At 66.8% G+C, this 57,671-nt stretch carries 49 protein-coding genes and 1 pseudogene (1 of these 50 running past the window's edge); 34 read left to right on the top strand and 16 right to left on the bottom strand.

All coding sequences use genetic code 11. The features are described from left to right. The 12 genes from AC1DEY_RS06490 to AC1DEY_RS06435 form a co-directional block, all read left to right on the top strand. Positions 1 to 716, top strand: partial view of an ammonium transporter gene (locus tag AC1DEY_RS06490; RefSeq protein ID WP_476867232.1) — the 3' portion only. It extends 688 nt beyond the left edge of the window; only the last 716 of its 1,404 coding nucleotides appear in the window; the start codon falls outside the window, past its left edge; it ends in the stop codon at positions 714 to 716. Next, positions 713 to 1,054, top strand: a complete 342-nt coding sequence (locus AC1DEY_RS06485; RefSeq protein WP_441409971.1) for a P-II family nitrogen regulator — start codon at positions 713 to 715, stop codon at positions 1,052 to 1,054. Before AC1DEY_RS06490 ends, AC1DEY_RS06485 begins: the two co-directional genes overlap by 4 nt. A 118-nt stretch (positions 1,055 to 1,172) precedes the next feature. Further along, a complete protein-coding gene (gene speB, locus AC1DEY_RS06480; protein ID WP_441409972.1) occupies positions 1,173 to 2,300 on the top strand; it encodes an agmatinase in 1,128 nt (375 codons plus the stop codon). Further along, entirely contained in the window at positions 2,297 to 4,000 is a 1,704-nt protein-coding gene (locus AC1DEY_RS06475; protein ID WP_476867231.1) for a thiamine pyrophosphate-binding protein, read from the top strand. The genes speB and AC1DEY_RS06475 overlap by 4 nt, the downstream gene beginning before the upstream one ends. A 223-nt stretch (positions 4,001 to 4,223) precedes the next feature. Beyond that, a complete protein-coding gene (locus AC1DEY_RS06470; RefSeq protein WP_476867230.1) occupies positions 4,224 to 4,709 on the top strand; it encodes a MarR family winged helix-turn-helix transcriptional regulator in 486 nt (161 codons plus the stop codon). Between the two features lie 130 nt (positions 4,710 to 4,839). Beyond that, entirely contained in the window at positions 4,840 to 6,852 is a 2,013-nt protein-coding gene (locus AC1DEY_RS06465; RefSeq protein WP_476867301.1) for an MDR family MFS transporter, read from the top strand. Positions 6,853 to 7,192: 340 nt separating this feature from the next. Next, positions 7,193 to 8,926, top strand: a complete 1,734-nt coding sequence (locus AC1DEY_RS06460) for an ABC transporter ATP-binding protein (RefSeq protein WP_476867229.1) — start codon at positions 7,193 to 7,195, stop codon at positions 8,924 to 8,926. After that, positions 8,923 to 10,995, top strand: a complete 2,073-nt coding sequence (locus tag AC1DEY_RS06455) for an ABC transporter ATP-binding protein (RefSeq protein ID WP_476867228.1) — start codon at positions 8,923 to 8,925, stop codon at positions 10,993 to 10,995. Before AC1DEY_RS06460 ends, AC1DEY_RS06455 begins: the two co-directional genes overlap by 4 nt. 98 nt (positions 10,996 to 11,093) lie before the next feature. Continuing rightward, positions 11,094 to 11,525, top strand: a complete 432-nt coding sequence (locus AC1DEY_RS06450) for an acyl-CoA thioesterase (protein ID WP_476867227.1) — start codon at positions 11,094 to 11,096, stop codon at positions 11,523 to 11,525. A gap of 73 nt (positions 11,526 to 11,598) precedes the next feature. Then, positions 11,599 to 11,856 carry a hypothetical protein gene (locus tag AC1DEY_RS06445; protein WP_441410078.1) on the top strand — a complete coding sequence of 86 codons (258 nt, stop codon included), beginning with the start codon at positions 11,599 to 11,601 and terminating at the stop codon, positions 11,854 to 11,856. A gap of 92 nt (positions 11,857 to 11,948) precedes the next feature. Then, complete coding sequence (locus tag AC1DEY_RS06440) at positions 11,949 to 14,180, top strand: McrB family protein (RefSeq protein WP_476867226.1); 2,232 nt, start codon at positions 11,949 to 11,951, stop codon at positions 14,178 to 14,180. Beyond that, positions 14,173 to 15,579 carry a 5-methylcytosine restriction system specificity protein McrC gene (locus AC1DEY_RS06435; RefSeq protein WP_476867225.1) on the top strand — a complete coding sequence of 469 codons (1,407 nt, stop codon included), beginning with the start codon at positions 14,173 to 14,175 and terminating at the stop codon, positions 15,577 to 15,579. Before AC1DEY_RS06440 ends, AC1DEY_RS06435 begins: the two co-directional genes overlap by 8 nt. 39 nt (positions 15,580 to 15,618) lie before the next feature. Here AC1DEY_RS06435 and AC1DEY_RS06430 read toward each other — a convergent pair whose 3' ends face one another. The 3 genes from AC1DEY_RS06430 to AC1DEY_RS06420 all read right to left on the bottom strand — a co-directional run bounded on the left by AC1DEY_RS06430 (position 15,619) and on the right by AC1DEY_RS06420 (position 17,105). Beyond that, positions 15,619 to 15,978, bottom strand: coding sequence for a hypothetical protein (locus tag AC1DEY_RS06430; RefSeq protein ID WP_476867224.1), 360 nt, complete (start codon positions 15,976 to 15,978; stop codon positions 15,619 to 15,621). 162 nt (positions 15,979 to 16,140) lie between these two features. After that, positions 16,141 to 16,593: a very short patch repair endonuclease gene (locus AC1DEY_RS06425; RefSeq protein ID WP_476867223.1), complete on the bottom strand. Its 453-nt coding sequence runs from the start codon at positions 16,591 to 16,593 to the stop codon at positions 16,141 to 16,143. A gap of 77 nt (positions 16,594 to 16,670) precedes the next feature. After that, complete coding sequence (locus tag AC1DEY_RS06420) at positions 16,671 to 17,105, bottom strand: pyridoxamine 5'-phosphate oxidase family protein (RefSeq protein WP_476867222.1); 435 nt, start codon at positions 17,103 to 17,105, stop codon at positions 16,671 to 16,673. A gap of 200 nt (positions 17,106 to 17,305) precedes the next feature. Here AC1DEY_RS06420 and AC1DEY_RS06415 point away from each other — a divergent pair, with 200 nt between their 5' ends. Next, entirely contained in the window at positions 17,306 to 17,959 is a 654-nt protein-coding gene (locus tag AC1DEY_RS06415; RefSeq protein ID WP_476867221.1) for a DUF6318 family protein, read from the top strand. Then, positions 17,956 to 18,882 carry a hypothetical protein gene (locus AC1DEY_RS06410; protein ID WP_476867220.1) on the top strand — a complete coding sequence of 309 codons (927 nt, stop codon included), beginning with the start codon at positions 17,956 to 17,958 and terminating at the stop codon, positions 18,880 to 18,882. Before AC1DEY_RS06415 ends, AC1DEY_RS06410 begins: the two co-directional genes overlap by 4 nt. Before the next feature lie 80 nt (positions 18,883 to 18,962). On the opposite strand, the gene AC1DEY_RS06405 is transcribed toward AC1DEY_RS06410, so the two are convergent. After that, the gene (locus tag AC1DEY_RS06405; protein ID WP_476867219.1) at positions 18,963 to 20,300 is read right to left on the bottom strand and encodes a GAF domain-containing protein; all 1,338 of its coding nucleotides are present in this window, start codon (positions 20,298 to 20,300) and stop codon (positions 18,963 to 18,965) included. A 203-nt stretch (positions 20,301 to 20,503) separates the two neighbouring features. Between AC1DEY_RS06405 and AC1DEY_RS06400 the strand changes: the two genes are divergently transcribed. The 12 genes from AC1DEY_RS06400 (at position 20,504) to AC1DEY_RS06345 (ending at position 33,439) form a co-directional block, all read left to right on the top strand. After that, positions 20,504 to 22,294 (top strand): NAD(P)/FAD-dependent oxidoreductase, encoded by a 1,791-nt coding sequence (locus tag AC1DEY_RS06400; protein WP_476867218.1) that lies wholly within the window; start codon positions 20,504 to 20,506, stop codon positions 22,292 to 22,294. Between the two features lie 156 nt (positions 22,295 to 22,450). Then, positions 22,451 to 23,509 (top strand): 2,3-butanediol dehydrogenase, encoded by a 1,059-nt coding sequence (locus AC1DEY_RS06395; RefSeq protein ID WP_476867217.1) that lies wholly within the window; start codon positions 22,451 to 22,453, stop codon positions 23,507 to 23,509. Between the two features lie 78 nt (positions 23,510 to 23,587). After that, positions 23,588 to 24,658 carry an alkene reductase gene (locus AC1DEY_RS06390; RefSeq protein WP_476867216.1) on the top strand — a complete coding sequence of 357 codons (1,071 nt, stop codon included), beginning with the start codon at positions 23,588 to 23,590 and terminating at the stop codon, positions 24,656 to 24,658. A 166-nt stretch (positions 24,659 to 24,824) separates the two neighbouring features. Beyond that, entirely contained in the window at positions 24,825 to 25,535 is a 711-nt protein-coding gene (locus AC1DEY_RS06385; RefSeq protein ID WP_476867215.1) for a GntR family transcriptional regulator, read from the top strand. Positions 25,536 to 25,682: 147 nt separating this feature from the next. After that, complete coding sequence (locus tag AC1DEY_RS06380) at positions 25,683 to 26,687, top strand: sugar phosphate isomerase/epimerase family protein (RefSeq protein WP_476867214.1); 1,005 nt, start codon at positions 25,683 to 25,685, stop codon at positions 26,685 to 26,687. 193 nt (positions 26,688 to 26,880) lie between these two features. Next, positions 26,881 to 28,653, top strand: coding sequence for a dihydroxyacetone kinase subunit DhaL (dhaL, locus tag AC1DEY_RS06375; protein WP_476867213.1), 1,773 nt, complete (start codon positions 26,881 to 26,883; stop codon positions 28,651 to 28,653). Beyond that, positions 28,650 to 29,132, top strand: a complete 483-nt coding sequence (locus tag AC1DEY_RS06370) for a ribose-5-phosphate isomerase (protein ID WP_476867212.1) — start codon at positions 28,650 to 28,652, stop codon at positions 29,130 to 29,132. The genes dhaL and AC1DEY_RS06370 overlap by 4 nt, the downstream gene beginning before the upstream one ends. Positions 29,133 to 29,134: 2 nt before the next feature. After that, on the top strand, positions 29,135 to 30,121 hold the full coding sequence (locus AC1DEY_RS06365; protein ID WP_476867211.1) for a 3-hydroxyacyl-CoA dehydrogenase family protein: 987 nt from the start codon (positions 29,135 to 29,137) through the stop codon (positions 30,119 to 30,121). 36 nt (positions 30,122 to 30,157) lie between these two features. Continuing rightward, the gene (locus AC1DEY_RS06360) at positions 30,158 to 30,925 is read left to right on the top strand and encodes an SDR family NAD(P)-dependent oxidoreductase (RefSeq protein WP_476867210.1); all 768 of its coding nucleotides are present in this window, start codon (positions 30,158 to 30,160) and stop codon (positions 30,923 to 30,925) included. A gap of 12 nt (positions 30,926 to 30,937) precedes the next feature. Then, the gene (locus AC1DEY_RS06355) at positions 30,938 to 31,066 is read left to right on the top strand and encodes a hypothetical protein (RefSeq protein WP_476867209.1); all 129 of its coding nucleotides are present in this window, start codon (positions 30,938 to 30,940) and stop codon (positions 31,064 to 31,066) included. 132 nt (positions 31,067 to 31,198) lie between these two features. Beyond that, positions 31,199 to 32,542: an MFS transporter gene (locus AC1DEY_RS06350; RefSeq protein WP_476867208.1), complete on the top strand. Its 1,344-nt coding sequence runs from the start codon at positions 31,199 to 31,201 to the stop codon at positions 32,540 to 32,542. Positions 32,543 to 32,611: 69 nt separating this feature from the next. Beyond that, entirely contained in the window at positions 32,612 to 33,439 is an 828-nt protein-coding gene (locus AC1DEY_RS06345; RefSeq protein WP_476867207.1) for a triose-phosphate isomerase family protein, read from the top strand. A gap of 355 nt (positions 33,440 to 33,794) precedes the next feature. On the opposite strand, the gene AC1DEY_RS06340 is transcribed toward AC1DEY_RS06345, so the two are convergent. After that, on the bottom strand, positions 33,795 to 37,475 hold the full coding sequence (locus AC1DEY_RS06340) for a TM0106 family RecB-like putative nuclease (protein WP_476867206.1): 3,681 nt from the start codon (positions 37,473 to 37,475) through the stop codon (positions 33,795 to 33,797). A gap of 230 nt (positions 37,476 to 37,705) precedes the next feature. Here AC1DEY_RS06340 and AC1DEY_RS06335 point away from each other — a divergent pair, with 230 nt between their 5' ends. The 3 genes from AC1DEY_RS06335 to AC1DEY_RS06325 all read left to right on the top strand — a co-directional run bounded on the left by AC1DEY_RS06335 (position 37,706) and on the right by AC1DEY_RS06325 (position 43,057). Next, a complete protein-coding gene (locus AC1DEY_RS06335; protein WP_476867205.1) occupies positions 37,706 to 38,320 on the top strand; it encodes an SOUL family heme-binding protein in 615 nt (204 codons plus the stop codon). A 141-nt stretch (positions 38,321 to 38,461) separates the two neighbouring features. After that, positions 38,462 to 40,933 carry a Tex family protein gene (locus tag AC1DEY_RS06330; protein ID WP_476867300.1) on the top strand — a complete coding sequence of 824 codons (2,472 nt, stop codon included), beginning with the start codon at positions 38,462 to 38,464 and terminating at the stop codon, positions 40,931 to 40,933. A gap of 351 nt (positions 40,934 to 41,284) precedes the next feature. Next, the gene (locus AC1DEY_RS06325; RefSeq protein ID WP_476867299.1) at positions 41,285 to 43,057 is read left to right on the top strand and encodes a gamma-glutamyltransferase family protein; all 1,773 of its coding nucleotides are present in this window, start codon (positions 41,285 to 41,287) and stop codon (positions 43,055 to 43,057) included. Positions 43,058 to 43,100: 43 nt separating this feature from the next. Here AC1DEY_RS06325 and AC1DEY_RS06320 read toward each other — a convergent pair whose 3' ends face one another. The 6 genes from AC1DEY_RS06320 to AC1DEY_RS06295 form a co-directional block, all read right to left on the bottom strand. Then, positions 43,101 to 44,153 carry an alpha/beta hydrolase gene (locus AC1DEY_RS06320; protein ID WP_476867204.1) on the bottom strand — a complete coding sequence of 351 codons (1,053 nt, stop codon included), beginning with the start codon at positions 44,151 to 44,153 and terminating at the stop codon, positions 43,101 to 43,103. A gap of 71 nt (positions 44,154 to 44,224) precedes the next feature. After that, the gene (locus AC1DEY_RS06315) at positions 44,225 to 45,937 is read right to left on the bottom strand and encodes an ABC1 kinase family protein (RefSeq protein WP_476867203.1); all 1,713 of its coding nucleotides are present in this window, start codon (positions 45,935 to 45,937) and stop codon (positions 44,225 to 44,227) included. A gap of 5 nt (positions 45,938 to 45,942) precedes the next feature. Then, entirely contained in the window at positions 45,943 to 46,482 is a 540-nt protein-coding gene (locus AC1DEY_RS06310; RefSeq protein WP_476867298.1) for a PadR family transcriptional regulator, read from the bottom strand. Between the two features lie 219 nt (positions 46,483 to 46,701). Beyond that, positions 46,702 to 47,490 carry an isocitrate lyase/PEP mutase family protein gene (locus AC1DEY_RS06305; RefSeq protein ID WP_476867202.1) on the bottom strand — a complete coding sequence of 263 codons (789 nt, stop codon included), beginning with the start codon at positions 47,488 to 47,490 and terminating at the stop codon, positions 46,702 to 46,704. 41 nt (positions 47,491 to 47,531) lie between these two features. Beyond that, positions 47,532 to 47,921, bottom strand: a complete 390-nt coding sequence (locus AC1DEY_RS06300) for a DUF1622 domain-containing protein (protein WP_476867201.1) — start codon at positions 47,919 to 47,921, stop codon at positions 47,532 to 47,534. 42 nt (positions 47,922 to 47,963) lie between these two features. Continuing rightward, positions 47,964 to 48,875, bottom strand: a complete 912-nt coding sequence (locus AC1DEY_RS06295; RefSeq protein ID WP_476867200.1) for an SDR family oxidoreductase — start codon at positions 48,873 to 48,875, stop codon at positions 47,964 to 47,966. Positions 48,876 to 49,064: 189 nt separating this feature from the next. On the opposite strand from AC1DEY_RS06295, the gene AC1DEY_RS06290 reads away from it, so the two are divergent. The 3 genes from AC1DEY_RS06290 (at position 49,065) to AC1DEY_RS06280 (ending at position 50,878) form a co-directional block, all read left to right on the top strand. Beyond that, positions 49,065 to 49,676 (top strand): TasA family protein, encoded by a 612-nt coding sequence (locus tag AC1DEY_RS06290; protein WP_476867199.1) that lies wholly within the window; start codon positions 49,065 to 49,067, stop codon positions 49,674 to 49,676. 258 nt (positions 49,677 to 49,934) lie between these two features. After that, positions 49,935 to 50,516, top strand: a complete 582-nt coding sequence (locus AC1DEY_RS06285) for a signal peptidase I (protein ID WP_476867198.1) — start codon at positions 49,935 to 49,937, stop codon at positions 50,514 to 50,516. Beyond that, entirely contained in the window at positions 50,513 to 50,878 is a 366-nt protein-coding gene (locus AC1DEY_RS06280; protein ID WP_476867197.1) for an Hpt domain-containing protein, read from the top strand. Before AC1DEY_RS06285 ends, AC1DEY_RS06280 begins: the two co-directional genes overlap by 4 nt. Positions 50,879 to 50,893: 15 nt before the next feature. On the opposite strand, the gene AC1DEY_RS06275 is transcribed toward AC1DEY_RS06280, so the two are convergent. Both AC1DEY_RS06275 and AC1DEY_RS06270 read right to left on the bottom strand, forming a co-directional pair. Continuing rightward, positions 50,894 to 52,123 (bottom strand): ATP-binding protein, encoded by a 1,230-nt coding sequence (locus AC1DEY_RS06275; RefSeq protein ID WP_476867196.1) that lies wholly within the window; start codon positions 52,121 to 52,123, stop codon positions 50,894 to 50,896. 63 nt (positions 52,124 to 52,186) lie between these two features. After that, positions 52,187 to 53,155: a response regulator transcription factor gene (locus tag AC1DEY_RS06270; RefSeq protein ID WP_476867195.1), complete on the bottom strand. Its 969-nt coding sequence runs from the start codon at positions 53,153 to 53,155 to the stop codon at positions 52,187 to 52,189. Between the two features lie 217 nt (positions 53,156 to 53,372). Between AC1DEY_RS06270 and AC1DEY_RS06265 the strand changes: the two genes are divergently transcribed. Next, on the top strand, positions 53,373 to 53,834 hold the full coding sequence (locus AC1DEY_RS06265) for a hypothetical protein (RefSeq protein WP_476867194.1): 462 nt from the start codon (positions 53,373 to 53,375) through the stop codon (positions 53,832 to 53,834). 123 nt (positions 53,835 to 53,957) lie between these two features. On the opposite strand, the gene AC1DEY_RS06260 is transcribed toward AC1DEY_RS06265, so the two are convergent. Continuing rightward, a complete protein-coding gene (locus AC1DEY_RS06260) occupies positions 53,958 to 54,851 on the bottom strand; it encodes an MSMEG_6728 family protein (protein WP_476867193.1) in 894 nt (297 codons plus the stop codon). Positions 54,852 to 55,335: 484 nt separating this feature from the next. Here AC1DEY_RS06260 and AC1DEY_RS06255 point away from each other — a divergent pair, with 484 nt between their 5' ends. Continuing rightward, on the top strand, positions 55,336 to 55,569 hold the full coding sequence (locus AC1DEY_RS06255; RefSeq protein ID WP_476867192.1) for a hypothetical protein: 234 nt from the start codon (positions 55,336 to 55,338) through the stop codon (positions 55,567 to 55,569). Positions 55,570 to 55,702: 133 nt separating this feature from the next. Here the strand turns inward: AC1DEY_RS06255 and AC1DEY_RS06250 are convergent, their stop codons facing one another. Beyond that, on the bottom strand, positions 55,703 to 56,356 hold the full coding sequence (locus AC1DEY_RS06250) for a transglycosylase family protein (protein ID WP_476867191.1): 654 nt from the start codon (positions 56,354 to 56,356) through the stop codon (positions 55,703 to 55,705). A gap of 259 nt (positions 56,357 to 56,615) precedes the next feature. Further along, a pseudogene (locus AC1DEY_RS06245) lies at positions 56,616 to 57,671 on the bottom strand (ABC transporter); the annotation flags it as partial.

The following is a 57,671-nucleotide window of genomic DNA, read 5'->3' as shown; positions in this document are numbered from 1 at the left end:
GGCTGCTCTGGTTCGGCTGGTTCGGCTTCAACGCCGGCTCGGAACTCGCCGCCGACGCCACGGCCGCGCTGGCCTGGACCAACACGCTGCTCGCCACGAGCGCCGCCCTGCTGGGTTGGTTGTTTGTCGAGCGCCTGCGCGACGGGCATGCGACCTCGCTCGGCGCCGCCTCGGGCGCCGTCGCGGGACTCGTGGCCGTCACCCCCGCCTGCGGGTTCATCGATCCCGTCGGGGCAATCCTGATCGGCACGGTCGCGGGCGTGGTCTGCGCCCTCGCGGTCGGGCTGAAGTTCAAGATCGGCCTCGATGACTCCCTGGACGTCGTGGCCGTGCACTTCGTTGGCGGCCTGTGGGGCACCCTGTCCCTGGGATTCTTCGCGCTTCCGTCCGCCAAGACCGGCGGCGGCCTCTTCTATGGCGGCGGACTGGCGCAATTCTGGCCACAGATCCTCACCGCGCTGATTGTCACCGCATGGAGCGCCGCCATGACCACGCTGATTGGCTTCGCGATCCACAAGACCATCGGCATGCGCGTTTCCGAGGCCGACGAACTCTCCGGCATCGATGTGACGGAGCACGCCGAGACGGCGTACGAACTCCTGATGGTCGGCGGCAGCTTCCACCCCGGTGACCCGCACGCAAAGGCCGACGCGGCCCCGGTCCAAACCCAGGCCCAGCCAGAAAGTGAGGCCGCCCGCGGCAAGGTGTCGACGTGAAGCTCGTGACGGCCATTGTGCGGCCGGACCGGGTTGACGCCGTCAGCGCAGCCCTGGAGCGGTCCGGAGTCAATGGACTGACGGTCAGCCAGGCCAGCGGCTATGGCCGGCAGCGGGGGCACCTCGAGGTGTACCGGGGCGCTGAATACAACTCGGACCTGTTGCCCAAGGTGCGGCTGGAGGTCCTGGTCAACGAGGACGCCCTGCGCGCGGTCCTGGCCGCCATCGAAGAAGGCGGGCGCACGGGCAGCTTCGGCGACGGCAAGATCTGGATCATTGACGTGCGCGACGCCGTCCGCGTCCGGACGGGGGAGCGGGGCGCCTCGGCCATCGCGTGAGGCGCCCCGCGGGGCCGCGGATTTCCGGGCTTTGGTAAACAAATGATGCGCAATGCGAAACTTCGAGTGTATGATGGCTGTCACAACCGTCGGTCAATCCTCGAAGGAGAGGCTTCTTTTGGAAGAGCTGCGCATCGAGGCCAATGGCAACCTTGGCCCCATCGATTCATCCCGCGTCCCGCGCTACGCCGGAGCTGCCACCTATGCCCGCCTGCCGCGCCTGGACCAGGTCGCCAAGGCGGACGTCACGGTGGTCGGCGTGCCGTTCGATTCCGGCGTCTCCTACCGGCCCGGCGCCCGCTTCGGTGCCAACGCCGTCCGTGAGGCCAGCCGGCTGCTGCGGCCGTACAACCCGGCCTGGGACGTCAGCCCCTTCGAGAACATCCAGGTGGCCGACGCCGGCGACATGGCGGTCAACCCGTTCAACATCAACGACGCCATCGAAACCATCCAGCAGAACGCSCTGGACCTGACGGCCTCGGGCAGCAAGCTGGTCACCCTTGGCGGCGACCACACCATCGCCCTGCCGCTGCTGCGCGCCGCCGCCGAGCGCGCCGGCGAGCCCATCGCCATGCTGCACTTCGATGCGCACCTGGACACCTGGGACACCTACTTCGGCGCCGAGTACACGCACGGCACCCCCTTCCGCCGCGCCGTCGAGGAAGGCATCCTGGACACCGAGGCCATCAGCCACATCGGCACCCGCGGCCCGCTCTACGGCAAGAAGGACCTCGACGACGACCACCGCTTCGGCTTTGGCATCGTCACCTCGGCGGACGTCTATTACCAGGGCGTCCTGGAGACGGTGGCCAAGGTCCGCGACCGGATCGGGAACCGTCCGCTCTACATCTCGGTGGACATCGACGTCCTGGACCCGGCACACGCCCCCGGCACCGGCACGCCGGAAGCCGGCGGCCTCACCAGCCGCGAACTGCTGGAAATCATCCGCGGCTTCCGCGGCATGAACCTCGTCGGGGCCGACGTCGTCGAGGTTGCCCCGGCGTACGACCACGCCGAGATCACCGGCGTGGCAGCCAGCCATGTCGCCTACGAACTCGTGACCCTGATGGCGGACCGCGCCGTCGAAGGCGACCGCTTCGGTGCCCCGACCGGCTACGCGGCCCAGGCCCTCGGCCAGGAATCCCGCCGTCCGGCCGGCTTCGGCAGCGCGGCTGCAAGCAACAAGTCGGCAAGCACCCCGGCCGAGTCCATCCGGATCACAGCACCCGCGGAGGCCCTCAAGTGATCGACTTCGACCCCGGTACTGCTGCCCCGACCAAGGGCACCAACGTCCGCAACGGCGGGGACCTCGTCGTCGAAACCCTCGAGGCCCTCGGTGCCAAGACCGTCTTCGGCATCCCTGGCCAGCACGCCCTGGGCCTGTTCGATGCCATGGGCCGCGGCAACCTGCACTTTGTCTCCTCCCGGGTGGAAAACAACTCGGCCTTCGCCGCAGACGGGTACTCCCGCGCCACCGGCGAGGTCGGCGTCCTGTTCCTCTCCACCGGCCCGGGCGCGCTGACGTCCCTGGCCGGGCTGCAGGAGGCCTACGCCACTGGCGTGCCCATGGTGGTCGTGGCGAGCCAGATCCCGCTCGAGGGCCTGGGCGCCCGCCGCAAGGGCATGCTGCACCAGCTCGATGACCAGAAGGCCTCGGCCGCGAACGTCACCAAGTCCCAGCGGCTGATCCAGCACGCCTCCGGCATCCCCTCCGCCATCCAGGACGCCTGGACCGAGGCAATCTCCTCGCCGCAGGGCCCCGTCTGGCTGGAAATCCCGCAGAACGTCCTGCTGGATCCCATCATGGTGCCCCCGGTGGAGGATGCCCTCGCCGAAGCGGCCGACAACCCGCCCCGCGTGGAGCTGGTCCGCGAGGCGGTCAAATGGCTCTCAACCGCGGAACGTCCCGCCATCATCGCGGGCGGCGGCACGCGCCGCGGGCGGGCTGAGAAGTCCCTGCTCTCCATCGCCGAGAAACTCCGCGCCCCGGTCATCTGCACGCCCGGCGGCAACGGCGCCTTCCCGTGGAACCACGAGCTCTCGCTGCAGTCCTGGATCGAAGACCGGTACATGACGGATCTGCTCGAGGACGCCGACGTGCTGATCGTGATCGGCTCGTCCCTGGGCGAAGTGACCTCCAACTACTTCACCTTCGAACCGCGCGGACGGATCATCCAGATCGACGCCGAACCCCGGGTGCTGGAGTCCAACCGCCCCGGCTTGGGCATCCGCGCCGATGCCGGCCAGGCCCTCGCCGCGCTTGACGCCGCCCTGACGGAACCGCACGCAGAGCGCGCGGACTGGCATGGCACCGCCCCCGAAGCCCTGGTCAAGGAGACCCTGGCCAAGGTCACGGCCCGGCTCGAATCCCAGGACCTGGCCAAGGAACTGAAGTTCATGGCCGACATCCGCGAGGCCGTCCCGGCGGACATGCAGACCTTCTGGGACATGACCATCTCGGCCTACTGGGGCTGGAGCTGCTGGGACGCCCGCGACGGCCAGTTCCACTCCGCACAGGGCGCCGGCGGGCTCGGCTACGGCTTCCCCGCGGCGATCGGCGGCGCCGTCGGGCTCGAAACCACCGGCACGCCCGGCGGTTCGGCCCGGGTGCTGGCCGTCTCCGGCGACGGCTCCTCCATGTACTCCATCTCCGAGCTCGCCACCGCGAAGCAGCACAACATCCCGGTCACCTGGCTGATCGTGGACGACGGCGGCTACGGCATCCTGCGCGAATACATGGTGGGCGCCTTCGGCAAGGCCACCGCCACCGAGCTGTCCCGGCCCGACTTCGTCAAGCTCGCCGAGTCCTTCGGCGTCCCGGCCGTCCGGGTCGCCCCAGAGGACGTCGGGGACGCACTGAAGGCCGGCTTCGCGGCGGACGGCCCCAACGTCGTCGTCGTCGAAACCCTGCTCAAGATGTTCGGCCCCACCCACCTGGCCACGTAGCCGGGCGGGCGGCACTGCCCTCAACAACTCAGCACGGCACAGCGGACCGGCCGGGTCTGCCCCTCACAGTGAGGGGCGGACCCGGCCGGTCCGTTTTGTCTTTAAGCGCCCTCTTAGCGCCGATTTCGGGGCTGCCCGGCACCCCTCTCAACAGAGTTAGTTTCCCGAAGTAACCATTTTAAGATATAGTTGCCTTGGGCAAACAAAAGAGGGGTGTCCATACATGTCAGTTGAATCCAACGCTGCAGCCAAACTCGTCTACCAGATCTTCGACCTCCAGCGCGCCGTCCGCTGTGTTGCCGCCGCCAGCCTGCGCGGGCAGGACACCGGGGTGGCGCTTCAAGGCGTCCTTCGCTTTGTGGGGGAGGGCGAATCCCGGGCCACGCACCTTGCGGAGCGGCTCGGCGTCAGCGCCCCGGTCCTCAGCCGGCACATCGCCGAACTCGAAGACCACGGCTATGTGGTCCGCCGGCCGGACCCCGAAGACGGCCGCGCGCAACTGATCGCTTTGTCCGCCAAAGGCGCGGAGAAGCTGCGCGTCATCGAGGACCAGCGCACAGCCGCCCTCCAGGGCCTGCTGCAGGACTGGAGCCAGGACGACGTCGAACTGACGGCGCGCACCCTCGAAAAACTTGCTGAGTCCCTCAGGACCTCAGCCCGGGCAACGACGGCCGGACCCACGAAAACGACCGAAATTGTTGAGGAGTAGATATATGGCTAGCCACGCTGCCGCCACGGGGCCGGAGACCGCGCCGTTGAAGACCGCGCCGTTGAACGCCCAGTCGGAGATTCCCCAGAGGGCGCCCCGCGCACCCCAGGCCGCCGCAGCACCTGCGGCGATGACCCACCGCCAGATCATGGAGGCCCTGACCGGGCTGCTCGCGGCGTTCTTCACGGCCATCCTGAGCAGCACGATCGTTGCCAACGCGCTGCCCACCATCATGTCCGAGCTCAAGGGAACCCAGACGGACTTCGCCTGGGTGATCACCGCCGCGCTCCTGGCCAACGCGGCCACCACTCCGATCTGGGGCAAGCTCGCGGACCTCTTCAACAAGAAGGTCCTCGTCCAGCTGAGCATCGTTATCTTCGTGGCCGGTTCCGTCATGGCCGGCCTGTCCGAGACCATCCCGCTGCTGCTGACCGCCCGCGTCATCCAGGGGATCGCCATGGGCGGCCTGACCGCCCTGGCCCAGGCCATCATCGGCTCGATGATCCCGCCGCGCGACCGCGGAAAGTACTCCGGCTACATGGGCGGCGTCATGGCCGTGGGTACGGCCGGCGGCCCGCTGCTCGGTGGCTTCATCGTCGACAGCCCGCTGGGTTGGCGCTGGACGTTCTTCGTCTGTGTCCCGCTCGCCGTCGTCGCGCTCATCCTGCTGCAGGTCACCTTGAAGATCCAGCACGTCAAGCGCCCCGCCAAGATCGACTGGCTGGGCTCCATCCTGCTGACCTCCGGCGTCAGCCTGCTGCTGATCTGGGTCTCCTTCGCCGGCAACCCCGACTACTACGACTGGTGGTCGTGGCAGTCGGTGGCCATGGTGGGCGGCGGCGTCCTGCTCCTGGGCCTGCTGGTGCTGGTGGAGTCCCGCGTGGCCCAGCCCATCATCCCGCTGAATATCATCCGGGAGCGGACAACCGCCCTCGCCATCCTCGCCTCGGTGGCCGTCGGCGTGGGCATGTTCGGCTCCTCGACGTTCCTGGGCCAGTACTTCCAGGTGGCACGCGGTGCCACGCCCACCGAAGCCGGCCTCCTCACGCTGCCCATGATCGCGGGCAACCTGATCGGTTCGGTCGCCTCGGGCATGCTCATCAGCCGCACCGGCAAGTGGAAGCGGTACCTGATCGCCGGCGCCATCGCGCTGATCGGCGGCCTCGGCCTGGCCGGCAGCATGGACCACACCACTGACCTCTGGCTGACCGGGATCTACACGGCCATCCTCGGCGTCGGCCTGGGCCTGCTGATGCAGAACCTCGTCCTCGCCGTCCAGAACACGGTCCAGGCCAAGGACATCGGCACGGCCAGCGCCTCCGTTGCCTTCTTCCGGTCCGTCGGCGGAGCTATCGGCGTCTCGGTCCTCGGCGCAGTGCTGGGCAACCGGGTCAAGGAGCTCGTGGTGGAGGGACTCGCCTCCGCCGGAATCCAGGTTCCGGCCGGATCTGCCGGCGCCAGCATGGACCTCAAGGACATGCCTGCACCGATCCGCGACATCATGCGGGCCGCCTACGGCGACGCGATCGCGGAGGTCTTCCTGATCTCTGCCATCATCGGCCTCGTGGCGCTGGTTGCCATCCTGTTCATCAAGGAACGTCCGCTGCGCCGCACCGTGGACGTCCGGCCGGAGCCTGCCGAGCACGCCGGGGACGCAGGGGACGCCGCTGCGGACGCTGCTGTGGCAGCGGCCGGGGGCGCGGCAGCGACGGCTTTGGGCGATCCTTTGCGGAACAGCCCGGACGACGCCGCCAAGGCAGCTTCCACCGCCGGCGGTACCGGCATCGTGGACCTGGACCGGGAATTCATCGAGGTCCTCAGCCGGGAGCGCGCCGAATCCCGTTTCCCCGATGCCGCCCGGCAGCGGGCACGGACCTTGCTGGCCGACGACCGGCCCGAGGCCGCCGACGTGCTGCCTGTGCTGCTGGAGACCCAGCGGTTGCTGGCAGAACAGCAGCTGCAGCTGGCGGACGCGCTGGGAGCAGTGTACGAACAGGCTGCGCAGCAGCGCGCGATCGCCGCGGAACAGGCCCGCGTTGCAGAGGAGCTCAGGGCCCTGCACCGGGCACTGGCCAAGCAACGGAAGATGCAGCGGGCGGCCGCGGAGTACATCGCCACCCACGGCCGGCACCGCACCGAATAGCGCCGGCGCCGTATTCCGAAGGCCCCGTGGCCGCCCCAGGGGCAGCCGCGGGGCCTTCTCGCGGGTCCATGGGGGACCCTCGTGAAGGGGCCCTCGCGGGGCCTTCTCGCGGGGCCCCCTCGCGAGTCCCTCGAGCGGCCAAATCGGACAGTTAAGTACGCCGTTTGGATGATATTCGGCGCCCCGTGTTCCACCCGAGCGGGGGATTTCGTACAGTTGGGTGGCTAAGGCTGTCGGACCCAAGGGATAGTCTTCAATCAGCTTTTCAACTCACTCCATTTATCTGCCTCTAAAATCGTTCGGACTTTCCATAGTCCGGTCTTCGTAAGGACTCGTGGGCATGCTCGTTACCCTCATGCGGCGCTATTCAAAGCCGTATCTGCCATACATCGCGGCCGTGGTCATCTTCCAGTTGGCGTCCACCATCGCGGCTCTGTACCTCCCCAGCCTCAATGCCCAGATCATCGACGAGGGCGTCTCCCGCGGGGACACGGACTACATCTGGCGCACCGGCGGCGTCATGCTCGGCGTCGCCCTGGTCCAGGTGGCCACGGCGATCGCCGGCGTCTACTACGGATCGAAGGCCGCGATGGCGTTCGGCCGGGACCTGCGCCGCGGCGTCTTCCGTAAGGTGAGCAGCTTCTCGGCCCGGGACGTCAACCTCTTCGGCGCACCCACGCTGATCACCCGGGGCACCAACGATGTCCAGCAGGTCCAGATGCTCATGCTCATGGCGCTGAACTTCATGGTGGCCACGCCCATCATGTGCATCGGCGGGATTTTCATGGCCCTGCGCGAGGACCTCAACCTCTCCTGGCTCGTCTGGGTTTCCGTGCCGCTGCTGGTCGTGGTGGTGGGCTACCTCGTGGTCCGCCTCATGCCGCTCTTCCGGTCCATGCAGGAGAAGATCGACCGGCTCAACGGTGTCCTCCGCGAACAGATCATCGGCATCCGCGTGGTCCGTGCCTTCGTGCGCGAACCCCATGAGGCCGAGCGCTTCGGCGCGGCCAACAAGGACCTCACCGACGTCTCGCTGAAGATCGGTTCCTTGTTCGTGCTCATGTTCCCCGCCATCGGCATGATCCTGCACATATCCACTGCCGCCGTACTCTGGTTCGGCGGCCAGCGCGTTGATGCCGGCGAGATGCAGATCGGCTCGCTGACCGCGTTCCTGCAGTACCTCCTGCAAATCCTCATGGCCGTCATGATGGGCACCTTCATGGCTATGATGATTCCCCGCGCCTCCGTCTGTGCCGACCGCATCGGCGAAGTGCTCGACGTCGAACCCTCCATCCACGAACCGCTCACCCCCGTGACGCCGGCAGCAAAGGCCGGCCGCGTCGAGTTCCGCAACGTGACGTTCGCCTACCCCGGCGCCGAGGCACCCGTGCTGAGCAACATCAGCTTCACGGCAGAGCCCGGCCAGACGGTGGCGATCATCGGCTCCACCGGTGCCGGCAAGTCCAGCCTGCTGGCCCTGCTGCCGCGGCTCTACGACGCCGAATCGGGCGAGGTCCTGCTCGACGGCGTCCCCGTCACCCAGCTGGACCGGGCCGAGGTCACGCAGCGCGTGGCCATGGTGCCGCAACGGCCCTACCTGTTCTCCGGAACCATTGAGCACAACCTGCGCTTCGGCAAGCCCGAGGCCACCGACGCGGACCTGTGGGAGGCCCTGACGGTCGCCCAGGCCGCGGACTTCGTGCGCGAAAAGAAGGGCGGCCTGGCCTCCCGAATCGCCCAGGGCGGCACCAACGTCTCCGGCGGCCAGCGCCAGCGGCTGTGCATCGCCCGCGCCCTCGTCACCGAACCCAAGGTCTTCCTGTTCGACGACTCGTTCTCCGCCCTCGACGTCGCCACCGACGCCAGGCTCCGCCGGGCACTCAAGGCCAAGACGGCCGATGCCACCGTGATCATAGTCGGCCAGCGCGTGTCCACAATCGCCGACGCCGACCAGATCCTCGTGCTGGACAACGGCCGGATCGTGGACCGCGGAACACATGAGGAACTGCTGGAAACCTCCAGCACCTACCAGGAAATCGTCGAATCCCAGCTGACCGCGGAGGCAGTGGCATGAGCACCAACGAGAAACTCTCCACCACGCCGCCCGAGGCAACTGATTCGACCGCGGCCGGGAGCGTCGCAACCGACGTGCTGGAGGACGACTTCGTCGAGGAGGAGTACACGCCCGGCGAAGCCGACGGCGGCATGTTCGGCGTGCCGGCGAAGAAGGCCCAGCACTTCTGGCCTTCGGCCAAACGGCTCATGGGGCTGCTGAAGCCCGAGCGCGCCGGCATCATCGTCGTGCTCGCAATGGTCACGGTCGCCGTCGTCCTCAACGTCATTGCCCCGAGGATCCTGGGTCAGGCGATGGACGTGATCTTCGCCGGAGTCGTTGGCAAGCAACTTCCGGCCGGGGCCACCAAGGAGCAGTTCATCGACGGACTGCGCTCCCAGGGCCAGGACAACTTCGCTGACATGCTCGCCAAGATGGACGTCGTGCCGGGCGCCGGCATCGATTTCCAGAAGCTTGCGTTCCTGATCAGCGTGGTGCTGGTGATGTACTTCGTCGCCAACATCTTCCTGTGGCTGCAGGGCTATGTCCTCAATGTGCTGGTCATGCGCGTGGTCCGCAAGCTGCGCGATGACACGGAGAAGAAACTCAACAAGCTTCCGCTGGGCTACTTCGATACCCGCCAGCGCGGAGACATCCTCTCCCGTGTCACGAACGACGTCGACAACATCCAGCAGGCGCTCCAGCAGGCCTTCGCGCAGCTCGTGAACTCCGCCCTGACGGTCATCGGCATCGTGATCATGATGTTCATCGTGTCCTGGCAGCTGGCCCTGATCGCACTCATCGCCCTGCCGCTCTCCGGGGTGGCCGCCGGCATCATCGGCGCCCGCAGCCAGAAGCTCTTCGCCGCCCAGTGGAAGAACACCGGTGAGCTCAACGGCCAGATTGAGGAATCCTTCTCCGGCCACGACCTCGTCCGCGTGTTCGGCCGCGACGCCGACATGCTGGCCCGCTTCGACGAACGGAACGAGGAACTCTACAAGGCCAGCTTCGGGGCCCAGTTTGTCTCCGGCATGATCATGCCGGTCATGCAGTTTGTCTCCTACCTCAGCTATGTCGGGATCGCGGTTGTTGGCGGGCTGCGGGTGGCCTCCGGCGCCATGAGCCTGGGCGACGCGACGGCGTTCATCCAGTACTCGCGCGAATTCACCCAGCCGCTGGGGCAGATGGCCGGCATGGCCAACATGTTGCAGTCCGGTGTCGCCTCCGCTGAGCGGGTCTTCGAGTTCCTCGACGCCGACGAACAGGACGCCGAGACGGCCACCGAGCACCTTCCGGCGAAGACCGACGGCCACGTCGAGTTCAACCACGTCACCTTCAGCTACACACCGGACAAGCCGCTCATCGAGGACCTGTCCTTCACGGCCGAGCCCGGACACACCGTGGCGATCGTGGGCCCCACCGGGGCGGGCAAGACCACCCTGGTCAACCTCGTGATGCGCTTCTACGAGCTCAACGCCGGCAGCATCACCCTGGACGGGGTGGACATCACCAAACTGAGCCGTTCGGAGCTGCGCGCCAAGGTCGGCATGGTGCTGCAGGACGCCTGGCTGTTCGGCGGGACCATCTACGAGAACATCCGCTACGGCAAGCTGGACGCCACCGAGGACCAGATCATGGCAGCGGCCAAGGCCACGTTCGTGGACCGCTTCGTCCGCGCGCTGCCGGATGGCTACAACACGGTCATCGACGAAGAAGGCAACAACGTCAGCGCCGGCGAAAAGCAGCTGATCACCATTGCCCGGGCCTTCGTGGCGAACCCGTCGCTGCTCATCCTGGACGAGGCGACGAGTTCGGTGGATACCCGCACCGAAGCTCTGGTCCAGAAGGCCATGGCCGCGTTGCGCACCGAGCGCACCAGCTTCGTCATCGCCCACCGCCTCTCCACCATCCGGGACGCGGACACCATCCTGGTCATGGAGGACGGGCAGATCGTCGAGCAGGGCCGGCACGCCCACCTGCTGGCACTGCACGGCGCGTACTACCGGCTGTACATGTCCCAGTTCGCCGGCGAGGACGCGGAGACGGCCTTGGAGGACCCGGCGGGCGAGGCGACGGCGGTGCGCAGCTGAGCGCCGCCGAGTCCCCAAGCGCGGAGGGCGCGGCAGGGGTGGGCCCTTCGGGGGCCGGCCCAGCCTGGGAGCCGCTGCGCCTGGAGGTGGAGGTGCCGATGCGTTGGGGCGACATGGACGCCTACGGGCACATCAACAACGTCCAGATCGTCCGGATCCTCGAGGAAGCACGGATCGCGGCCTTCGGACCGCCCCAGGGGGCCGGGCTGCCCGGAACCGAACCCCTCGTCCCGCTCTTCAACGAAATACCGGAGGGGACGCTGGCGCTCGTGGTGGAGCACAAGATCCGCTATGTCAGGACCCTTGAGTACCGGAACGTGCCCGCCATCGTCCAGCTGTGGATCGGGGCGGTCAAGGGCGCCAGTTTCGACATCCACTACCTGGTGCAGGACCCCGTCACCCGGGAGGACTGCGTCCGGGCCTCGAGCCACCTTGCCTTCGTCAATGAGGCCACGGGCCGGGTGCTGCGGCTGACGCCGGAGCAGAAGGAGCGGCTGGCCCCGTATACCCGCGTCCACCCGGTCCCATAGCCTCTACCCGGGCACCAGTGGGGCTCCTACAATGAACAATCCGGAGGCTTAAGGAGGCCTGGTCAGTGTGAACATGGGCAAGAAAATGCACGAGAAGCACTCCCGCAAGAAGAAGTGGAGCGAGCTCTCGCCGATGGCACGGTTCGGAACCATCGTGGCGGCCGTGGTCCAGCTGACGCTGCTCATTGCTGCCCAGCGGGATATCTCGCGTCGGCCGGCCGAGGAAATCCGGGGGAGCAAGGCGCTGTGGCGGGTTGCCTCCCTGGTGAACTTCATCGGCCCGGGAACCTATTTCGTCGTCGGCGTGAAGCGCCGTCCCGCAACGAAGTAGGCCCTCCAGACAGGCCGCCCGAGATCTACTGGACGGTAGCTTAGGGGCGGCGTTAAATGCGCGCGTTCAGTTTAAGCCTGTAAATTGAACGTATGACCCCAACCAAGAAACCTGCCCTGCACCGTGCCCTCGGTATCTCCAAGGAGATTGAAGACGCGGCGTGGTTTGTCTTGGGCCCGGGGTTGCTCGGCAAGGCCTCCGCCCTGGATGGCCGCACCAAAACCTGGTCCGTCCAGGCCGCCGCGGAGTTGCTGGAACGCCTGGAACGCGGCGTCCCGGACCCCAAGGCGCCGATGATGACCAACCTGCGCCAGAACCTGGAAGATGCCACCCGCGGGGCGAAGCAGCTGGCCGTGGAGCTGCTGTTCCTCCAGTCCCTGCCGTTGGCCCACGAGGTCAAGTCGCTGAAGGTGAAGCGGGCCCGTGTGGCCGAGGCGGCGTCTTGGCTGGAGCCCCCGCTGGAGCTCCCCGACGAGCTCTACGCGGGCATGACGGACCACGGCGTCATCCGGGACCGCACCGCGGAATTCAACTGGACCATCTGGGACCACCTGAAGTGGCTCTGCCGCTTCGTGCAGCACGTCGCACAGCGGCCGGCCAACGTCGTCCAGTCCGCGGTCAAGGATCCGCTGGCCTTCCACAAGCTGGTCGCCGGCACCCCGAACGACCAGCCGGCCATCCGCCGCAGCATTGAATTCCTGGTCTGGCCAAGCTATTTCGAGCCCGTTGTGGCCGACGTCGAACGCCAGGAGATCCGCGACGCCTTCGCGTCCCTGGTGGGCGGGGCCAAGGGCGACAGCGACGAGGACATTTCGGCGGACATCCACCGGATCCGCCTGCACCTGGACCAGCAGGCCGGGCAGCGGATCGACTGGTACTCCCGCCAACTGGTGAGCCAGTGGCGGAAGGTCGGTGATCCCGGCCGCCGGGCCTGGCTCCTGCGCACCCACCACGAGAACGCCGAGCTGCTTTCGGAGTGGCGGGAGGAGGAAGCGGTGACGCTCGACGTCGAACACCTCCGTCTGCTGGATCCCGGCGTTACCGCCGGGCTGGTCCAGAACGCCGTTGACGAGGACTACAAGCACCTCGGCTACGTGGAGCGCGAGGACACCAAGACGGCCGTGTTCGCCTTCCTGACCGTGATGAAGCCCGGCGACCTTGTCCTCTTCCAGAGCTCGGGCAAAGTCCGGATCGGCGTGGTCCTTGGCGAGCCGGAGCACGGAAAGGACAACCGCCGGCTCCGCCGCAAGGTCCGCTGGTTCGATGAGGAACACGACGTCACCGGGCTGCCCCGCCACGTGCAGCGGCAGCTGACCACCTCCGGGAACATCGTGGACATCACGCGCGTGATCCAGGCCCTCGAGGGGCTCCTGCCGGCAGAAGCCGAAGCCGAGGAGGGCGACGGCGCCGAGCCGGATGCCGCCGTCGAGCCGGCCCGTGACGGGTTCCGGCCGCTGACGCCGGAGTTCGCCGCGTCCCTGCACATGGACCTGGATCCGCTGCAGGAAATCGCTGAACTCCTCGAGGAGAACCGGCAGCTGGTGCTCTACGGTCCGCCGGGAACGGGCAAGACATACCTGGCCAAGCACCTCGCCGCCGAACTCGCCGGCGACACCACGGACGAGCGGGTCAAGCTGGTCCAGTTCCACCCCTCGTACGCCTATGAGGACTTCTTCGAAGGCTTCCGTCCGGACAAGACGGACGAGGGCCAGGTGTCCTTCAAGCTCGTSGCCGGTCCGCTGCGCCGGCTCGCCGAGGAAGCTGCCAAGCCGGGCAACGAGAACAAGCCGTACTTCCTGATCATCGACGAGATGAACCGGGCGAACCTCGCCAAGGTGTTCGGCGAGCTGTACTTCCTGCTCGAATACCGCGATGACCGCATCTATCTCCAGTACAGCCCCAACGAGCCGTTCACCCTGCCGGACAACCTCTACATCATCGGCACCATGAACACCGCGGACCGCTCCATCGCGATGATGGACGCGGCCATCCGGCGTCGGTTCTCTTTCATCGAGCTCCATCCCAAGACCGAACCCGTCAAGGGCTCGCTGCTGCGCTTCCTCCAGGCCCGCGACCTGGACACGACGCCGGCCCTGCTGCTTGACGCCCTGAACAATGCGATCGACGAATGGGACCGGGACCTCATGATCGGGCCCTCCTACTTCATGAAGAAGTCGGCCCAGACGCCCAAGGGCCTCCGCAGAATCTGGAAGTACGAGCTCATGCCGCTGCTGGAGGAGCACTATCACGGCCAGCTCAACCGCGCCCAGCTCGAGGAACGGTTCGGACTGGAAAACCTGATGGCCCGCCTGGCGCATGCCTAGGCTGCCGCTGACCGGTGACACCATGGCGTTGGCCGGCAGCGCCGTCGCCGTGGATCAGGGCGCGTCCGGGCGCGGCTTGTCCGTGCCCTCTTCGGATGGGCGGGGCTCGACCGGACGGGGCTCGACCGGACAGGTTGCATCGGGACGGGGTGTCTCCGGACGCGCCGGCGCCGAGCCGTGCCGGCACATAGTCCTCGACGAACTCTCCGCCGGCGTCGTGGAGCGGCTTGATCCGGACACGGCCGCCTATGTCAACGCCAGTGGCCTGGCGAAGGCCTCGCCGATGGGCATGGGCCTGTACCGGATCGAACCCGTCGGGACCGTGGGGTCGGTGCGCACTCCGACCGTGCAGCTGGAGGTGCGGCCGAAGGGACGGCTCGGGCTGAACCGGCTCCTGTTCCTGCTCGGCTACGCGGGGGACCAAGGCTTCCGCGACGAATCGGTTGCCGCCGTGGAGCATACCGATCTGTGGAGCGCCCTGGCCGAATCCCTGGCACAGCTAGCGGACCGGGCGCTCAGCCGCGGCGTGCTGCAGGGGTACCTCATGGTCGAAGAATCCCTCCGGACCGTCAAGGGCCGGATCCGGATGTCGGACCAGATTTCCCGCCGCCCCGGGATGCTGGTGCCGCTGGAAGTCTCCTATGACGAGTTCACCGAGGACATCGCGGAGAACCGGATCCTGCGCGCCGCGCTGGAACGGATGTCCCAGGTGCCGCGCGTGCGGCCGGAAGTCCTTAGCCGGCTGCGCCAGCTCAAGGGAAAGCTCGACGTCGTGACGCGCCTTCAGTCCGGCGCGCCGCTGCCGCAGTGGCGGCCCAGCCGGATGAACACCCGCTACCACGCGGTTCTCCGGCTTTCCGAACTGATCCTGCGGAACGCCTCCGCCGAGGCGGGCGACGGCAAGCAGCAGTCGGCGTCGTTCGTGGTGGACATGGCAAAGGTGTTCGAGGACTTCGTGGGGACGGCCCTGCGGGAAGCCATGGCCGCCTTCCCTGGAGAAATGCGGCTTCGCTACAACGCCTTGCTGAACGAGGCCGTCCGCGACTCGGACCGGATTGTGGTCCAGCCCGGAGCCGTCCACTTCCTCGGCGGCCAGCCGGTGATGGTGTACGACGCCAAGTACAAGGCCGCCGCCGACGCGGGAGCGTCGCTCTCAGGCGACCACTACAGGATGCTGGCCTACTGCACCTCCCTGCGGGTGCCGACGGCGTGGATTGTCTACCCCGGGTCAGGGGAGATCAAGCTGCGCCGGATTCTCAATACCGACATCGACATCGTCGAGTTCCCGCTGGACCTGTCCTTGCCGCCGTCGGAAATCCTGGCCTCCGTGGCAGACCTTGCCCAACAGTCGTGGGGCGAAGTGCTCCGGCAGGCCAGTATTGGCCGTTCAGCCAGCTAGCCGTTCGGCACGTTGACCGGCGGCTAACCGCCCAGCCAGTTAGGCGGATTCTTCCTGTTCGACGGCGACCGTGAGCATGTGGTCCAGGAGGGCCTTTTCCGGCTTACCCGGGTTGTTGGTGACGTGCCAGCGCAGTTTCTCCCGCACGTCCGCCTCGTCCGGGTTGGTGTCAGCGAGAACCTCGCTAATGATGGACATCGCCTGCCGGCGCAGCGGCTCCAGATCCGGGTCGGCTCCGCGGAACGGGCGCGGCCGGATGGCGCGGTGTGTGGTGTGGCCGAGGCGGCGGAACTCAAGAACTGTGGGACCGGACTCCCTGCGGCTGGAATCCGTGGGGCTGGCGTGAGTAGTGGTGGCTTCTCCTGGCGCAGCAACCGCGTTGGGCTCGTCATTGGACATCAGCAAGTGCGGCATCGTGCGCTCTCCCGTGTTTGCAGTACACAGCGGTACTGTCCGAATAATGCCTATAGTCCCCGGTGTCGAATATTAGCGGAGGCGGTTCAGCGTGCACTGGAAGCGGGCCGCGCGACACGCCAGATTTCTGCTGGTCATCGGACGTAGTCAGGCGTGTTTGTCCGGGATCGGGCCCTGAAGGCCCTGAAGGAAAGCGTCCAGACGGAGCTCCAGCGCCGTGGAATCCTTCAGCTCGCATTCCCACACCGTGAGCACCTCCCAGCCGTCGTGTTCGAGCTGGAGCCGCTGGGCGGCGTCGCGGTTCCGGGTTCGCGTGCGCTTGGTTTCCCAGAACTCGGCATTAGCCTGGGGTGCGTGTTGTCCTACCCGGCACTCGTGGAAGTGCCAGAAGCAGCCGTTGACGAAGATGACCTTGTGCCGGCCGGCGAAGACGAGATCGGGGTTGCCCGGGAGTTTGCCGCCGTGCGCGCTGCCGTGCAGGCGGTAGCGGTATCCCTTCGCGTGCAGCAGCCTGCGGACCATCATTTCCGGCTTGGTGTTCTTGCCGCGGATGCGGGACATGTTCCAGCTGCGCCGCTCAGGGGTCAGCTTGTCCGCCATGCTTTAAGTCTAGGCGGGTGACTGGGCGGGCGCGGCGGGACCCGGCGGCGGGGGCGGCCGGGACGCGGCGTCGGGCGTTAGATCTCCCGCTCGGGGTGTTCGCCGAACTGGAAGTGGCGTCCGCTGACCGACGTTGGCGTAATTTCGACGTAGAAGTCCTTCAACGTCGGAACCCAGGGCTTGAGTCCGAGGGCCTCGGCCTCGGCGATATCCGCCGATTGATCGAGGACGCGCGCAGTGCCCCGTAGGACCACGGACCACGCCTCCTCGGACAGGATTCCGTCGGTTTCGAAAAGCACTTTCGAGTTGATGGTGAGTTCCGCCAGTTTGTTTCCGGGGGCAGTGCGGAGGAACAATTTACGGCCGCTGGCCGCGTAGTTCACCGGGAATATGTCGGGTTCTCCAGCCACGGTGACCACAAGCCTGCCGTGTTTTGTGCTGTCGATAAGTTTCCAGGACTGCTCGTCGTCAAGCTTGAGGATGGGGTTGCCGTCTTCGTGTTCGAACATCATGGGTTCATTGTTCTGGCGACGGCAGGGGAGACGCTAGGGGCTAAAGGACTCAACGCAAGCTGGACTGCCGGATTCCGCGGTCTCCGACGAGGGTAGGGACCCTGCTGTGGATAACTTCAATGTGCAAAATGTGACGTCGGTTACCCTTAAGCATTGCTTGGACTCGCGCGTCTTGATTTCTATCGGGGGAGTAGCTGACCATGACATCCCGCACTTCGCTTTCCGGCCTGCGGCGCGTGTGCACCGCCGCCCTGATGTCGTTCTCCCTGGTCATGGTCGCCGCGTGCAGCGGGGGAGGCACCCCGCCTACAGGCACTCCACCGTCAGAGTCTCAAAGCCCCGCCGCCTCCAGTCCAAGCGCCGCCCCCACGCCCAGCGCCAGTTACAAACCCGCTGACGCGACAGGGAAGGCGCAGAACGTCCCGATTCCAGTTCTGCCCGAGGCCGCGAAGGCGGAGACGAAGGAAGGCGCTATAGCCTTCGCAAAGCATTGGTATACGCTACTGAATTACGCATATCAGACGGGGGAATTCCGGCTGATGGATGAGGTGACCGACTCATCGTGCAGGCTATGCGCCAAGGTGCGCCCGGGAATTGTGGAGTGGAATTCCGAAGGACGATGGATCGCGGGAGGGTTGGTCCAAGCGAAGGGGGCCTATACCAACTTCGTCAAGACAACCCAGGGTAGCTACCAAGTGACCACACAGTTGGAGCAATCGGCGGGAACGCTGTATCGAGCGGACTCAAGTGTCGAGAAATCCGTGCCGGCCTCACAAGTTCTCGCTGATATCATGATTCTCCGCTTCTCTGACGGTCGTTGGACGGCGATGGATATTGACCGGATCGGTGCATGATTCGCTTCCGGCCCTCAGCGCGAAGACGGTGGGGCATCGGGATTGTATTCGTTGCTGTCATTTCTTTTTCCCTAACCATTGGCCCTTCGGCCAACGCGGGGGCATCCGACGTTTTTTGGAACGAAACGGGCGTGGGTGTCTGGCGTTATGACTCGACGTTCGGAGTTTGGGTAGATGCGCCCGGGACTGTTCCGGAGAGCCCATTCCAGTACAGGTTTGACTACCTGTGCCTGATAGATAACAACAATTTCGATCTTCCTTGTCTCGCGGCGACGGCTGAATGTAATGCTGGCCAAAACGGTCGCCCTGTTCGATGGTGGTGGAAGCTAGTTGTTGCGGGACCGAACGATTGGAGCCGCATCTCGCCAGACCGCTGTGTCTACCTCGAGGAGCCCGTGGATGTCCTGGGCCAGATTGCCGCCCAGATTCAGACGAAATTTCAACAGCTTCCCATCAACGCCGGCAGCAGCGTCACGCAGCCGAGTCCGCACACGCTCCGGGGTGCCGAGACAAATCTCTACGCGGAAGCCGCCGAGCAATCATTCAGCGTGAACATGCTGGGTCAAGACGTCGCAATCATTGCGAAGCCGGTGCAGTACACGTGGAGCTATGGAGACGGCACTTCGCTGGGGCCGCAAACGGCCGCCGGGGCGCCCCTTCCGCAGGACCGCTGGGGTGAGAAGACCCTGACCAGCCACATCTACACCCAGACCGGCGACTTCGCGGTGGTGCTGACGACGCATTTCCAGGGCACGTACTCGGTGAATGGCGGACCGGCGCTGCCCATTCCCGGCCAAGGCCAATTCAGCTCGCCGCCACAGACCGTCAGCGTCTGGCGGTCGATCACCAGGAATTACGCAGATACCTGCCTGCAGAACCCTCAAGGCCAAGGCTGCCCCGGCGTCGCCCCGCCTCCGCCGTAAGCCTCCGCCGCCTCAAGTTCGCCCCGCCACCGCCCTTAGCCCGGGCTAAGCACGGGCGCCACAGTCCGTGGCTTGGGTGGCTAGGCTCGCAGCTCGCGGTCTACCCGGGCCATCCGGGCGTTCACCAGCTGGCAACGGGGATCGTCCGGTCCGATCAGCGCCGCCGCGGCGGCCGCGGTTGCCGTATCTGCGGACCCCATGTCGCTCGTGCACCACTGCAGCATCAGCCCGGCATCACCGCTGGAGCGTATGGACGCCCCCACGGCCGCGTTGAGCTCGTCGCGCATGAACCCGATCGCCAGGTTGGTCGACCGCGTGAGGAGTTGCGCCGGATAGGCCGCGAATGCCTCGGCAACCCGGCCCTCCCGAAGGTGGGCTGCCACAGCCGAGGCGTCCGTCACCGCATGAACGGTGGAAGAGAACCGGTAGGGGTTCGCCTCCAGGACCCCGCCCAGGATGTTGCGTATCCGGTGCATCTCGGTCCGGATCGCTGCGCCTGTGCCCGCGTCGCCATGGATCTCGCAAGCCAGTTCATCTGCACTCCAGCCCTGGTCACGAGAGGCCAGCAGGGCAAGGATTTCGGCGCGGCGAAGCGTCAGCGGGCGCTGGGGACCGCCGTCGACCGCCGCGGACGGCGCGTCCCCCAAAAGCCGCAGCATGAGCCGTGACCGGGCGCCGCCGTCGTGCGTTGTCCGCTCATCACGTCGGAACGGCTGCCCTCGGCGCCTAAATTCGGAGTCGGAAACAGGGGCCGATTTCAGCAGCTCCTCCGCAAGCCGCACTCCACAACGCACCAGCCGCAGGCTGTCCGGCGTGACCGACTCGAACGGGCCGGAGACATCGAGGACGCCGACGATTTCGCCGGTCAAGGGGTCGCGAATCGGAGAGGCAGTGCAGGCCCAGTCGTGATGGGTCCGCACCAGGTGCTCGGCCGAGAACAGCTGCGCCGGAGCGCCAGTTACCAAGGCTTCGCTGATGGCGTTGGTGCCCACCCCTGCCTCGGACCAGTCGGCACCCTCCACGAACTCCAGGGAGTCGGCAAGCCGCAGCGCCTGTTTGCTGCCAACGCGCCACAGCACTTCTCCGTCGTGGTCAGTCACAATGAGCAAATGGCGCCCGGTCGCGGTCTCATCGGCCAGCAGCTGTGACAGGGCAGGCATGACCGCGGCCAGCCGATGGCCGGCGCTGAGGGAGCGCGCCTCGGAGACTTCATGCCGGTGCGGCGGACGGTGCTGGTCCGGGTTGATGCCCAAGGCGAGGGAGCGCTGCCAGGATTTGATGAGCGCCGGCGACAGGCGGGAATCCGGGGTGCCGGACATGGTGGTCTCGTGCGCCGCGCGGAGAATTCGGGCGTACTCCGCCGGCGCGGAAAACCTGAGGTCTGAGGGATGCGTGCTGGAGCCATGGCCCTGCGGCATCCTCATTCTCCCAACTCGCCCTCGAATCGTCGCGCCCGGCTGGTTCCTCGCCGCCGTCGGCTGCCGTGTGCCGGCCGACAGCTCGAGAGCTCCGTGTAACCCGATTGTAACCCCCTGCGATCTTTACTTGTGATGCGGGTCACTGCGTGGTCTAGGCGTCACGCGACGGAAGCGGCCCACTGTCAGCAACGGAAAGAGGAATCATGCCTGAGACACCAAATGGCGTTGTCGGGGCGTGGTTGGCGCAGTTCGAAGAGGCACTGCGCGGCCACAACACGGACGCCGCACTGGAACTTTTCGACGACGATTCGTACTGGCGCGACTTCGTCTCCTTCACCTGGAACCTCAAGACCCTTGAGGGCAAGGAAGACATCCGGCGCATGCTCGACGCGACCCTGGATGACGTGCAGCCCAGCAACTGGACCCTCGCCGAAGACGCCACCGGGGACGTCGCCAACACCGAGGCCTGGGTGAACTTCGAGACCACCCAGGCGCGGGGCTACGCGCATCTGCGCCTCCGGAACGGCAAATGCTGGACCCTGCTCACCACCATGCAGGAGCTCAAGGGCTTCGAAGAAAAGAAGGGACCCAACCGGCCAAAAGGCGTCGCCCATGAAATCACCCAAGGCCGCAAATCCTGGCTGGAACTGAAGGAAGAACAGGAGGCGCGCCTCGGCTACGAAGAGCAGCCCTACACGGTCATCATCGGCGGCGGCCAAGGCGGGATCGGGTTGGCGGCGCGGCTGCGCAGGCTCGGAGTGCCCACCATCATCATCGAGAAGAATGAGCGCGCGGGTGACTCGTGGCGCAACCGCTATAAGTCCCTCCACCTGCACGATCCGGTCTGGTACGACCACCTGCCCTACATAAAGTTCCCGGACGACTGGCCCGTATTCGCGGCCAAGGACAAGATCGGCGACTGGTTGGAAAACTACACGCGGATCATGGAACTGAATTACTGGTCCAAGACCGAGTGCACCAACGCCCGCTTCGACGAAACGTCCCAGGAGTGGGTGGTGGAGGTGATGCGCGACGGCGCACCGGTCACCCTGCGCCCCAAGCAGCTGGTCTTCGCCCTGGGGGTTTCGGGGTACCCCAGCGTCCCCACGTTCGACGGCGCCGAGTCCTTCCTGGGGGAGCAGTACCACTCGTCCAAGCACCCGGGCGGCGGAGACTGGACCGGCCGGAAGGCCGTGGTGATCGGCTCCAACAATTCCGCCCACGACATCTGCGCCGACCTCTGGGAGCACGGGGCCGATGTCACCATGGTCCAGCGGTCCTCGACGCACATTGCCCGCAGCGAATCCCTCATGGACCTGGCCCTGGGCGATCTGTACTCCGAAAAAGCGTTGGCCAACGGCGTCACGACGGAGAAGGCCGATCTGCTCTTCGCCTCGTTGCCGTACCGGATTCTGCCCGAGGCCCAGATCCCCGTCTATGCCGAGATGGCCCGGCGGGACGCGGACTTCTACTCCCAGCTCGAGGCTGCCGGCTTTGACCTGGACTTCGGCGTCGACGGCTCCGGCCTGTTCCTGAAGTACCTGAGGCGCGGTTCCGGCTACTACATCGACGTCGGTGCCTCGCAGCTGATCATCGGCGGCCGGGTCAAGCTGGCCAACGGCGAGGTCAGCAAGATCACCGGCAACTCCGTGGTGATGGCCAACGGCACGGAACTTGAGGCCGACGTCATCATTTACGCCACGGGTTACGGCTCGATGAACGGCTGGCTGGCCGATCTGGTTTCGCCCGAGGTGGCCGACGCCGTTGGCAAGTGCTGGGGGTTCGGATCGGACACACCCAAGGATCCGGGGCCGTGGGAGGGGGAGCTGCGCAACATGTGGAAGCCCACAAACGTGGAGAACCTTTGGATCCACGGCGGCAACCTGCACCAGAGCCGGCACTACTCCAACTATCTGGCGCTGCAGCTGAAGGCGCGGATGGAAGGACTGCCGACCCCGGTCTTCGAGCTGCAGCCCACACACCACACCCGCTGACCATGCCCGCACCATGCCGGCTGACCAGCAAAGGCCGTGACAATCCCCGGCACGGCCACCACACTGGGGTTACGGCCCCGCTGTGAACATCCAAAACATTCCGTGGATGCGCCTGCCCGGGCGCATCCACGGCCTGGAATCCGAAGGTGAAACCCCATGAAAGCAGCACGATTCCATGCCCGCGAGGATCTCCGGATCGAAGACATCCAGGAGCCCGAGCTGCGTCCGGGAACGGTGAAGATCGCCGTGGCCTGGTGCGGTATCTGCGGCACCGACCTTCATGAATTTCTCGAAGGACCCATTTTCACCCCGCCGCCCGGCCATCCCCACGGGCTTACCCACGAGGCCGCCCCGGTCACCCTGGGACACGAATTCTCCGGCACCATCGAGGAACTCGGGGAAGGCGTCACCGGCCTGGCCGTCGGAGACAACGTCGTCGTTGAGCCGTACGTCGTCTGCAACGAATGCGGCCCTTGCCGCAGCGGGCACTACAACCTGTGCACCAAGTTGGGCTTCATCGGATTGGCGGGCGGCGGTGGCGGCCTGAGCGAAAAGATCGTTGTCGACACGCGGTGGGTCCATCCGGTCGGCGACATCCCCCTGGACGAGGCCGCCCTCATCGAGCCCCTCGCGGTGGCGTATCACGCCGTCGGAAGGAGCGGCCTCACAGCCGGGGACGTCGCCGTCGTCGGCGGTGCCGGACCCATCGGTCTCCTGACCGCCGCGGTCCTCAAGGGCATCGGCATCACCACGATCGTCACCGAGCTGTCGGCCGCCCGCAAGGAGAAGGCGACCTCGTCCGGCGTCGCGGATCATGTCCTGGACCCCAGCACCGACGACGTCAAGGCGCGCGTGCTGGAACTGACCGGCGGTGCAGGGGCCAATGCGGCGTTTGAATGTGCCGGCGTGAACGCGGTGTTGGACACCATGCTCGACGTCGTCAAGCCCGCCGGCGTCGTCGTCAACGTCTCCATCTGGGGCCACCCGGCCACTGTCGACATGCAGAAAGTGGTGCTGAAGGAAATTGACCTGCGCGGCACCATTGCCTACTGCGGCGATCACGAAGCCGCCATCAAGCTCGTCCAGGAAGGAAAAGTCGACCTGAAACCCTTCATCACCGGCAGAATCGCCCTGGATGACTTGGTGGACAAAGGGTTCGACACGCTGATCAACCACAACGACACCGCGGTAAAGATCATCGTCCACCCATCGTGATCCGAGTCTCAGATGGAATAGTTGCAGACGCCGCGCAGTTGCCGCCAGTGAACCCATTCACCGTGAAAGGAATTGCGCATGCTGTTTTCCCCGATGACCCTCGGCGACCTGAAACTGCCCAACCGACTCGTGATGGCGCCACTGACCCGCGTCCGCTCCGGTCAGGAAGGAATCCCGGGGCCGCTGGTAGTTGAGCACTACCGCCAGCGCGCCTCACTCGGCCTGATCGTCAGCGAGGGCACCTACCCGAGCCCGGCCGGCCGGGGCTTCCCGGGCCAGCCCGGGCTCGTCACCGACCAACAGTTTGAAGGCTGGTCCAACGTCACTTCCGCTGTGCACGCCGAAGGCGGCCGGATCTTCGCCCAGGTCATGCACGCAGGCCGCGTCACGCATGTGGACACCACCGGTGGCCACGAAGTCGTCGCGCCCAGCGCCATTGCGATCGACGGCGAAACCCGCACCTACGCGGGCAAGCAGCCGTTCCCCGTCCCGCGCGCCCTCACCACCGAGGAACTGCCGGGCATCGTCGAGGAATTCGTCACGGCGTCCCGCAGAGCGGTAGAGGCAGGATTCGACGGCGTTGAGCTTCACTCGGCCAACGGTTACCTGCTGCACGAATTCCTGGCTCCGTCCGCCAACCAGCGCAACGACGTCTACGGTGGCTCCCCGGAAAACCGGGCGCGCTTCGTGATCGAGGTTGCCCAGGCCGTCGTGGATGCGATTGGCGCGGACCGCGTCGGCATCCGCATCTCGCCGGAACACAATGTCCAAGGTGCCGTGGAACTCGACGCGGCGGACGTCCGGGCCACCTACGGCCACCTCGTGGACACCCTGGCTCCGCTGAAGCTGGCCTACCTCAGCATCCTGCACAAGGACCCCACCAGTGAGCTGGTCCAGGACCTGCGCGCACGGTTCAACGGCACGTTCCTGATCAACACCGGCTTCGGCGTTGTCACGACGCGCGACGAGGCCACCGCGCTGGTCGCCGACGGCCACGCTGACGCCGTCGTCGTCGGACGCCCCGCCATCGCCAACCCGGACCTGGTGCGCCGCTGGCGCGAAGGCCTGCCGGTCAACGAGGCGGATCCGGCCACGTTCTACACCGAGGGCCCTGCTGGCTACACCGACTACCCGGCCTACCAGAACTAGGTAGCGCGGAGTCAACGCGGTACGAGGGGCGCTGCGTCACTAAGTAGCGCCGGCACCACCACCGCTGGACATGTCCAGCCTTGGCCACAAAGAGTGGGCAGAACACCGTTCTGCCCACTCTTTGCCTTACAGAATGGGCATGTCCGGCGTCCTATAGGATCTGAACATGCAACTAGCTTCCTCCGGGAGTCGCCCTGAGGGCCATTCCGCGGGCCGTCCCATCAGCMGGCAGGTCCTCGCCGACCACGTCTATGAAGAGCTTCTGGCGTCGCTGATGGACGGGCGGCTCGAACCCGGGACCGCAGTGAGCATTGATGGAACCGCCAGGGAGCTCAACGTTTCCCCGACGCCGGTGCGCGAGGCGCTCGCGCGGCTCGAACACACCGGAATGGTCCGCCGCGTCGCACTCAAGGGCTACCGCGTTGCGCCGATGTTCACCCAGGAGGACTTCGCCGAACTCATGGAGGCGCGGCTGGCCATCGAGCCCGTTAACGCCCGCCTGGCGTGCGCCCGCCTGACGCCGGCGCACCATGCCGAGCTGGCCATGGCGGTCGCCGACCTCAAGAAAGCACCACGTGGCCCGTCGTTTGCGGAGTACCGCGACTATCTGGACGCCGACGAGCGCTTCCACCGGCTGATCGCGGAGCAGACCGGCAATCAGTTCATGGTGGCCGCCTACGCTGCCCTCGGCGGGCAGGTCCAGCGCTTCCGTCTGTTCGGCGGCGTCGGCATCACGGACGCGGAGCAGGCGATCGCCGAGCACCAGGCGGTCCTGGATGCGCTGTCCTCGGGCGACCCGGAGAAGGCCGCAGCTGCCATGGCCGAGCACGTGCAAAAAGTGCGCGGACGCGCCATCGCGGACGCTCCTGCGGAATAACCGCCAAGCACTTTTCCGGGCCTTTTCAAACGCGGATTAAATCCCTATAGGATCTTCGATTGTTGCCAATGTAGTGAATGTGACCTTGACAACACCCTTTCGATAGTAAATCCTATAGGAAACAGGATTCCACGAAGGAGTGAACCCATGGCTTACACAGCCGAAAACTGGCCCATCACCGCAGCGCTCCTGCAATTCCCGGGAACCGACGCGCAGGGTAACCACATCAACGACGCCGACGCCTCCGCCTGGGCCGAGGTCTTTACCGAGGTCAAGGAAGCCGGCTTTGCCGACGCAGACCTCACGGACAGCTGGGTCCGCCCCGGCGACCTGAGCTCGGCCCGCCTCGCCGAGTTCAAGCGGACCGCCGACAACGTGGGCATCGGCATCCCCGTCATCTCGGCCATCCGCCGCAGCGTGATCGAGGAGGGCAACTGGGAAGCCAACCTGGCCTACAGCCACCGCACCATCGATGCTGCGGCCGAGCTTGGCTGCGAGGTCGTCTCGTTTGGACTGCACCAGGCCATCACCGCCGAGCAGCTGAAGCAGATGTGGTTCTGGACCGTCGAAGGCTACAAGGACCCGGTGGGGGACAAGGAAACCTGGGGCAAGGCCGTGACCCGCCTGCGGGAACTCGGCCAGCACGCGGCCGAGGTCGGCGTACTGCTCTCGCTCGAAATGTACGAGGACACGTACCTTGGCACCGCGGATTCCTCCGTCCAGCTGGTCCAGGACATCGGCCTGGCCAACGTCGGCCTCAACCCTGACATCGGCAACCTCATCCGCCTGCACCGCCCGATCGAGGACTGGCGCGAGATGGTCGCCAAGACCCTCCCATACTCCAACTACTGGCACATGAAGAACTACATCCGCGACGAGGACGTGGCCCGTGACACCTACGTCGCGATGCCGGCCCCGATGGAAAGCGGCCTCATCAACTACCGCGAGGCGTTCAAGGTCGCGCTGTCCGTSGGCTTCCAGGGCATCCTSTGCACCGAGCACTACGGCGGCGACGGWCTSWSCGTCACSGCCRGCAACCAGGACTACCTSCGMCGCCAGGTCCTGCCGAAAACCGACGGCTACGCCCTCGGCCAGAGCCAGGTGGCCCAGGGCCGGCAGCAGCCCGCAGCCACGGCACTCGCCAGCGTCTGACCCGGCGCCTGACACCGGAACGTGACACGGGAACCCGACCCGGCACGTGACACCGGAACGTGACACGGGAACCCGACCCGGCACGTGACACCGGGGTCCTGGTGCGGCCGTCAAGCCATTTGGGGGGCGGCCGCACCACCCCAGCTCTCTACCCACAGCATTAGTTCTCCAACACGGATTCAATGAGGAAACCATGACCCAGATCTTCGACAATCCCGCCGATTTCGCGGATGAGGCACTGGACGGCTTCGTGGCGGCCAACCGCGGCTACGTTGCCCGTGTCGACGGCGGCGTCGTCCGCTCCACTGAGGTCCCGGCCGGCCAGGTGGCCCTGGTGGTCGGCGGCGGCTCCGGGCACTACCCGGCCTTCGCCGGCCTCGTCGGACCCGGCCTGGCCACCGCCTCGGCTTGCGGCAACATGTTCGCCTCGCCCGCGGCCGGCCAGATCTACCGCGTGGCCAAGGCCGCCAACGCCGGCGGCGGCGTGCTGCTTAGCTACGGCAACTACGCCGGAGACGTCCTGCACTTCGGCCAGGCCCAGCTGCGGCTCAACGCCGAAGGCATCGAAACCCGCACGGTCCTGGTCACCGACGACATCGCCAGCGCCCCGCTGGAGCAGATCGAGAAGCGCCGCGGCATCGCCGGGGACTTGACCGTCTTCAAGATCGCCGGCGCCGCCGCGGAGGCGGGAATGAGCCTGGACGACGTCGAACGGCTGGCCATCCGGACCAACTACCGCACCCGCTCCCTCGGCGTGGCCTTCGACGGCTGCACCCTGCCCGGTGCCGACGCGCCGCTGTTCACGGTCCCGGCGGGGCACATGTCCCTCGGCCTGGGCATCCACGGCGAACCGGGCATCTCAGATCACCCCATGCCCACCGCCTCGGAACTGGCAGAACTCCTGGTCAGCCGGCTCCTGGCCGACAAGCCGGATGACGCCGGCACCCGCGTGGTCGCAATCATCAACGGCCTCGGAACGGTCAAGTACGACGAACTCTTCCTGCTGTTCGGCAAGGTCGAGAAGCTCCTTACCGCCGCAGGGCTTACCGTGGTGGAACCCGAATGCGGGGAGCTCGTCACGAGCCTGGACATGTCCGGACTTTCGCTGACCCTGCTGTGGCTGGACGAGGAACTCGAACAGTACTGGGCCGCCCCGGCGGACACCCCGGCGTTCCGCAAGGGAAACCTCGCGCCCCGCGCCCGCCGCGAACTCGCCGGTCCCGTGGCCGAAGCAGCCGCCGACGTCGAGCGCCCCACCGCAGCGGCCGCAGCCCTCGGCCGGCTGGCTGCAGACCTGCTCGGCCAGACGCAGAACGTGATCATCGAGCATGAGGAAGAACTTGGCCGCCTGGATGCCATTGCCGGCGACGGCGACCACGGCATCGGCATGCGGCGCGGCGTGGACGCGGCAGTCGCCGCTGCCGAGCTGGCCGCGGCGAACGACGGCGGCGCGTCGCCGTCGCGCGTCCTGACCTCGGCGGGGGAGGCCTGGAGCGAACGCGCCGGCGGCACCTCGGGCGCGCTCTGGGGCTCGGCAATCATCGCGGCCGGACAGGCCCTGGGCAACCAGGACAGCTACAGCGGCGAGGACGCGGCCGCCGCGGTCACGGCCTTCGTGGACGCCATCACCGAGCTCGGCAAGGCCGAGCTGGGCGACAAGACCATGGTGGACGCCCTCGTGCCGTTCCGGGACGCCTTCCTCACCGCGTTCGACGCCGGCACCCCCGTGGCTGCCTCGCTCGCCGCCGCAGCGGAAGCCGCCACAACCGCCGCGGACGCGACGTCCGAATTGCGTCCGCTCAAGGGCCGCGCCCGACCGCTCGCGGAAAAGAGCCTCGGCCACCCCGACCCCGGCGCGGTGTCCTTCGCACTCATTGCCACACGGATTTCTGCACACAACGAAACTTCCAGCACAGGAACCCGGCTCGCTACATCCGAGCCGGCGGAACAAGGAGTAACAGCATGAGCACAACACCAGGCTGGCGCATCGTCGTCGGCAACGATGAGGCCGGCGTCGAATACAAGAACGCCCTGAAGGCCCTGCTCGAAGCGGACCCGCGCGTCGCCTCCGTCCTGGATGTCGGCGTCGGAGCGGACGACTCCACCGCCTACCCGCACGTGGCCGTCGACGCGGCCCGCAAAGTCGCCGAGGGCGACGCCGACAGGGCGCTGCTGATCTGCGGCACCGGCCTGGGCGTGGCCATCGCTGCGAACAAGGTCCCCGGCATCCGTGCCGTCACCGCCCACGACAGCTACTCCGTGGAACGGTCCGTCCTGAGCAACAACGCCCAGGTCCTCACGCTCGGCCAGCGCGTGATCGGGCTGGAACTCGCCAAGAAGCTCGTTGGCGAATGGCTGAGCCACCGCTTCGATGAAAACTCCTCCTCCGCCGCCAAGGTGGACGCCATCTGCTCCTACGAGCCCGAATACACGAAGGCAGTCTGAACATGACCGAATCAACAGAAACCGCAGCCGCCATCAACGCCGCCCGCAAGATCGCCGTCGTCGGCTCCGGCTACATGGGCGGCGGCATCGCCCAGGTCCTGGCGCTCGGCGGCGCCCGGGTGGCGCTCGCGGACGTGTCCGCCGAAGTGGCGCAGAAGAACTACGAGCGGCTCCTGGCCGAATCCGACGAATTCGTTGCCGCGGGACTCTTCCCGGCAGGCTCCACCGCCATCCTGAAGGAAAACCTCTGGGCCGCCAAGGACATTGAGGAAGCCGTCGCCGACGCCGACTTCATCGAAGAAGCCGTCCCCGAAGTCATCGAGATCAAGCACCAGACCCTAGCCCGCATCAGTGCGGCAGCCCGGCCGGACGCCATCATTGGCTCCAACACCTCCACCATCTCCATCGCGGACCTGTCCGGGCCGGTGTCCAACCCCGAACGCTTCCTGGGCGTGCACTTCTCCAACCCGTCCCCGTTCATCCCCGGCGTCGAAATCATCCCTCACGCCGGCACCTCGGCGGCCACGGTCGGCGCCGTCCGCGACCTCGTGCACGCCGCCAACAAGCAGACCGCCGTCGTGAAGGACGTCACCGGGTTCGTGCTCAACCGGCTCCAGTACGCGCTGTTCCACGAAGCCGCCCAGCTGGTGGAGCAGGAGATCGCGACGGCGGAGGACGTCGACACCCTGGTCCGCACCACCTTCGGCTTCCGTCTTCCGTTCTTCGGCCCCTTCGCCATCGCCGACATGGCCGGGCTGGACGTCTACAACTTCTGCTACAAGTCACTCCAGACCGATTTCCCGGAACGCTTTGCGACGCCGAAGATCCTCACCGATCTCGTGGAGGCCGGAAAGCTGGGCACCAAGACCGGCGCAGGCTTCCTCAATGTCCCGGCAGAGCGCACCCCGGAACTGATCGCCTACCGGAACAAGGCGTACGTGGCCATGCAGAAGCTCATCGACGAACTCGGCCCCGCCCCCATCAACTGAGTCCGCCTCTTTCACTTTCACTTCAGGAGCATTCCCATGAGCATTTTCCCCGCAGAACGCACTGCCATCATCACCGGCGCAGTGTCCGAGCGAGGCATCGGCCGGGCCACCGCCAGCTACCTGGCGGCGCAGGGCTGGAACATCGGCATCATCGACCTCGATGACGCGCGCTGCAAGGCGGCGGCCAAGGAACTCGCCGCCGAATACGGCGTCCAGGCCTTCGGCGCCGGCGCCAACGTTTCCGACGAAGCTTCCGTCCGCGCTGCCATCGACGCCATAGAAGCGGAACTGCCGCAGATCGTTGCGCTCGCCAACGTGGCCGGCGTCAGCTCACCGGTTCCCTACCTGGAGCTCGACGCCGCCGAATGGGACCGCGTGCTGAACATCAACCTCAACGGCGTCCACTACGCCACGCGCCGCGTCGCAGAATCCATGGTCAAGAACAGGATGGGGCGCATCGTGAACATCTCCTCCGTCTCGGCGCAGCGCGGCGGCGGCACCTTCTCCAAGACGCCGTACTCGGTGGCGAAGGCCGGCGTGATCGGCCTGACCCGTGCAACGGCCCGCGAACTGGGCGAATACGACATCACCGTCAATGCCATCGCCCCGGGCCCCATCGACACCGACATCATGGGCGGCACCCTCAGCGAGGAGCGCAAGGACGAACTCACCCAGGACCTCGTGGTCAACCGCGTTGGCTCCACCCGGGACATCGCAGCAGCCATCGCCTTCCTCATCAGCGAGGACGCCGGGTACATCTCCGGCCAGACGCTGAATGTGGATGGCGGACTCTACATGCACTAAGGAAGAAGCAACGTGGCCCAACACAGTCAAACCCCCGCCGCCTCCGGACTCGCAGCCTGGAGCAAGGGCCGGAAGATCTACCTCGCCGTCGGCATCCTGGCCTGCCTGGCCGGCGTTCTGATGATGGTTTTTTCACGCTAGGTTCCTTGGCCTGGTTCCGGCCCTGGCCTTGGCTTTGCTTTGCCTTGCTTGGCTTGGCCGGCTCCGGCCGCTCACCACGCACCTGATTCACCCCCTGAGTTACACCACTGATTGCTCGACGAGGAGTTTTTGATGTCCGTAACAACAACGTCCACCCGGGACCTACTGGAGACACCGGTCCTAAAATCGGCCATCTCCAAGGCCTCCCGCCGGCTGATGCCCATGCTGGTGATCCTGTATGTGGTCGCCTTCCTGGACCGCACCAATGTGGGCTTCGCCGAAGCCGCCCTCGGCGTGGACAAGGGCATCACCGCCGGCGCCTACGCCCTGGGCGCCGGGATCTTCTTCATCGGCTACGCCCTGTTCGAGATCCCGAGCAACCTGCTCCTGACCAAGTTTGGGGCGAAGGTGTGGCTGGCCCGCATCGCCATCACCTGGGGCATCGTCTCCGCCTGCTTCGCGTTCGTCCAGGGCGAGACGTCCTTCATCATCCTGCGCTTCCTGCTCGGTGTCACCGAGGCCGGGCTCTTCCCGGGCGTCATCATGTTCCTGGCCGCATGGTTCCCCAACAAGGTCCGCGTCAAGATGTTCGCCATCTTCTACCTGGCCCAGCCGTTCTCGCAGATGATGGGCGCCCCGCTGTCCGGCTGGCTGATCAACATTGGCGACCAGGTGCCCGGAGTCCAGGGCTGGCAGGTCATGTTCTTCGTCGAAGGCATGCTGGCCGTCATCGCAGGTATCGCCGCATACTTCTTCCTCATCAACAGCCCGCAGGACGCCAAGTTCCTGGACAAGGACGAGAAGAACGCGCTCCTGGAAGTCATGGAACTCGAGGACACCGTCAAGGAAGAATCCGGGCCGCGCGGCGTCCTGGCTGCTATGAAGAACGGCAAGGTCTGGTACTTCACCGTCATCTACTTCTGCCTGCAGATCGCCGTTTACGGTGTCACGTTCTATCTGCCGCAGCAGGTGGCGCAGCTGACCGGCCAGAAGGTGGGCATCGCCGTCGGCCTCATGGCAGCCATCCCGTGGTTCTTCGGCATCTTCGCCTGCTACTTCATCGGCAAAGCCGCCAACACCGTGGTCCGCCGCCGGGTCTGGGGCACCGGGCTGTTCATCTCCACCGGACTCTGCATCTTCGGCTCCGCATGGGCCGGCGCCAACCACATTCCGGCGCTCGGCATCCTCTTCATCACCCTCGCCGTGTGCAGCTTCCTCTCCATCGGCCCCATTGCCTGGTCCTACCCGACGGCGTTCCTCACCGGTACAGCGGCAGCCGCGGGAATCGGCCTGATCAACTCGCTCGGAAACCTCGGCGGCTTCGTCGCGCCGATCCTGCGGACCTCGGTCAACCAGTTCACCGCCTCGGACACCGGCGGCGTTTACGCCCTGGGCGTGCTCCCGTTCCTGGCAGCGGCCATGATGTTCGCGACCCGACGCTTCAAGAACAAGGCCGACGAACTGCTGGAGCAGTAACGCCTCCCGGCCCCGTCATCCATTCCCATCCGGGTTCCAGTAACTGGATCCAGCAGAAAGCACCAACACATGCAGCACAGTCCCGCCGGCCAGACCTCCAGCACCCGCATCCTGGTGGGGGTCAGCACCAAGATGTACCTCGGCTACCGGGACAGCCTGGACTGGCTTGGGCGGCTGCGGCACGAAGTGGACGCCCGTCCGGCCCTCGCGGCCGGGCGGGTTGTCCCGTTTGTCATTCCATCCTTCCCCGTCCTGCCCGCGGCGGGCCGTCTCCTGGCGGATTCTCCGGTGCTGCTCGGGGCACAGAACTGCGGCTGGGCGGACGGCCCCTGGACCGGGGAAGTGGCGCCGACCATGCTCGCGGAACTCGGCGTCCGGCTCGTGGAGATCGGCCACGCCGAACGCCGGCGGCACTTCAAGGAGGACGATGCCATGGTGGCCCTCAAAGTCCGGGCAGCGGACGACGCCGGGCTCACCCCGCTGCTGTGCGTGGGGGAGACTGAGCGCGGGGAGCCGGCGGTGGCAGCGGACTTTGTGTACCGCCAGATCGAGTCGGCCGTCGACGCAGACTGGGACCTCGCCGGGTGCTTGGTTGTGGGGTACGAACCGGTTTGGGCCATCGGGGCGGCCGAGCCCGCTGCCGCCGCCTACGTGTCCGACGTCGTTCAGCGGCTCCGTGGGCGCCTCGCCGCGGCTGGCGTTCCGGGGCTGCCGGTCATCTACGGCGGGTCGGCCAAACCCGGACTGCTGCCAACACTTCAGGGTGTCTCGGGCCTGTTCCTCGGCCGATTTGCGCACGACCCCGCGAACTTCGGCAAAGTGCTGGATGAAGCACTCCTGCTGGCCGAAGGCTTCCCTGCGCCGGAGCCTGCCACCGTTGGGCATGTCCTCCCCTGATTGTGAACAACCGCGGGGCATGTCCAGCCTTAGCCGCGAACAGTGGGCAGAAGACCCTCGTGCCCACTGAGGGAGGCTACGAATGGGCATCTCCGTCAGACTGGCTAGGTCCAACCAAGGGACATGTCCAGCCTCGGCCGCGAAGAGTGGGCAGAACACCTTTGTGCCCAGTGTTCGGGGCGAAGAATGGGCATGTCCCACGGGCTGGTCAGGCACGACCAAGGGGCATGTCCAGCCTTGGTCGTGAAGAGTGGGCAGAACACCTTTGTGTCCAGTGGGCGGGGCGAAGAATGGGCATGTCCCGCGGGTGGTCAGGCACAACCAAGGGCGTGTCCCACGGAGTGGCGGGTGAGGCTTAGGAAGCCACCGATCGCTGGCACAGGCCGATGAAGCCGCCCAGCTGTTCCATGCCCTCCGGATGCGTGGGCAGGTAGTTCGTCAGTTCCGGCGCTCGGACGATCACTGCGCGCCACTGTCCGCGGGAGACCGCCACATTGATCCGGTTCCGCGAGAGCAGGAACTCCATTCCGCGCGGAGCCTCGGCCACCGCCGAACACGCCATGGACACGATCACCACTGCGGCTTCCTGCCCCTGGAACTTGTCCACCGTTCCGACGCGGACCTCGGCCAGGCCGGCGGCTTCCAGAGTTTCGCGGATCACGTTGACCTGGGCGTTGTAGGCCGCCACTACCAGAATGTCCGACGCTTCCAGGGGCCGGGTGCCCTGATCGGTATGCCACGGCAGCCCCAGATGCCGCCGCACCTGGTGGACCACTTCGGTGGCTTCCTCAGGCGAGGACGTGGTGTTGCCCGTGTGCTCCACCAGGACAGTTTCTATCCCGGCAGGAACCCCATCCAGGTGTCGGAGCCCCGCGGCAGGGGCGGACCGAAGTTGACCCTCGTAGGCGAGTTCGGACACGGCCAGGCACAGCTCGGCATTCATGCGCCACGTGTCGGCCAGGAAATACCCGAGTTCCGGCGGAAGCGTGGCATGCCCCGCGGAAATCCAGCCCAGGGCGGACTCGTCGACCGGCTCCGGATGCGCGCCCTGGCTGACCTGCGGCAACTGTTGTGGGTCGCCGAGCAACAGCAGCCGGCTGCTGGCCTGCGCGACCGCAAGCGTATTGGCCAGGGAGAACTGGCCGGCCTCGTCGATTACCAGCAGGTCCAGGGACCCCGCGGGAACACTGGACCCCGTCATGGTCCAGGCCGTGCCGCCCACCACTGCTCCGCCGGGCGAACCGAGGAGCCGGGCGACGTCCTGCGCCGACCGCTGGTCCCAGGCAAGCGGCTCCCCGTGCTTCACATCCTTGGCGACAACCGCGGGGTCCACTCCGGCCTTCACCACGGCCGTCCTCAGCAGGTTCTCGACGACGGCGTGGGATTGGCCCACGACCCCGACCTTCCAGCCGCGGGCCACGAGACGGGCGATCACGTGGGAGCCCACATGGGTTTTGCCGGTCCCGGGCGGACCCTGGACAGCCACATAAGAGTGGTCCAAAGCAGTTACGGCTTCGGTGATGGCGTCGATGTAGCGGTCCTGGCCGTCGCTGGGCATGGGCAACGGATGCCCCGTCATAAGCCGCGGCGGCACCCGCCGCACCAGATCCAGGGCAGGGTGGTGCGGGAAAGCAACACGGGGCGTCGCGTCGTCCGGGCTCTTGCCGCCCTTGGTCGACCGGCGTAAACCGTCGGCGACAACATCGGCCAGGCCCGCCAGCGCCTCCTCGAGGCTCTTGGTCTGGATCGGCTGGTCTTCGGTCAATGCGATGGGTAGCTGCGGGTACGGTTCGATATTCCTTCGGAGCTTGTCCCGGATGACGACGGTGTCCTTCCCGTCCTCGTGGCCGAGCTCCAGGATCTCGGTTCCGAACCAGCCGTTGCGCCCGGTCCCGTCGATGCCCGTGCCTTCGAGCCCGGCCGGAAGCGGTGGCTCATACATGCGGAACCAGGTGCTGCCCTCGCGGAGGTCCGAGCCAGGGCTGACGGTGCCGATCAGTTTTACCCGGCGTTCGGGCAGTTTGGCGCCGTCCTTCCACCAGTCCTCCAGCACCACCGCATCCTCGACCAGGAAGACGTTGCGGTCCTGCTGGTGGTGGGTGTCGGGGCCGTTCTCGCAGCGGTCAAAGTGCGCCCACCAGAACGCCTTGCGCTCGCGGCGGTGATAACTGACGGCTGCCGCCAGCATGGCGATGGCTTTTCGATCGTCCTCGGCCAGCCCGCTCTCCGGAAAGGCGAACGCGGCCAACGCCACTTCGGCGGAAGTCAAACCCGTGTCCACTGCGTCACCGTCATCCCCGGCGCCGGATTCCCTCGCGCTGATTTTCCTGGTGCCGGAGTCCTTGCCGCTGGTGGCGTTGGTCGGGGCGAGGGCGCCCTGGCTGATCCCGCGCTCCTGCGCCAGGCCCAGGAGCCAGTTCCGGAGCTCGAGCGTGGACAGGCAGTCGTATTCGTTGTAGTCCGAGATGCTTGCCAGGATCTTCTCTGCTTCCTCGGGCCGCTCATTGTCCCGGGCGTCGCAGTAGTGGGCGTAGGCAACCACGGAAGCTCCGGCGTCCTTGACGTCCCCGGAGCGCAGGTTGGTCCCCATGTAGAGCGGCTCGAGCTTCTTGATGCTGTAGGAGTTTTCGGAGATCCGGATGCTGTTCCGGACCGTCTGGTAGAGGTCCACCAGGAGTCCGTCCCGCAGCCACTGGTCTACGGTGTCCTCGCCGGCTACGTGCATCACGGAGAGCTTGCGGAGGGCCGTTTTCTCGTAGGCGGCGTAGTGGTAGACGTGCATGTCCGGGTATTCCTGCCTGCGCTTCTCCACGTAGGCGAGGAAGTTCAGGAAGGCCTGCTTCTCCGCCTCCCGGCTATGGGCCCAGAACGGCCTGAAGATTCCGGCGGCGCCGGGCTGGGTCGGCGCTTCGATGACGCCGAACAGGTACTCGAGCCCCCAAATCCCGGTGGCGCTTTCCTGCCAGAGCGGATCGCCCTCAAAGTCGAAGAAGATATCGCCGCAGCTGGGCGGCGGCAGCTCGGCAAGGGTGTTCTCCGGGATGACCGCGTAGCGGATCGAGTGCTCCTCGCCGTCCTTGACGTACCGGACGCCGCCGTCGGATCCGCCGATCCCGCTCTGCATTCTCGCCTGCTGCTGGAGGCGCAGGAGCGCGGCATTGGCCGCTGGGAGGGTTGCCTGCGCGAGGTCCTTGACCGAATAGATGCCCTGCTGGTGCAGCTTCTTGCGCTGCGCCGAGTTCATCCTCGCCACCAGGAGAACGTCGTCGGTGGCCTTGACCATCTCCTGGCAGTAGTCGCAGCGGCCGCAGGCCGTGAGGCCGGCCGCACCCCAGCGCACAGGGCCGGGCTGCGCCCTGTGGCCGGCGGTCAGGGCGAGGAAACGCTCCCGGCGTTCCCGGAACACCGGCAGGATGTCGGCGAGTTTGTGGTGGCTGCGGACGTAGTCGAACCCGCCGTCGGCCAGCTGCACCGTAGCGCCCAAAACGAGTGTCACCGCCGGATCCACCGGGATTCCGGCCCTCAGGAGTTGGTCCCCGTAGGCCGCAAGCTGGAGCAGCGCCGTCACCTTCGCATGGCGTGCCAGTTTGGTGTCGAACACGGCGTAGCTACCGTCCGGCTGCCGCACCAGGAAGTCCGAGCGCCCATGGAACTGCCCGTCGAAGAAGGCTGCCTGGAACACGACGTCGGCTCCGGAACGCAGCGCTTCAATGGACTCGGAATGCTTGGCCAGGAGAGTGGCGCGGTCCATGCCTTGGGCCGGGACAACGTCGTAGACGCCGCGGGCGGTGGCCGGATCCCACATCCCGAACTCGGCGATGAAGGAATCGAGGACCCGGTGCTCGTGGACGTCACCCAACACGGCGGCATGCCGGAGCATCTCGTCATCCTCGAAGGCAGCCTTCGGCGTGCGGCCCAGCTTCTCATCGAGCTTCCGGAGCAGCTGGTACTCACAGCTCGCGGCCACCACAAGATCGCTCGCCGAGTAGACCAGGTCCGGTGATGAGCCCGGAACCTCAGGTTCAAGGAAAAACACGGTGCCCCCGTTGTTGTTGCCCTCTGTTGATTGGGCGCTCTGTTGATTAAGCCTGCATGAGCCGAGTCCGGCCTTCCTCGTTCAAGCTATCAAAGACCTCCGACAATTCAGCGGGCGGAGCAGGAGCAGGCGCCCCGGCAACCCGGAATGGCAACCGGCGAAATCCTCTCTGGTTCCTGTAACGAGATCCTCTCTGGTTCCTGTCGTAGGTTCGGCGTAGGGTCTGGGCCATGACCGAACAGCAGCCCTTCGAACTGGTCCGGCGGTTCGCGCACTTCGAGCTGCGTCGATATCCCGCGCATGTTGTGGCCGAAATACAGGTCACCGCGACGTTTGACCGGGCCGGGAATGCTGCCTTCCGGCACTTGTTCAATTACATCAGCGGCAGCAACACCGCCCGTCAGGAGCTCGCGATGACGGCCCCGGTGCTCCAGGAACTGGGTTCTTCGCAGAAGCTGGCGATGACAGCCCCGGTCCTCCAGCGCGGTCCGTTGCCGGGAAGCGATGTGCCCGCCGAGTTTGTGATCGCCTTTGTGCTCCCCGCCGGGTTGACGGCGGAGACTGCCCCGGCCCCGGCAAACTCCGACATCAAGATCCGGGCCATCCCCGGGTCCCTGGCGGCTGCGCTGCGGTTCGCCGGCAGCGGGTCGGAAGCGGCCTTTGAACGTCACAACACAGGCCTCCAGGCGGCACTCGTGGTAGCCGGATTGAAGGCCGTGGGGCCGCCACGATTCGCCCGCTTCGATCCGCCGTTCAAGCCTTCGTTCCTCCGACGGAACGAGGTCGTCCAGGATGTCGAGGCGCCCGAGTCCGGATCCGGCACTGCCGGGGCAGGACTTGGGTAAGGCAAAATGGGCAGGGTGACTCAACTCCCGCAGCGCCCTTCCCCTGCAGCTCCCGCAGCCCCTTCCGCACCGCCCCGGGCGGCGACGCGTCCAAAGGCAACGTCGCCCCAGGCCACGTCTGCGCACGCGCAGGAGTCCGGCATCGCCACCCAGATCGCCGCGGAACTCGGCGTCCAGSCCTGGCAGGTCACGGCCGCCGTGGACTTGCTCGATGCCGGGTCCACCGTGCCTTTCATCGCCCGGTACCGTAAGGAAGCCACCGGCACCCTGGACGACACGCAGCTCCGCGACCTGGAGGAACGGCTGCGCTACCTCCGCGAGCTTGAGGACCGCCGCCGGAGCATCCTCGAAGCGATCGCCGGCCAGGGTGCCTTGACCCCGGAAATGCAGGCCGCCGTCGTCGGGGCCGACACGAAGTCCCGGCTCGAGGACATCTACCTCCCGTTCAAGACCAAGCGGCGCACCAAGGCGCAGATCGCCCGCGAAGCCGGGCTGGAGCCGCTCGCAGATGCGCTGCTGAAGCGTCCGGAGCTGGACCCGGAACGCGAAGCGGCCAAGTATCTCAACGCCGAACACTCGATTGGGGATGCCGCCGCGGCGCTCGCCGGTGCCCGGTCCATCCTGGTGGAGCGCGTCGCACAGGATGCCGACCTGGCGGAAACGCTCCGGGAGCGGCTGTGGACCCAGGGCCGGATGGTGTCCCGCGTGAAGAAGGGCAAGGACGCCGAGGGGCAGAAGTTCAAGGATTATTTCGAGTTCTCCCAGCAGCCGGCCGGGATGCCCTCGCACCGGGTCCTGGCGCTGCTGCGCGGTGAGAAGGACGGCGTGCTGGAGCTGGATCTCGCCGAGGCTGAACCGAACGACGACGCCGCCCTCACCGCCGCCCGCGGCCGCTACGAAGCCGCCGTGGCCAGGTTCCTCGGGGTTGCCGACCGGGGCCGGCCCGCCGACGCCTGGCTGCTGCAGACCGCSCARSTGGCSTGGCGCTCGCGSGTGYTGGCCCGGCTGACGGCGGACCTGCGCAGCCGGATGTTCGCCGCYGCGGAGGACGAGGCCGTGCGGGTCTTCGCCGCGAACCTGCGCGACGTGCTGCTCGCCGCGCCTGCCGGGAACCGCGCCACCCTGGGCCTGGACCCGGGCCTGCGCACCGGTGTGAAGGTCGCGGTGGTGGACGGCACCGGCAAGGTGGTCGCGACGGACACCATCTACCCGCACGCCCCGGCCCGGAAGTGGGACGAGGCGCTGCGGACGTTGGTGGCCCTGGCGAAGAAGCACGGCGTGGAACTCGTCGCGATCGGCAACGGCACGGCGTCGAGGGAGACGGACAAGCTCGCCGCCGAACTGCTCAAGCAACTCGCCATTGAGCCCGCCGCTGAGCCCGCCAATTCGGCCACCAAACCGGACACCAAACCGCAGAAGATCGTGGTGTCGGAGGCCGGGGCTTCGGTATATTCGGCGTCGGCGCTCGCCGCCGCGGAACTGCCCGGCATGGACGTGTCCCTGCGGGGAGCCGTCTCGATCGCCCGGCGGCTGCAGGACCCGCTCGCGGAGTTGGTGAAGATCGAGCCGAAGTCGATCGGCGTCGGGCAGTACCAACACGACGTCACGGCGGCGAAGCTGGACCGCAGCCTGGACGCCGTCGTCGAGGACTGCGTGAACGCAGTGGGCGTGGACGTCAACACCGCCTCACCCGCGCTGCTGAGCCGGGTGGCCGGCGTCGGGCCGCTGCTGAGCGAGAACATCGTGGCGTACCGGAACGAGCACGGGCCCTTCAACAAGCGCAGCGAGCTGAAGAAGGTGCCGCGGCTGGGCGCCAAGGCGTTCGAGCAGTGTGCCGGCTTCCTGCGGATCACCGGGGGAGCGGAACCGCTGGACGCCTCCAGCGTGCACCCGGAAGCGTACCCGGTGGCCCGGAAAATCAAGGCTGCGGCCGGAAAAACGCCCGCCGCCGGAAGCTATGCGGCGTTGAATCCACAGGAGTTCGTGGACGGCACCTTCGGGCTGCCCACGGTGCAGGACATCATCGCCGAGCTCGAGAAGCCCGGCCGTGACCCGCGGCCTGCCTTCGCGGCGGCGGCGTTCTCCGAGGGCATCGAGAAGATCTCGGACCTCAGGCCCGGGATGGTGTTGGAGGGGACCGTGACCAACGTGGCGGCGTTCGGGGCGTTCGTCGACGTCGGCGTGCACCAGGACGGCCTGGTGCACGTSTCCGCGCTGGCCAACCGGTTCGTCTCCGACCCGCGCGAGGTGGTGAAGTCCGGGCAGGTGGTCCAGGTCAAGGTGCTSGAAGCSGATCCGGAGCGGAARCGCATCTCSCTGACGCTRAGGCTCGACGACGAACCGGCAGCTTCCGGGGGCGGCGCACCATCTGCCCGGCAAGGTCAGCCTCAGCAGCAGTCCCGGAAAGGGCAGCCAGGGCAGCCCGGGCAGGGGAGCCCCGGACAGCAGCGGCAGGGGCGAGACCGACAGCAGCAGCCCCGCCAGGGGCAAAACCCGAAGGCAACCGGACGGCAGCAGCAGCCGCAACCGGCTGCCTCCCAGCCGAGGCCCACGCCGTCGCCCGTCAACACCGCGATGGCCGAGGCGCTCCGGAAGGCTGGCCTGGGCAAGTAGCGCCCTCAGCACCCCCCGGACAGCGCTCGCTGCCGGGGGCTTCTGCTCGGAAGCGCGCCCGCCGCTTATCGCTGAAAACCTACCGCTCGGCGCATAACTAGTACGTTTGCTGACGATCTGCACCATGATTGCCGGAGGCCACGGTCCGGTCAGAGGTCCATTGCCTCAATGTGCCGGACACCGACGTCGTTGACGAGCAGGGGAGCATTCATGGGCTGGCTGGACCGCGAACAAACCATCGCCCCGCCGGTGGCTCAAGAGGTCTCCGGTGACCGACCGTTCGCGGCGCGTGTGCCGTTCACAAGCCCGGAGCCATTCACTACCCGGCCCACCCTGCAGGGCACCTTCGGGATGAGTGCGTCCACGCACTGGCTCTCGACGGCGGCTGCACAGGCGGTGCTTGAGCGCGGCGGCAACGCCTTCGACGCCGCGGTGGCGGGGGCGTTCGTGCTCCACGTTGTGGAACCGCACCTCAATGGACCCGGCGGGGACATGACTGGTGTTTTCGTCACCGCGGACGAACCGGACCAGCCGATAGTCCTGATGGGCCAGGGCCCGGCGCCGGCAGGGGCCACCGTGGAGCATTACCTGGCCGAAGGCCTGGACCTCGTTCCGGGCTCGGGTGCGCTGGCTGCCGCGGTGCCTGCCGCCGTCGACGCCTGGTTGTTGTTGCTGCGTGACCACGGAACGTGGGAACTGGACGCGGTGTTGGAGTTCGCGATCGGCTACGCGCGGGACGGCCATCCGATGCTGGGCCGGGTCGGAACCACCATCGCGGCGGTGTCTGCACTGTTCCAGACGCATTGGCCCACCTCGGCCGAGCTGTGGATGCCCGGCGGCAGGATCCCCGCCGAAGGTGAGTTGGTGTGGAACCCGGCCTATGCCCGCACGCTGGAACGGCTTGTGCAGGCCGGAGTCAAGGCATCCACCCGCGAAGCAGGCATCGATGCCGCCCGCCGCGCGTGGCGGGAAGGCTTCGTGGCCCGGGCGATCGTGGATTCGGTGCAGGCCCCGCACCGGCACTCCTCGGGCACCGACCACCGCGGGGTGCTCGCCCTGGACGATCTGGCCGGTTTCGAAGCCGGGTACGAGGACGCCGCCACCGTGGAATTCCGCGGCCACACCATCGCCAAGACCGGGCCCTGGGGCCAGGGACCGGCGCTGCTGCAGACCCTGGCCATCCTGTCCGGGTTCGATGACCGTTACCTCGATCCGTCCACTGAACTGGGGGCGCACACCATCCTGGAAGCGCAGAAGCTCGCCCTCGCGGACCGGGAGGCGTACTACGGCGACACGGACGTGCCGCTGGAGTACCTGCTCTCTGCTGACTATTGCGCCGGCCGGCGGGCCTTGATCTCGGAGCGGGCGTCCCACGATTTCCGGCCCGGCACGGTGCCAGGTCGGGAACCTTACTGGCCGCCCCTGCGCACCGACTACACGCCGACGGCGCTCGCTGGGGATGGCTCAGCAGTCGCCGGGGCGTCCGCGGCGGGGCTCGGCGTCGGCGAGCCGACGGTGACACCCGCGGGGGAGACGCGCGGCGATACGTGTCATATCGACGTCGTGGATCGGTGGGGAAACATGGTCTCGGCCACWCCGTCCGGCGGCTGGCTGCAGTCATCCCCGGCAATCCCTGAGCTTGGCTTCTGCCTGGGTACCCGGCTGCAGATGACCTGGCTGGAGCCCGGTACGCCGTCCACCCTGACGCCCGGCAAACGCCCGCGCACCACGCTGACGCCGACCCTCGTGCTGCGGGACGGCCACGCCGTGGCCGCGCTGGGTTCGCCCGGCGGCGACCAGCAGGACCAATGGCAGCTGCCGTACCTGCTACGCACGATCGTGGGCGGGTACTCGCCGCAGCAGGCGATCGACGCGCCGACGTTCCATACGACGTCGATGCCCGGGTCCTTCTGGCCGCGCACCTGGGAGCCGGGTGGGGCTGTCGTCGAGGACCGGCTGGGGGAGGACGTCATCGAAGGACTCGAGCGCCGAGGGCACATCGTCACCCGGGCTGGTGACTGGGCGCTGGGGCGGCTGTCCGCCGTCGTGCGGGATCCCGAAACGGGGGTCCTGCAGGCTGCCGCGAATCCCCGCGGCGCGCAGGGGTACGCCGCGGGCCGGTAGCGGGTGGGCGTCCGTAGCGCTGGAGCTGAGGAATGTTCGCTTCCTAGCCCGAAGCCCTGAGCCGGTCCATAAAACGCAGCGACTCTGCAACTATCTGCTGCTGCGCCTCGTTGCGGCGGATGCCCGGCTCGCCGTCCCCGGGCTGCTCACCGTAGTCCCCGAAGAACGCGTGCACGCCGCCCACCACCGTTGCGTAGGTGGTGGTTGGYGGGAGCAGAGACCTCGACGCCGCGATCTTCTCCGGGGTGCTCAGGGCATCGTTTGAGCCGGAGATGGAGAGTACCGCGAGGCCCTGCGCGTCCTTCATGTTCTCTGCGGGGTAAGAAGCAAAGAGAAGCAGCCCGGCGACGTCGTGATTCGACGCCGCGAAGGATGATGCGCTCACGCCTCCCAACGAATGACCACCGACGGCCCAGGAAACGATTTCGGGATGCCGGTCCATGACTGCACGGGCCTGGTCGGTGTCCAGCAGGGAGACGCCAAGGGGTACTTTCAGGATGACGACTAAATGACCCGCGGCCGCGAGCGGCTGCAACAGGTCCTGATAGGCGTGCGCGTCGACCCTGGCGCCGGGGTAGAAGACGAGGCCCGTGGTGGCTTTGCCCGCCGGGGCAAGGGTGATCGAAGTGGCGTCTTCTGTGGCACTTGACCCGGCGGTCGCGGTCGCGGTGGGTCCATTGACCGGGACCGTCTTCCCGAGTTCGGGGTGGTGGGGGAACGGGCTGAGCCATATCAGCGCCGCCACGAAACCGAGGATCGTGAGCCTGCCTGCGATCCCTCGGACCAGTTGCCAGGTGGAAATAGCGCCGCTGCGCTGTTGTCTGTCGCGGAACAACCGGCGTCGGACCAGGACCAACGCCCAAACGCTCCCCAGTGCGACGGCCGCCAAGAGGAGAGTCGGCAGGGCGGGGTGGCCGCCGACGACAGCCGGGTTGCTGAGCAGCATCCAGAGCGGAACCACAATCAGGGCAGCCGCGGCGAGAGCGCCGCTCCAGTTCAGGATCGAGGACTTCCACAAAGTGGGGTTGGGCCCTGTGGGGACGGGACCGGGGGCTTCGGTGGGGTCCTCAGGACGAAGAGGTTGGCCTTCCTTCACGGCTTGATGATATCTCCGTGGCGGCGGAACCCGATGGTGTCCCGGCGCGAGAAAACCCGGCACCGGTCCGATCAGAGGCCGCTGCGCCCCACCCACAGCCCATGCAGCAGCGGAAGCACCGACGCGATCATCAGGACATTGCCGAGCACCATGTCATCCGCGCGGACCACGGAGCCGGAAACCAGGAGAGCGCCGAAGATCAGCGCCGCTGCCGATCGCTGCGCCGTGCGGTCGAGCCGTGCCAGCTGCCGCTCAAGGCGCGGATTGACCACCGACAGTGAACCCTCCTCGACCCGGGTGAGCACCCCATCCAGGCGTTTCGGCAGACCCAGCGCCATCCCGGCTGCATCGAGCGCCTGCTGGGCAACGTCCTGCACGATGTTGCCGCGCTCGTCGCGCAGCAGTTGCGCCGCATAGGGTTCGACCGAGTCCCACAGATTGAAGCGGGCGTCCAGCGAGCTGCACACACCAGAGGTCAGGGACATGGCCCGGATGATGAGCAGGAAGTTTTCCGGGAACTGGAAAGGCAAGGACCGGACAGTGTCGCCGAACTCCACCGCGAACTCCCGGAACTCTCGGGGGTCCACTTCGCGCAGCTCGGCGAAGCCCATCCCGCCAAAGCGGGCGAAGAGGTGGGTCATTGCTCGCTCAAGCTCCGCAGTGTCGGCCGAAGGCACCAGCACACCGACGTTCCGGATGGCGGCCACCAGGCCCTTGCCGTCACGCGAAGCGGCCGCGATGAGCAGCTTTCGCAGGCCGCTGCGTGTGCTCGGCGGGATCTCGCCCATCATGCCGAAGTCGATGAAGGTCAGCTTCCAGGGGTGCGCTGCGGATGGATGCGTAGCCGGCGTGACGAAGATGTTGCCCGGGTGCGGATCGGCGTGGAAAAACCCGGTGGTGAACATCTGGTCGAACATAACGGAGGCAAAAACCGGGGCGACCTGCGCCGGGTCGATACCGGCGGCCAGCAGCGCCACCGAATCCGTGATTTTGATCGCTGTCACGTCTTCGAGGGTGAGCACGCGGCGGGTGCTTCGCTCCCAGACGACGCCGGGCACCTCCACCCGGGCGTCATCGGCAAAATCGACCCCGAACCGCTCCGCATTCGCCCCCTCATTCAGGTAGTCGATTTCCTCAAGGCTGGTCTGGGCAAACTCCTCGACCAGGGCGGGCATGTCAGCACGATCGGACACCAGGCGCACGTGGCTGAGCCATCCGCCCACTTTGCGCAGTGCGGCAAGGTCGACGTCGACAATGGCGTTGATGCCCGGCCGCTGTACCTTCAGAACCACGCGGTCGAGACCGGTGTCGGCGGCATCGTCCGGGCGAAGCCTGGCCCGGTGCGCCTGCCCGAGGGACGCTGCCGCGATCGGTGTCTCCTCGATGGAGGCGAACAACCGCTCCAGCGGCGCGCCGAGTTCAGCTTCGGCGAGGGTGCGGATCGCGGAAAAGGAAACCGGGGGCACTTCGTCCTGCAGCCCCTCGAGTTCCTTGGTGATCTCGGGCGGCAGCACGTCGAGCCTGGAGGACAGGAACTGTCCGACTTTGATCATGAGTCCGCCGAGGTCCACCGCCAACGCATGGAAGCGCTGCGCGAAGCGCCGCATCCTCTTCGACCTGCTGCGCTCGGCAATCCTCACCAGCCCGATGCGGGGGAGGAGCAGCTCAAACCACCAGGTCACCGCGAGATGCCACGCGGCGAAACGCAGGATGCGGCGGTAACGGGCCCGGTGGTTCCCGGCGCCGGGGACCGGAGCTGCCCGGTCCCGGCTATCGGATGTCACTCCTGTCAGCCCTGGGCGAGGATAGCGTACAGCCGGCGGCGCGCGTCATTGAGCACCGCGACGGCCGCCTGCACCTGCTCCGGCGTGCCGGTGCGTCCCACTTGGGAGGCGGCCTGCGCGAGCTCGACGCCCGCCCTGGGCAGCGCCGCGAACCCGGCACCCGATGCTGGACCCGACGTCTCCCAGGGCGCCGACATGCCGGCAGCTACTTCCTCGCGGCCCGCCTCCGTCAGGGAATAGATCTTGCGGCCGTTGGACTCCTCAGCGCGGATAATTTCCTCGTCGGCCAGCAGTTGGAGGGTTGGATAGACGGAGCCAGCGCTCGGCTTCCAGGTCCCGCCGCTGCGTTCCTCGATTTCGCGAATAATCTGATACCCGTGCATTGGCCGCTCGGCGAGCAGTCCCAGAACAGCCGAGCGCACCTCGCCGCGCCCCGCCCGGGATCCCGAGCGCTTCTCGAACTTCGAACGCAGTTCCTCGACGGCCTGCCACATGCTGTCGATATTGTTGCCGCCAAATCCGCCTGCCGCGTGTGAATTGCGCATCATGCTCTCCTCGGGAAGATCGCGAACGATATACAGCGATAGTCAACGATACATGCGAAAAAATGCGAAACCAAGAGGGACGGCGGCCCGCTCAGGGGTCAAGAAGCGGCCCCTGTAGTTGGCCATGGCGGTTTACCAGCGCCGGCAGTGCCACCCGACCCGGGTCAAGGACTGTCGGGGTGCCGAGCCCGGCCCAGGGGTCGGTCTGGTCGGGGGGCGTCAGTTCAGCGCCCGGGTGCCTTCCGGGAGCACCCCGCCGGCCAGCAGTTCCGCCGTCGCGTCGGCCAATGCCGTCAGCGCCACGCGCTGGGTCCACGGGCCGTAGGAAATGCGGGCCACGCCAAGTTCCTGCAGTTTCGTAGGCGCGAGGGAGCCGGGCACGTTGATGACCGAAATCTTGTTCCAGCCGATTCCTTCCACCAGCGCCGTGACGGTGGCCTCATCCAGCAGCCCGGGCACGAACACCGTCGTAGCACCCACGTCGAGGAACGCCCGGCCGCGCTCAATGGCATCGGCCAGTACGGCGGCCGGGTCGCGGTCGCCGGCCTTGAGGAAGGCGTCGGTGCGGGCGTTGAGGACGAAGTCGATGCCCTCGCTCTCGGCGGCGCGCACGGCCGCGCTCATCTGCTCGACGGCCTCGGCGAGCGGGCGCATCTGGTCTTCGATGTTGGCTCCGACAACGCCGGCGCCGATCGCCTTGCGCACCGTTTCCCCGGGGTTCCCGTATCCGGCTTCGAGATCGGCGCTGACGGGCAGCGACGTAGCGGAGGCAATGAGCCCGACGGCGGCGATCATTTCGTCCACCGGGATGTGCTCGCCGTCCTCGTAGCCATGAGAGGCAGCGATGGAGTGGCTGGCCGTGGCCAACGCCTTGGTTCCGGGAACGTGGGCGACCACTTTCGCGGTGATCGCGTCCCAGACGTTGATGACCTGGAGGATCTCCGGGGCGTAGTGGAGACGGAGCAGTTCTGCGGCTTTGGGGGCATGGGAACGCACGTTTTCTGTCATCCCCCGAGCCTAACCGGGGTCCGAAGCACCCGAAAGAGTCCCTAGCCGGCCGCCGAAGAGGCCGTGGAACCCGCGGGCTGAGTCTGCCAGGGCCACCGCCCGGTGATTTCGAGCTCGAGCGAGAAACTCAAGAAGGTCCGGATGAGCACGATGATGGCCAGCACGCCAACGCTCTCGAAGGTTGGCGTCACGGCAACGGTGCGGATGATGTCGGCCGCGACCAGCAGTTCCAGGCCAAGGAGGATGGAGCGGCCCAGCAGCTGCCGGTAGGACCGGTAGACGGAGAGCGGCTTGGATCCCGCGGGCAGGCGCCTGGGCTGGATTCCCCGCAGCGCCATGGGGATGGACACGATGGCGCCGATCACCATGACGGCGACGCCAGCGAAGTCCATGAAGCCGCCGACCGTCTCAATGATGTGCTGAAAATCCATGGTCCTCCTCAGGGAAAGTGGGCGGCGAGCTCAAAAGGGGCCTTACGGGTGCCGGACGCCGGTGCCGGCGAGAATGGCTCGGTAGCCTTCCCGGAAACTCGGGTACTGAAATTCGAAACCTGTGCTGCGAAGCAGCCCGTTGCTGGCCCGCTTGTTGCCGCCGCGCGACGGTTCGCCGCGCGCCGCCGAATTCTCTCCCGACGCCGGGCCACCGCCCGTCGTATCCACAAACTCCGACGCCGGCCGGGGGAGTCCCAGCTCTTCCGCCAGGAAGCCCAGCACTTCGCCGAGCTCGGCCGGTTCGTTGTCCACGCCGAGATACACGGGCCCGGGAACAGAGTCCATGGTGCACAGGTGGACGATTGCGGCGGCGGCGTCGTCCCGGTGGATTCGGTTGGTGAAGCGCGACGCCGCCGGAATGACGGCGCTTCCGCCGCGGACCTGGTCGATCAGTCGCGTCCGTCCCGGGCCGTAGATCCCGCCGAGCCGGAGCACCACCGGGGTGATACCGGTGCCGCGCAGGCGGCTATAGAGGAGCTCCTCGGCTTCGCGGATGATGCGGCCTGAGAATCCGCCGGGTTCCGGCGTCGTGCGTTCATCAATCCAGCCGCCGCCGGCGTCGCCATAAACGGCGGTGGAGGACACAAAGAGGACCCGGCGGACGCTGGGACCGGACGCCAGGACTGCGTCCAGCACATGGGCGAGACCGTCCACATAGGCGGTCCGGTAGGCGTCCTCGGTCGGGGAATCCGCGGCGATCGCGACGACGACGGCGGTGGTGTCCGCCGGGATGGGCGGCAGCTCGCCGGAGCCCAGGTCGGCCGCAACCCCCTGGATGGCGGCCGGAAGTTTCTCCGGCGACCTGCGCCATCCCACCACGCGGTGGCCAGCCGCCGCGAAACGCAGCCCGGCCTCGGTGCCTAGATCGCCGCAACCGGCCAACAGAACAGTCATGAGGCCAGTCTGCCAGCCTTCAGGAATCCCCACGGACAGGCTTGAGAAAATCTTGAACTGATCTTGTCGCCCACTGCGGCCTTGCCTTGAAGGAGCCCCGGCATTGTTGTAGGAGTCAGCCAGGGGGCTGGCGGACACAACATACGTCGCCCGGCCAACCACGGCCGGCTCCACGAAACGGAAAATCCCATGGGTCTCAACCTCAAGTCCACGTCCAGCAAGGTCCTGGCCTCCGCCGCCCTCCTCGCCGCAGCTGCCGGTGTGGCCGGGATGGGTACCTACGGTGGCTTCACCGCCAGCACCTCGGCTTCCGCCGCCGTCAATTCAGCGACCGTAAATTTGGCTGGTGGTGCCAACGACCGACTCAATGTTGCAGCCTCCGGAACCATCCCCGGTGACTCCATCCAGCGGGCTGTCACCTTGGTCAACAACGGCGATCAGAACCTGACCGGGATCACGCTCACGACTTCCGCCACAACGTCATCCATCCTGGACACGGACGGATCGAACGGCCTCCAGATGCAGATTGACAGCTGCCCTGTGGCCTGGACCGAAGCTGGCACGGCTCCTTCCTTCACTTACACGTGCTCATCGGGTACTCCCACCACCGTCCTGTCCGCTCGTCGGGTGGTTGGGGTCAACGCGCTGCCGGGCACCCTGAAATCCCTGACTGCGGGCAGCACCGACTTCCTTCGCGTCACCATGTCGGTTCCGGCATCGGCGGACAATACCTTCCAGGGCAAGAACAGCTCCATCAAGTTCAGCTTCGACGCCGCATTCCGCGCCGCCACCAACAAGTAACTAGGCTCCGGGGGCTCAATCCGGCCCGGTCTCGGCCGGACTGGGCCCCCGGTTTTTATTCGTACTATCCACACCGGCAGGAGGAACGATCCCGTGAGTGCAGCAATCAACCTGGGTCCGAGGGAATCAATTGACCTCCCATCGGCAGGCGGGACCGTCCGTGAGAGCGCCGTCCGTGAGAGCACAGTCCAGGACGCTCCACGGCGGATTCATGGACGACGCCGGGCCGGACGCCCGGCGCCTGCTCGCGGCGGCTTCATGCCCAAAGCGGTTGGCTGGGCCGCACGTGGACTCTTTACGGTCGTTCTCGTCGCCGCCGCACTGGTATTCCTCTTCCTCGCCGTTGGTCCGCGCTTCCTGAACTACCAGACGTCCACCATGCTCACCGGAAGCATGTCGCCGGGGATCAACCCGGGCGACGTCGTTGTCAGCGTGAGGACGCCGGTCTCCGAGCTGAAGGTTGGGGACGTCATCACCTACAGCATCCCGATTGACGATCACCGGATCGAAACCCACCGGGTGGCCAGCATCAAACGCGACAACGCCGGTACCGCGTCCGTGACCACCAAGGGTGACGCCAACCCGGGGCCGGATCCCTGGACTGCTGTCCTGTCTGAGGACTACGTCTACACCCAAGCGGGCGTCGTACCGTATCTTGGCGACGGCATTAGGGCCTTGCGCCAGCCGCTGGTCCAGTCCGTGCTCCTTTACGGCGGGTCTGCGCTGCTGGTGATCGTCGTGCTGTCGGCGATCTGGCGGAAGCCTGCCGACGTGGCTTCCGAAGGGACGCCCGCCACGGAAGCCGTCAAGGGCGCCGGCTCTGAAGAGAGCAGGGGATGACCGGCCACAGCCTGGTCCTGGATACCCGGCAGATCGACAAGCTCTCCTATGAACTGGATTCCCGGTCCTTCGCCGAAGGCTTCGTTGGCCGTTTCCTCGAAGCCTTGCCGGACCGGCTGGAGACCATTCACCGCAGCCTGCTCGAAGGCAAGAGCGAGGGGGCCCTGGTCGCGATCCTCAGCGTGGCCACCTCGGCGGCGATGGCCGGAGCCACGCAGCTCGAAGGCAGGAGCCGTGCGATCGAGCGGAGCCTCCGGGCCGGCGACCTGGATTCTGCCCGGAGCGGTGCCAGGGTTCTGGACTCCAACGCTGCGGACTTTGCCCGGCAGGTGGGCATTCTGCTTAGTTCCGCGAAACCTTAGGTCCGCAAAGCCTGCCTAGTTCCGCGAAGCCTGCACAGCAGGGGACGTGGCCTGTGCTGCGGACGCCTGTGCCGAAGCGGGCAGCGTGACCACCACGGTAGTGCCGCCGTCGGGTCCCGCACCGATCTCCAGTCGTCCGCCATGCGCCTTTGCGATCCGCAGGCAGGTTGCCAGTCCCAGCCCGGAACCCGGCGGATCGTCGTCGCGGTGCAGCCGGGCCAGCGGYTCGGTRACGCGGTCCCGGTCCCGCRCCGGGATGCCCTTGCCGTTGTCCGTCACCCGAACCTCGACGCCGTCGGGGACAGCTGCWGCCGTGACSAGGATTCTCGGCGGGACGCCCGGGCGGTGGTAGGCCATGGCATTGTGGATGAGGTTYTGCAGGAGGACRCGCAKYTGTCCGGCGTCGGCTTCCAGGACGAACTCTGTAACTYCGACTTCCGCCCCGGCGTCCTTGAGGGMCAGAACCAGATCCTCTTCAATGTCCCGGACCACGCCCCGSAGCGACACGGGCTGKRGGCGGAGCGTTCCGCCGATGCGGGAAAAGGACAGAATGTCATCCACCATGGCCAGCATGCGGCGGGACGTCCGGCCAATGATGCSGAACTCTTCAGCGTCCGYGGACTGCTGCAGCTCAGCCAGCTCGGTGAACCCGATGATGCTGGTCAGCGGGTTGCGCAGATCATGGCTGATGCGGCCGGCAAAGGATTCCAGCAGATCGTTGCTGCTGCGTGCCTCTGCCAGGCTCCGGGCGAGCATCCGGGCGTGGTGCTGCAGCTCGAGTACGGACACCACTTGGGCGGCGATGATCTCAAGGGCAGTCTGCTTTTCGGGGGAGAGTYCGGCGGGCGCGAGCGAGAAGACACACAGCGACCCGAGCACGAATCCGCTCGTCGTGGTGAGCGGGACCGATGCGTAGAACCGGATGGCAGCAACCTGTCCCGTGACAAAGGGRTGGTCCCGGAACATCGGATCCTGCGAMGCGTCAGGCRCCACAGTRGTCCCGCCGCTGAGGAAGACKCGGCTGCACATCGACTCTTCGCGTGAACACACCCCGGGGTCGATCCCCATGGCGGCGATGTGATGCTGCTCGTCTTCGGTAATGATGTTKACGACGCCGAACGGGATTCCTGTGGYGGTCGTGGCAAGGCTGAGYAGGTTCTGGAGYTGTCKTCGAGTRTCRGGGGTACTGGCTGCCAACGCGGCGGTCTGCYGTTCAAGCTGGGGCAGGCCGTACTCCGCGAGCACGGACCGGCGCAGGGGCCCGGCTTCGTGGTCCCGCGGGGCAGGGGCTGGCGGTGACGCGGCCAGCTAGCCCACCCCTTCGGCCGGGGCCATCCGATATCCGACGCCCCGTACCGTTCGGATGAACCGTGGTTCGCGGCCTTTGTCGCCCAGTTTCCTGCGCAGGTTGCCGATATGGACCTCCACGAGGTGCTCGTCCATGGGCCACTCGGTGCCCCATACCTTGGTCAGCAGGGCCTTTCGTGTCCAGACCCGGCGCGGCGCGCCGGCCAGGGCTTCCAGGAGATCGAATTCSGTGCGCGTCAGCACCAGTTCGAYGCCGTCCAGCGACGCGGCCCGGCCTTCGACCTCCACCACGAGCGGACCGTGMCGKACGACGCCGGCGTCGTCATGCCGGCGGTCATGACCCGYTGCGACGGCGGGRTTRCCGGCAGGMGCGGCRGGCGGRYTGCCGGGCGGGTTGTGGGGTGCTGCGTCGCTTGCCCGGCGRCGGGGAGGCTCTKGCGGGGCGGACGCGGCGTCGGCAACCGGCRCGGCATCGCTTGCCCGGCGACGTGGTGTGCCGTTCGGGCCGGCTGGCGTCCCRGCGKWCRTCCCGGCTGATGGGTCGGTGGCCCGGGGCATGAAGTCAGTGGCCCGGCGCTGCGGTGTGGGGCGTTGCGGGGTTGGCCGGTGGCGGCGCAAGACCGCCGTCACCCGGGCCTGCACGGTGCGGGGGCTGAASGGCTTGCTGATAAAGTCGTCGGCGCCGGTTTCCAGGCCGATCAGTTCGTCGATCTCGTCCACCCGGGCCGTAAYCATGAGGACGTARGCCTCGGAAAACTTCCGCATCCGGCGGCATACYTCGACGCCGTCGAGATCGGGAAGGTTGAGGTCCAAAGTCACCACGTCAGGGCTGTTTTCCTGGATGCTCACCAGCGCGTCGGACCCGGAGGCCGCCTCAAAAACGGCAAACCCCTGCATCTCGAGTGTCCGGCGCAGCAGCAGCCGAACGTCGGCGTCGTCATCCACGACCACAGCCCGCAGTTGACTCACGGAACCACCCAAACCCCAGCTTCTAAGACGATGAGACCTCTTGTGCGGCTGTGACCCCTTGAGTCACAGCKTGTGACACAAGCCCCAAGGGCCACGGTGGATTTAGGCTAACACGGTTTTCTTGAGCAAATGTTGAAGTTTTTCGCGGCATTGGGTTGAAACTGCMCTGCCAGAGTAGGAGCTATTGGATCGCCAGTTCTGACAGGAAGCGCAATCAGTGAACGTCGCCCAGCCCACTCCGGCAGCCCCGCGGGTCAAGCCCGCCCGGCTGGCGCGACTGCGCGGGCTGCTYGCCGTCCCGGTGGCCGCGGCTCTGGTYCTGGGCGCACCCGGCCTGGCTTATGCGGCGTTCAYAGCCAAAACCACCGCCTCCCTCAGCGTCGGAACGTACAAGGTTCCCGCGCCGGCGTCGATCGATGGCACGCTGCAGTGCAACGTTCGTGGAGCGAAGGGTGCCGSCATCACGTTCACGGTYTTTGCCGAGGTAGACCGTGCCACKGGCTATACGGCCACGCTGACGCCGCCCACCGGTTCGCCGTCGGTGGTCCCGCTGACCGGGYCAGGCCAGAATCAGGTGACCATGGGTTCCAACAWCGGCAAGGGAACCTATACCTTCACCCTGACGGCGAAGGTCGGTTCCTGGACCGGGACAGCGCTGCAGCAGACCGTCACCTGCTGACGGGTCCTGAACTGCCGCGTGTGGCGCCCGACGCCGGCGCCACGTCGGGCGGCCACCTTGCCCGGGTGTCGGGCGGTTACGTTGCCGGGGCGGCGAGCGGCCACGCCGCCCGCATCGCGTCCGCTACCTTGCCGGAATCGGGAAGAACGCCCTCGGGTCCTGCAGCAGGGCGGGGTAATCAAAGGCGGAACGGTCCACGATCTCGTCCACCTGGAAGTTGCGGGCGAACTGGCCGTCCACGGTGATCGGACGGCCCAGGACCTTGCCGATGGCGAAGGAACTGCCGCCATTGACCGGGATGGCGACCACGGAGTTGCCGGGAAGGGTGGTGAACGCCTCTTCCTGCTGCTGGCGCTTGCGGGTGGGCTTCTTGACAAGCTGCTTCGGGGGCACCTTGCGGACCTTCGGGCGGCGCGAGCCGGAATCGGCGTAGACGAACTGGTAGTCGTCSTCGTCCRCGGCCTTGGCKCGTCCCACGGGCGGCAGGCTGATGGTCTTCAGCTGCTCGGGCCCGGTGTCGCCGAGCGGCAGGCGCAATACCCACATGCGCTCGCCGGCGGGATCCTCSGGCAGGAGCTCGTGCTTGGGCTCGGGCCAGACGTATTCGAGGTCCGGATCYGTGCCCGGGAAAACYTTGGAGTAGAACCGCGGATCCTTGGCAACGAGCCGGGAGCGGTGGCTGAGGTGGAGATCCTCGTTGCCCAGCCACGGCGGCATGGGGATTTTGGCGGCGTAGCCGGGGTGGGCCGCCTGCGGGGCGAACTCCATGATCTTCTCGCGGGTGGTGTCCTCGCCGCCGCGGGMCGTCCATTCATCCACCATGGCCAGGCCGTACATGGTCAGCGCGGGAACGTACCCCATCCACATCCGGATGGCCGGGTGCGAGTGCCAGCCGTACTCCGGGATCACCAGCGCACGCAGGATCTGCAGCGCCTCAACACGCTGCTTGCCGAGCCGCACGCGGTCCAAAGCCGCGGCACTCTGCTGGAAATCGGGGAAGGGGAGGAAAGTCTGCATCTCTCCAGTTTGAGGCCACGGGACGAAACCACCAATTGCACRGGACCGCGCGTGCGCATGTTCACATTTTGGAATGAAGCAGACAGCTCATTACGGAAGGGCGTAATATAGCAGGACCCCAACAATGCCGCCCGGAGGACACGCCATGAATCCAGCCCCYGTTTTGCCGTTTGTGCCGAAATACGGCCAATTGCTCGGACCGGAAGCGAACGGCATCCTGGTGCTYGAGGAAGTCATCCTTGACCCGGTGGCAGCCCKTAAGGAACAGCATGGGTTCCGTGCCGCAATGGCATCGTTCGCSCTGACCATGCGGCGGATAGTGGCGCTGCGCCTYTGCATYGCCGTTGTGGCGATCGCCAACCTGCCCCTYTTYCTGCTCAACACGGGCTGGTGGATYTACGCGGTSTCACTGRCCCTGGTGGTTGGGGTCCACGCGGCGGTGTCCTGGCTGAACCGYCACGAGCCGCGGATCCGGCAGCGSCGCATGCTCGAGCTGCATCTGCACCGTGAACGGAGCGACAACTACCGCAARGTCCGGGACGCAGTGAAGTACGTCATCGACGCCCCTGCCCGGGTGAACGAAAACCTTTACCTGGAGCTCCTCGCCGCGAAGCGGGTGGCACTGCACCTGGCCATGGGCACGGTGGCCCTGTTGGACACGAGCGACGACTCCGCGTGGAAACTCCAGATTGTCCGCGAACTMCCGCAGGCCGCCTGAGCYGCACRGCTCACCTAAGCYGCACGGCYCACCCAKGCAGCACAGCTAACCAAAGCACCACGACGCCGGAGCGTCCCCTTGCGGGATCGCTCCGGCGTCGTACTTTAAGGCGTCGTGCTTTGGCCGGAAAGCCCTAGGCGGGAAGCTGCAGCACCTGGCCCGGGAATACCAGGTGGGGGTTGCTGATGGTCGCAACGTTCGCGTCCGCCAGCGACTGCCAKCCRCCRGYGAYGTTGAGCTTCCCGGCGATCGTGCTCAGGGTYTCGCCRCTCCGGATGGTGTAGGTSGCMCCACTCACMGCCACCGGTGCCACGTGGCGTGGTGCCGGGASGGCTGCCTTGGGCGCTGCCTGCCGGRCRGGCRCTGTGGCYTGYGTGTAAGCGGCGGCGGGCTGCCGGGCTGCGGCTGCGCCCTGCGGAGCTGCCGCGCCGCCGCGCAGGCCCAGCTTCGCGGCACAGGCCGGCCACGCGCCCCAACCCTGCTTGGCCTGCACTTTCTGKGCRACGGCGATCTGCTGTTCACGGCTGGCGTTCGCCGCGGATCCCGTGCCGCCATGGGCCGCCCACGTACTCTGGCTGAATTGCAGGCCGCCCGCGTAGCCGTTYCCTGTGTTGGTGTTCCACTTGCCGCCGCTTTCGCACTGGGCMAGCGAATCCCAGACGGACGCAGTGGTGTGCGACGGGACAGCAGCGTTAGCGGAGGTTGCGGAGAGTGCGACGGCGGCCAGCGAAACWGCCGCSAGGGTGATGCCGCGGCGCGCGGCAGTGCCATAGGTGARATTTTTCATGGTCRGATGCTCCTGAGGGCCACCAGCGCTCGGTCCGTCGCGGACGTTGTCGCGCCACTGCCCGCCCCTGACAATAGAGGTCATATGCGGTGTCTACCGGTCGGGCAGTATCTGGTGGTGGTAGCACCGGGCATGCAATGCCCGGTTGCCGGGCATGGAATCAGATTAAGCGAGGCMCGGTCCGTTATCAAGACGTTATTTTTGATGGTTYTGCCGTTATCATCTCGTCGCCGGGCGCAGGCGATCATGTTCGCGTGAATCAGCTGCCGAGCATCGCCGCMAGGTACGGGGCGGTCCGGCTGAGCTKGGAACCAGCGACGGCGTCGGGAGTTCCSGTCGCGATGATCTGGCCACCGGCGTCCCCACCCGCCGGGCCGAGGTCGATCACCCAGTCCGCCGCAGCCACCACATCCATGTCGTGTTCGACCACAATGACGGTRTTGCCCGCGTCCACGAGCCGGTGGAGCTGGGCCATGAGGAGCTGGACATCGGCCGGGTGCAGCCCGGTGGTGGGCTCGTCCAGCAGRTASAGGGAGTGGCCCCGCTGGGCGCGCTGCAGTTCGGTGGCSAGYTTGATGCGCTGGGCCTCGCCGCCGGAGAGTTCGGTGGCCGGCTGGCCGAGGCGAAGATACCCCAGRCCCACCTCGCGCAGCGTTTGCAGGCTGCGCGCCGCYGCCGGCACGCCGTSGAGGAATTCTGCGGCGGCRTTGACCGTCAGGCCCAGCACCTCTGCCACGTTCTTGCCGCGGTACGTCACCTCGAGGGTTTCCGGGTTGTAGCGCGAGCCGTCGCACTCGGGGCAGGGGCCGTAGCTGCCGGGCAGGAAGAGCAGCTCCACGGCCACGAAGCCYTCTCCCTGGCAGGTCTCGCAGCGGCCGCCGGCAACGTTGAAGGAAAAGCGGCCGGCGCCGAAGCCSMGTGCCTTGGCCTGGTCCGTGGCYGCGAACTCCTTGCGGACTGAGTCGAAGAGGCCGGTGTAGGTGGCGAGGTTGGAGCGGGGGGTGCGGCCGATCGGTTTCTGGTCCACTTTGACGAGCCGGTCCAGCTGGTCCAGGCCCGACACCGGTCCAACACTGRCMGGTCCAACACTGAGCGCGCCGGCGGACGCACCGGSCTGGGCCTCCAGGTCCTCAACAGCGGGTGCCGCCTCGGCGMCGGTTTCCGGGTGCAACCGGGCGCCGACCACGTCGGCCAGGACCTGGCTGACCAGGGTGGACTTGCCGGAGCCGGAGACGCCGGTSACCGCGGTCAGCACACCGAGGGGGAAGTTGGCGTCGAGGTCKCGCAGGTTGTGCCTGCTGATGTCCCTCAGTTC

Source organism: Arthrobacter sp. 05T47, assembly GCF_056395825.1.
The sequence above is the reverse complement of the archived record's forward strand: the minus strand, read 5'-3'. Positions and strand labels throughout refer to the sequence as shown.

Excerpts from the sequence above, each read along its gene's own strand:
- AC1DEY_RS06390 (WP_476867216.1), top strand. The coding sequence starts at position 23,588 with ATGCTGTTTTCCCCGATGACCCTCGGCGACCTGAAACTGCCCAACCGA.
- AC1DEY_RS06455 (WP_476867228.1), top strand. The coding sequence starts at position 8,923 with ATGAGCACCAACGAGAAACTCTCCACCACGCCGCCCGAGGCAACTGAT.
- AC1DEY_RS06295 (WP_476867200.1), bottom strand. The coding sequence starts at position 48,875 with ATGACTGTTCTGTTGGCCGGTTGCGGCGATCTAGGCACCGAGGCCGGG.
- AC1DEY_RS06470 (WP_476867230.1), top strand. The coding sequence starts at position 4,224 with ATGTCAGTTGAATCCAACGCTGCAGCCAAACTCGTCTACCAGATCTTC.
- AC1DEY_RS06360 (WP_476867210.1), top strand. The coding sequence starts at position 30,158 with ATGAGCATTTTCCCCGCAGAACGCACTGCCATCATCACCGGCGCAGTG.
- AC1DEY_RS06465 (WP_476867301.1), top strand. The coding sequence starts at position 4,840 with ATGACCCACCGCCAGATCATGGAGGCCCTGACCGGGCTGCTCGCGGCG.
- AC1DEY_RS06285 (WP_476867198.1), top strand. The coding sequence starts at position 49,935 with ATGCCCAAAGCGGTTGGCTGGGCCGCACGTGGACTCTTTACGGTCGTT.
- AC1DEY_RS06460 (WP_476867229.1), top strand. The coding sequence starts at position 7,193 with ATGCTCGTTACCCTCATGCGGCGCTATTCAAAGCCGTATCTGCCATAC.
- AC1DEY_RS06430 (WP_476867224.1), bottom strand. The coding sequence starts at position 15,978 with ATGTCCAATGACGAGCCCAACGCGGTTGCTGCGCCAGGAGAAGCCACC.
- AC1DEY_RS06405 (WP_476867219.1), bottom strand. The coding sequence starts at position 20,300 with ATGCCGCAGGGCCATGGCTCCAGCACGCATCCCTCAGACCTCAGGTTT.
- AC1DEY_RS06350 (WP_476867208.1), top strand. The coding sequence starts at position 31,199 with ATGTCCGTAACAACAACGTCCACCCGGGACCTACTGGAGACACCGGTC.
- AC1DEY_RS06370 (WP_476867212.1), top strand. The coding sequence starts at position 28,650 with ATGAGCACAACACCAGGCTGGCGCATCGTCGTCGGCAACGATGAGGCC.
- AC1DEY_RS06425 (WP_476867223.1), bottom strand. The coding sequence starts at position 16,593 with ATGGCGGACAAGCTGACCCCTGAGCGGCGCAGCTGGAACATGTCCCGC.
- AC1DEY_RS06335 (WP_476867205.1), top strand. The coding sequence starts at position 37,706 with ATGACCGAACAGCAGCCCTTCGAACTGGTCCGGCGGTTCGCGCACTTC.
- dhaL (WP_476867213.1), top strand. The coding sequence starts at position 26,881 with ATGACCCAGATCTTCGACAATCCCGCCGATTTCGCGGATGAGGCACTG.
- AC1DEY_RS06400 (WP_476867218.1), top strand. The coding sequence starts at position 20,504 with ATGCCTGAGACACCAAATGGCGTTGTCGGGGCGTGGTTGGCGCAGTTC.
- AC1DEY_RS06450 (WP_476867227.1), top strand. The coding sequence starts at position 11,094 with ATGCGTTGGGGCGACATGGACGCCTACGGGCACATCAACAACGTCCAG.
- AC1DEY_RS06290 (WP_476867199.1), top strand. The coding sequence starts at position 49,065 with ATGGGTCTCAACCTCAAGTCCACGTCCAGCAAGGTCCTGGCCTCCGCC.
- AC1DEY_RS06365 (WP_476867211.1), top strand. The coding sequence starts at position 29,135 with ATGACCGAATCAACAGAAACCGCAGCCGCCATCAACGCCGCCCGCAAG.
- AC1DEY_RS06280 (WP_476867197.1), top strand. The coding sequence starts at position 50,513 with ATGACCGGCCACAGCCTGGTCCTGGATACCCGGCAGATCGACAAGCTC.
- AC1DEY_RS06420 (WP_476867222.1), bottom strand. The coding sequence starts at position 17,105 with ATGATGTTCGAACACGAAGACGGCAACCCCATCCTCAAGCTTGACGAC.
- AC1DEY_RS06395 (WP_476867217.1), top strand. The coding sequence starts at position 22,451 with ATGAAAGCAGCACGATTCCATGCCCGCGAGGATCTCCGGATCGAAGAC.
- AC1DEY_RS06435 (WP_476867225.1), top strand. The coding sequence starts at position 14,173 with ATGCCTAGGCTGCCGCTGACCGGTGACACCATGGCGTTGGCCGGCAGC.
- AC1DEY_RS06345 (WP_476867207.1), top strand. The coding sequence starts at position 32,612 with ATGCAGCACAGTCCCGCCGGCCAGACCTCCAGCACCCGCATCCTGGTG.
- AC1DEY_RS06410 (WP_476867220.1), top strand. The coding sequence starts at position 17,956 with ATGATTCGCTTCCGGCCCTCAGCGCGAAGACGGTGGGGCATCGGGATT.
- AC1DEY_RS06445 (WP_441410078.1), top strand. The coding sequence starts at position 11,599 with ATGGGCAAGAAAATGCACGAGAAGCACTCCCGCAAGAAGAAGTGGAGC.
- AC1DEY_RS06300 (WP_476867201.1), bottom strand. The coding sequence starts at position 47,921 with ATGGATTTTCAGCACATCATTGAGACGGTCGGCGGCTTCATGGACTTC.
- AC1DEY_RS06305 (WP_476867202.1), bottom strand. The coding sequence starts at position 47,490 with ATGACAGAAAACGTGCGTTCCCATGCCCCCAAAGCCGCAGAACTGCTC.
- AC1DEY_RS06415 (WP_476867221.1), top strand. The coding sequence starts at position 17,306 with ATGACATCCCGCACTTCGCTTTCCGGCCTGCGGCGCGTGTGCACCGCC.
- AC1DEY_RS06310 (WP_476867298.1), bottom strand. The coding sequence starts at position 46,482 with ATGCGCAATTCACACGCGGCAGGCGGATTTGGCGGCAACAATATCGAC.